The organism is Streptomyces sp. NPDC006385, from assembly GCF_040612485.1.
In the GTDB taxonomy this organism is placed as follows: Bacteria; Actinomycetota; Actinomycetes; order Streptomycetales; family Streptomycetaceae; genus Streptomyces.
The window spans coordinates 113147-170817 of sequence record NZ_JBEXQG010000008.1 but is presented as its reverse complement, the minus strand read 5'-3'; the positions used below and the strand labels follow the sequence as shown (position 1 = coordinate 170817).

General features: G+C 70.9%; 46 protein-coding genes and 3 tRNA genes (2 of these 49 running past the window's edge). 20 read left to right on the top strand and 29 right to left on the bottom strand.

Annotated features, from left to right (window positions below; all coding sequences use genetic code 11):
• The 6 genes from ABZ078_RS09005 to ABZ078_RS08980 form a co-directional block, all read right to left on the bottom strand.
• On the bottom strand, positions 1-1062 hold the 5' portion of the coding sequence (locus tag ABZ078_RS09005) for an XRE family transcriptional regulator (RefSeq protein ID WP_356573136.1). Its footprint begins 33 nt before the window's first position; the window shows 1062 of its 1095 coding nt (coding positions 1-1062); it begins with the start codon at positions 1060-1062; the stop codon falls past the left edge of the window.
• A 72-nt stretch (positions 1063-1134) separates the two neighbouring features.
• The gene (locus tag ABZ078_RS09000) at positions 1135-1794 is read right to left on the bottom strand and encodes a hypothetical protein (protein WP_356573134.1); all 660 of its coding nucleotides are present in this window, start codon (positions 1792-1794) and stop codon (positions 1135-1137) included.
• A 78-nt stretch (positions 1795-1872) separates the two neighbouring features.
• Positions 1873-2829, bottom strand: a complete 957-nt coding sequence (locus ABZ078_RS08995) for a ParB N-terminal domain-containing protein (RefSeq protein WP_356573132.1) — start codon at positions 2827-2829, stop codon at positions 1873-1875.
• 2 nt (positions 2830-2831) lie between these two features.
• On the bottom strand, positions 2832-4139 hold the full coding sequence (locus tag ABZ078_RS08990; protein ID WP_356573130.1) for a hypothetical protein: 1308 nt from the start codon (positions 4137-4139) through the stop codon (positions 2832-2834).
• Positions 4140-4297: 158 nt separating this feature from the next.
• Positions 4298-4699, bottom strand: a complete 402-nt coding sequence (locus ABZ078_RS08985) for a hypothetical protein (protein WP_356573128.1) — start codon at positions 4697-4699, stop codon at positions 4298-4300.
• A gap of 277 nt (positions 4700-4976) precedes the next feature.
• Positions 4977-6119 carry a ParB/RepB/Spo0J family partition protein gene (locus tag ABZ078_RS08980; RefSeq protein WP_356573126.1) on the bottom strand — a complete coding sequence of 381 codons (1143 nt, stop codon included), beginning with the start codon at positions 6117-6119 and terminating at the stop codon, positions 4977-4979.
• 848 nt (positions 6120-6967) lie between these two features.
• Here ABZ078_RS08980 and ABZ078_RS08975 point away from each other — a divergent pair.
• Both ABZ078_RS08975 and ABZ078_RS08970 read left to right on the top strand, forming a co-directional pair.
• Positions 6968-7510 carry a hypothetical protein gene (locus ABZ078_RS08975; protein WP_356573124.1) on the top strand — a complete coding sequence of 181 codons (543 nt, stop codon included), beginning with the start codon at positions 6968-6970 and terminating at the stop codon, positions 7508-7510.
• 5 nt (positions 7511-7515) lie between these two features.
• Positions 7516-8283: a hypothetical protein gene (locus ABZ078_RS08970; RefSeq protein WP_356573122.1), complete on the top strand. Its 768-nt coding sequence runs from the start codon at positions 7516-7518 to the stop codon at positions 8281-8283.
• On the opposite strand, the gene ABZ078_RS08965 is transcribed toward ABZ078_RS08970, so the two are convergent.
• Positions 8280-9254 (bottom strand): recombinase family protein, encoded by a 975-nt coding sequence (locus tag ABZ078_RS08965; protein WP_356573120.1) that lies wholly within the window; start codon positions 9252-9254, stop codon positions 8280-8282. The two genes, ABZ078_RS08970 and ABZ078_RS08965, sit on opposite strands and share 4 nt — an antisense overlap.
• A gap of 525 nt (positions 9255-9779) precedes the next feature.
• Between ABZ078_RS08965 and ABZ078_RS08960 the strand changes: the two genes are divergently transcribed.
• Complete coding sequence (locus ABZ078_RS08960; RefSeq protein WP_356573118.1) at positions 9780-11651, top strand: tyrosine-type recombinase/integrase; 1872 nt, start codon at positions 9780-9782, stop codon at positions 11649-11651.
• A gap of 148 nt (positions 11652-11799) precedes the next feature.
• Here ABZ078_RS08960 and ABZ078_RS08955 read toward each other — a convergent pair.
• From ABZ078_RS08955 to ABZ078_RS08945, 3 genes are all read right to left on the bottom strand, one after another.
• A tRNA-Ile gene (locus tag ABZ078_RS08955) sits at positions 11800-11876 on the bottom strand.
• A 178-nt stretch (positions 11877-12054) separates the two neighbouring features.
• Positions 12055-12127: transfer RNA gene (locus tag ABZ078_RS08950), tRNA-Asn, on the bottom strand.
• 5 nt (positions 12128-12132) lie between these two features.
• Positions 12133-12205: transfer RNA gene (locus tag ABZ078_RS08945), tRNA-Asn, on the bottom strand.
• A gap of 157 nt (positions 12206-12362) precedes the next feature.
• Here ABZ078_RS08945 and ABZ078_RS08940 point away from each other — a divergent pair.
• The 4 genes from ABZ078_RS08940 (at position 12363) to ABZ078_RS08925 (ending at position 18062) form a co-directional block, all read left to right on the top strand.
• Complete coding sequence (locus ABZ078_RS08940; protein WP_356573116.1) at positions 12363-12668, top strand: YtxH domain-containing protein; 306 nt, start codon at positions 12363-12365, stop codon at positions 12666-12668.
• A 124-nt stretch (positions 12669-12792) separates the two neighbouring features.
• On the top strand, positions 12793-14250 hold the full coding sequence (locus tag ABZ078_RS08935) for an FGGY family carbohydrate kinase (protein WP_356573114.1): 1458 nt from the start codon (positions 12793-12795) through the stop codon (positions 14248-14250).
• A 150-nt stretch (positions 14251-14400) separates the two neighbouring features.
• On the top strand, positions 14401-16134 hold the full coding sequence (locus tag ABZ078_RS08930) for an ABC transporter ATP-binding protein (protein WP_356573112.1): 1734 nt from the start codon (positions 14401-14403) through the stop codon (positions 16132-16134).
• Positions 16134-18062 carry an ABC transporter ATP-binding protein gene (locus tag ABZ078_RS08925; RefSeq protein WP_356573110.1) on the top strand — a complete coding sequence of 643 codons (1929 nt, stop codon included), beginning with the start codon at positions 16134-16136 and terminating at the stop codon, positions 18060-18062. The genes ABZ078_RS08930 and ABZ078_RS08925 overlap by 1 nt, the downstream gene beginning before the upstream one ends.
• A 46-nt stretch (positions 18063-18108) precedes the next feature.
• On the opposite strand, the gene ABZ078_RS08920 is transcribed toward ABZ078_RS08925, so the two are convergent.
• From ABZ078_RS08920 to ABZ078_RS08900, 5 genes are all read right to left on the bottom strand, one after another.
• Positions 18109-19416 carry an RNA polymerase sigma factor gene (locus tag ABZ078_RS08920; protein WP_356573108.1) on the bottom strand — a complete coding sequence of 436 codons (1308 nt, stop codon included), beginning with the start codon at positions 19414-19416 and terminating at the stop codon, positions 18109-18111.
• Positions 19417-19637: 221 nt separating this feature from the next.
• Positions 19638-21542: a DNA primase gene (gene dnaG / locus ABZ078_RS08915; RefSeq protein WP_356573106.1), complete on the bottom strand. Its 1905-nt coding sequence runs from the start codon at positions 21540-21542 to the stop codon at positions 19638-19640.
• A gap of 38 nt (positions 21543-21580) precedes the next feature.
• Positions 21581-22855, bottom strand: coding sequence for an FAD-dependent oxidoreductase (locus ABZ078_RS08910; protein ID WP_356573104.1), 1275 nt, complete (start codon positions 22853-22855; stop codon positions 21581-21583).
• 146 nt (positions 22856-23001) lie between these two features.
• Positions 23002-24255 carry a deoxyguanosinetriphosphate triphosphohydrolase gene (locus ABZ078_RS08905; protein ID WP_356573102.1) on the bottom strand — a complete coding sequence of 418 codons (1254 nt, stop codon included), beginning with the start codon at positions 24253-24255 and terminating at the stop codon, positions 23002-23004.
• A gap of 148 nt (positions 24256-24403) precedes the next feature.
• Positions 24404-25276 carry a sirohydrochlorin chelatase gene (locus ABZ078_RS08900; RefSeq protein WP_356573100.1) on the bottom strand — a complete coding sequence of 291 codons (873 nt, stop codon included), beginning with the start codon at positions 25274-25276 and terminating at the stop codon, positions 24404-24406.
• Between the two features lie 222 nt (positions 25277-25498).
• Here ABZ078_RS08900 and ABZ078_RS08895 point away from each other — a divergent pair, with 222 nt between their 5' ends.
• Entirely contained in the window at positions 25499-26185 is a 687-nt protein-coding gene (locus ABZ078_RS08895) for an ElyC/SanA/YdcF family protein (RefSeq protein ID WP_356573098.1), read from the top strand.
• Positions 26186-26407: 222 nt separating this feature from the next.
• Here the strand turns inward: ABZ078_RS08895 and ABZ078_RS08890 are convergent, their stop codons facing one another.
• From ABZ078_RS08890 to ABZ078_RS08880, 3 genes are read right to left on the bottom strand one after another with little or no spacing between them, the layout of a single operon-like run.
• On the bottom strand, positions 26408-27175 hold the full coding sequence (locus ABZ078_RS08890; RefSeq protein WP_356573096.1) for an enoyl-CoA hydratase-related protein: 768 nt from the start codon (positions 27173-27175) through the stop codon (positions 26408-26410).
• Between the two features lie 35 nt (positions 27176-27210).
• Positions 27211-28458 (bottom strand): hypothetical protein, encoded by a 1248-nt coding sequence (locus ABZ078_RS08885; RefSeq protein ID WP_356573094.1) that lies wholly within the window; start codon positions 28456-28458, stop codon positions 27211-27213.
• Positions 28455-30041, bottom strand: coding sequence for an amino acid adenylation domain-containing protein (locus tag ABZ078_RS08880; protein ID WP_356573092.1), 1587 nt, complete (start codon positions 30039-30041; stop codon positions 28455-28457). The genes ABZ078_RS08885 and ABZ078_RS08880 overlap by 4 nt, the downstream gene beginning before the upstream one ends.
• Before the next feature lie 399 nt (positions 30042-30440).
• Between ABZ078_RS08880 and ABZ078_RS08875 the strand changes: the two genes are divergently transcribed.
• Positions 30441-32576: a molybdopterin oxidoreductase family protein gene (locus ABZ078_RS08875; protein ID WP_356573091.1), complete on the top strand. Its 2136-nt coding sequence runs from the start codon at positions 30441-30443 to the stop codon at positions 32574-32576.
• Positions 32577-33172: 596 nt separating this feature from the next.
• Here the strand turns inward: ABZ078_RS08875 and ABZ078_RS08870 are convergent.
• Positions 33173-33607: a gamma-glutamylcyclotransferase family protein gene (locus tag ABZ078_RS08870; RefSeq protein WP_356573089.1), complete on the bottom strand. Its 435-nt coding sequence runs from the start codon at positions 33605-33607 to the stop codon at positions 33173-33175.
• Between the two features lie 109 nt (positions 33608-33716).
• Between ABZ078_RS08870 and ABZ078_RS08865 the strand changes: the two genes are divergently transcribed.
• The 4 genes from ABZ078_RS08865 (at position 33717) to ABZ078_RS08850 (ending at position 38168) form a co-directional block, all read left to right on the top strand.
• Entirely contained in the window at positions 33717-35366 is a 1650-nt protein-coding gene (locus tag ABZ078_RS08865; protein WP_356573087.1) for a M4 family metallopeptidase, read from the top strand.
• Between the two features lie 184 nt (positions 35367-35550).
• On the top strand, positions 35551-36495 hold the full coding sequence (locus ABZ078_RS08860) for an aminoglycoside phosphotransferase family protein (RefSeq protein WP_356573085.1): 945 nt from the start codon (positions 35551-35553) through the stop codon (positions 36493-36495).
• A gap of 326 nt (positions 36496-36821) precedes the next feature.
• Entirely contained in the window at positions 36822-37349 is a 528-nt protein-coding gene (locus ABZ078_RS08855) for a hypothetical protein (protein WP_356573084.1), read from the top strand.
• Between the two features lie 81 nt (positions 37350-37430).
• Entirely contained in the window at positions 37431-38168 is a 738-nt protein-coding gene (locus ABZ078_RS08850) for a class F sortase (protein ID WP_356573082.1), read from the top strand.
• Positions 38169-38233: 65 nt separating this feature from the next.
• Here ABZ078_RS08850 and cpt read toward each other — a convergent pair whose 3' ends face one another.
• The 5 genes from cpt to ABZ078_RS08825 all read right to left on the bottom strand — a co-directional run bounded on the left by cpt (position 38234) and on the right by ABZ078_RS08825 (position 42246).
• Positions 38234-38773, bottom strand: coding sequence for a chloramphenicol phosphotransferase CPT (cpt, locus tag ABZ078_RS08845; RefSeq protein ID WP_356573080.1), 540 nt, complete (start codon positions 38771-38773; stop codon positions 38234-38236).
• Positions 38774-38820: 47 nt separating this feature from the next.
• Positions 38821-39603: a TSUP family transporter gene (locus ABZ078_RS08840; RefSeq protein WP_356573078.1), complete on the bottom strand. Its 783-nt coding sequence runs from the start codon at positions 39601-39603 to the stop codon at positions 38821-38823.
• A gap of 93 nt (positions 39604-39696) precedes the next feature.
• Positions 39697-40347, bottom strand: a complete 651-nt coding sequence (locus ABZ078_RS08835) for a response regulator transcription factor (protein WP_356573076.1) — start codon at positions 40345-40347, stop codon at positions 39697-39699.
• 47 nt (positions 40348-40394) lie between these two features.
• A complete protein-coding gene (locus ABZ078_RS08830) occupies positions 40395-41678 on the bottom strand; it encodes a sensor domain-containing protein (RefSeq protein WP_356573074.1) in 1284 nt (427 codons plus the stop codon).
• Between the two features lie 10 nt (positions 41679-41688).
• Complete coding sequence (locus tag ABZ078_RS08825; protein WP_356573072.1) at positions 41689-42246, bottom strand: hypothetical protein; 558 nt, start codon at positions 42244-42246, stop codon at positions 41689-41691.
• A gap of 322 nt (positions 42247-42568) precedes the next feature.
• On the opposite strand from ABZ078_RS08825, the gene ABZ078_RS08820 reads away from it, so the two are divergent.
• The 3 genes from ABZ078_RS08820 to nirD are packed head-to-tail and all read left to right on the top strand — an operon-like array spanning position 42569 to position 46769.
• Positions 42569-43804: an FAD-dependent oxidoreductase gene (locus tag ABZ078_RS08820; protein ID WP_356573070.1), complete on the top strand. Its 1236-nt coding sequence runs from the start codon at positions 42569-42571 to the stop codon at positions 43802-43804.
• Positions 43804-46419 carry a nitrite reductase large subunit NirB gene (gene nirB, locus ABZ078_RS08815; RefSeq protein WP_356573068.1) on the top strand — a complete coding sequence of 872 codons (2616 nt, stop codon included), beginning with the start codon at positions 43804-43806 and terminating at the stop codon, positions 46417-46419. Before ABZ078_RS08820 ends, nirB begins: the two co-directional genes overlap by 1 nt.
• Positions 46416-46769 carry a nitrite reductase small subunit NirD gene (gene nirD, locus ABZ078_RS08810; protein ID WP_356573066.1) on the top strand — a complete coding sequence of 118 codons (354 nt, stop codon included), beginning with the start codon at positions 46416-46418 and terminating at the stop codon, positions 46767-46769. Before nirB ends, nirD begins: the two co-directional genes overlap by 4 nt.
• A gap of 18 nt (positions 46770-46787) precedes the next feature.
• On the opposite strand, the gene ABZ078_RS08805 is transcribed toward nirD, so the two are convergent.
• Genes ABZ078_RS08805 through ABZ078_RS08795 form a run of 3 tightly spaced genes read right to left on the bottom strand, consistent with a single transcriptional unit; the run spans position 46788 to position 49737 of the window.
• Positions 46788-47336 carry an SDR family NAD(P)-dependent oxidoreductase gene (locus ABZ078_RS08805; RefSeq protein WP_356573064.1) on the bottom strand — a complete coding sequence of 183 codons (549 nt, stop codon included), beginning with the start codon at positions 47334-47336 and terminating at the stop codon, positions 46788-46790.
• Positions 47337-47365: 29 nt separating this feature from the next.
• Positions 47366-49135 (bottom strand): SulP family inorganic anion transporter, encoded by a 1770-nt coding sequence (locus ABZ078_RS08800; RefSeq protein WP_356573062.1) that lies wholly within the window; start codon positions 49133-49135, stop codon positions 47366-47368.
• A complete protein-coding gene (locus ABZ078_RS08795; RefSeq protein ID WP_356573060.1) occupies positions 49132-49737 on the bottom strand; it encodes a carbonic anhydrase in 606 nt (201 codons plus the stop codon). Before ABZ078_RS08795 ends, ABZ078_RS08800 begins: the two co-directional genes overlap by 4 nt.
• Positions 49738-49927: 190 nt before the next feature.
• On the opposite strand from ABZ078_RS08795, the gene ABZ078_RS08790 reads away from it, so the two are divergent.
• The 4 genes from ABZ078_RS08790 (at position 49928) to ABZ078_RS08775 (ending at position 54129) form a co-directional block, all read left to right on the top strand.
• Positions 49928-50824, top strand: coding sequence for a response regulator transcription factor (locus ABZ078_RS08790; RefSeq protein WP_356573058.1), 897 nt, complete (start codon positions 49928-49930; stop codon positions 50822-50824).
• A complete protein-coding gene (locus ABZ078_RS08785) occupies positions 50821-52305 on the top strand; it encodes an ATP-binding protein (protein WP_356573056.1) in 1485 nt (494 codons plus the stop codon). Before ABZ078_RS08790 ends, ABZ078_RS08785 begins: the two co-directional genes overlap by 4 nt.
• 226 nt (positions 52306-52531) lie before the next feature.
• On the top strand, positions 52532-53692 hold the full coding sequence (locus ABZ078_RS08780; protein ID WP_356573054.1) for an alkaline phosphatase PhoX: 1161 nt from the start codon (positions 52532-52534) through the stop codon (positions 53690-53692).
• 122 nt (positions 53693-53814) lie between these two features.
• Positions 53815-54129 carry a hypothetical protein gene (locus ABZ078_RS08775; protein WP_356573052.1) on the top strand — a complete coding sequence of 105 codons (315 nt, stop codon included), beginning with the start codon at positions 53815-53817 and terminating at the stop codon, positions 54127-54129.
• 103 nt (positions 54130-54232) lie between these two features.
• On the opposite strand, the gene ppdK is transcribed toward ABZ078_RS08775, so the two are convergent.
• Entirely contained in the window at positions 54233-56953 is a 2721-nt protein-coding gene (gene ppdK / locus ABZ078_RS08770) for a pyruvate, phosphate dikinase (RefSeq protein ID WP_356573050.1), read from the bottom strand.
• 406 nt (positions 56954-57359) lie between these two features.
• On the bottom strand, positions 57360-57671 hold the end of the coding sequence (locus ABZ078_RS08765) for an ROK family protein (protein WP_356573048.1). Its footprint extends 891 nt past the window's final position; only the last 312 of its 1203 coding nucleotides appear in the window; its start codon lies off the right edge, out of view; its stop codon occupies positions 57360-57362.

The window sequence follows — 57671 nt, the reverse complement described above, 5'->3', positions numbered from 1 at the left end:
GTGGTCGACGGAGTGTTCGCCGCCGCCATCCACAGCCGTCACGGTCAGCCCGAAGAGCATCTTCTTCATCTCTTCCGCAGTGACGCCCAGTTCATCAGCGACATCACTGGGCCGAATGCCCTTGGAGCGCAGGCCATGGAAGACCTTCGTCAGGATCTGGGATGTCTCACGCTTCTTCAAACCCTGCGGTTCGTCGGTGCGGTATCCGCGTGCGCTCAGTTCGGCGCAGGTGGAGCGGTACTGCCAGTCGGTGAGAAGGCCAAGATCGTGCATCCGATACGTCAGCGCCATCGCGGAAACCTTCCAGATCCGCTTGCCCTCGATGATCTGGTCGACGCGGGCCCCGGCAGGCATATGGCCGAGCACACTGGCGGAGGGCATGAGAAAGGCACTGGCGAAATCGTTGGCCTGACGTTCGGCCTCGGGTCCGGTGCAAGGGCGCTCGCCACTGCCATGCATCACTAGGTGGCCCAGCTCATGCGCGGCGTCGAACCTGCCGCGCTCCACGGTCTTCATCGTGTTCAGGAAGACGAACGGCACGCTGCCTCGCCAGACCGCGAAGGCATCCACTTCCAGTGAGTCCGGTGGCAGGGAGAAGACCCGGACGCCGTGCGCCTCCAGGAGGTGCACCATGTTCGGCGCCGGAGCGTTGCCCAGCCCCCAACGGGTGCGCACCATCTCCGCAGCCGTCTCCGGGTCCGGCTTCCCGAGCGAGGGAAGGTCTGACTCAGGGAGGCGGAAACGCTCGTCGATCCAGTCGTACAACTGCGCCGCGAGCGTGCCCGCTGCCCGGGCCGAGTCCAGAACACGGGGTGGTGTCTTGGTCCGGGCTCGCCACGAGATGCCCTCCGACGGAAGTTCATCGACCTCAGGGCCGCTGAAGAACCGCTCGGGAAAATCGAGCGCGCCCGCGATTCGCCGGACGGAGGGCGGGCGGGGTGACGTCCGGCCTGTCTCGTAGTTCGACAGGCTCTGCAGTGACACTCCGGCGCGTTTGGAGAGTTCTGCGAGGGTCAGTCCCCGGCGCTTACGGGCCAGCGTGATGCGTGATGGGGTCACCATGGTGGACTGCCTCGTGTTGTCGGTGGTGCAGGGTGCGGCACTGACAGAACAATGCCGCACCCGGGCAGACGGTCAGCGGAACGGGACCGGGATGTCGATCTCGCCGCCCCCATCTTCGTACGGCGGTTCGATTCCGTCCATTTCGAAGACCGGAAGAGGGATCCGCCGCTTCCACTTCGTGACGTACCCGCGCTCGACCTCGCCCGGCAGCGACAGCTCGTTGTGGATGTGGACCTTGTCGTCGACCTCAACGCGGTACGAGACGAGGAACCAAACCTGGAGCTGGTCGGTCTCCTCGGCGCTCAGGACGATCTCGTCCCGACCCACCGGGCGCGGGAAGAGTTCCATCTGGGCGTTGACCTCGGCGACCCGTTCCGTGGCCGCGCCGCGACGGTGCAGGTTCCGTGGCGGATTCGTACGCTCGCCCGTCGCCGCGTCCCCGACCATGACGCCGATGGCGACGGTCTTGTCGGGGTTGCAGACCACTTCCAGATGGTCGTGCAGAAGCCGCTTCCAGCCCTCGTGCTGGATGTGCATCTCACGAATGATCCGGACGTGCTCCTGGTACGCCCGAGTGCCGGCCGTGTTGGCCGGGTGGTTCGGCGTCGCGGAGCGGCGGGCGATCTCGCCGGCCCGCAAGGCCGGGTGCAGATACTCCAGCTTGGTGCCGAGGGCGGCAAGCTGCGCGCGATAGTCATCGGGCTCGGGCGCAGCAACGGGAAGGACGGCCATTCAACCTCCGGTATTCGGTGGACGCGAACGCGATCTTATAAGAACGCTACCGCATGTGCGGTGTCGTTCTTATAAGCGTCATCCCTCAACTTGGCGTACAGCAGGGGCCTTCTCCTGCCCGTGCGACGGCTGCCCCATCAACTCGCCCACGAGAACGTCCAACACGCGCCAGGGCTCGGCTTCGGGCACCTGCCCCTCCCGGACGAGGCGATCAATTGCGGCGCGGACGGCGGCCGCGGTCTCCACCGGGACTTCCCGTACGCCGAACACTGTCTCCAGCGGGGCAGCGCCCTTGCGGCTCGGTTCGCCCGTGGCGGCGTCGAACCAGCCCTCGGCCAGCTCCCCCAGGTGCCGCTCGAACACGGCGAGGATCACGCCGAGCGCCGTGGCGGAGTTGCCGATCTTGTACGCGGCCCGGGAGGTCTCCAGCGCATCGAGCACCGGCTCGTACTGCTCCAGCCCGGCCACCCATCGCTGGTCCGCCGTCGCCGTGGACCGGGCCGCGTCGAACGCGGCTTCCGCCCGCTCCAGCTCATCGGGCAGGAACATGAACTGCACGCTGGCGAAGTCGAGGTTCGCCTCGCCCAGGGAGGCGACGTCCACCTTCTCCAGCAGGTCCAGGGCCTTGTCGTCCAGGCCCGTGTACTGCCGCCACTCCACCGACTCCAGCTCGTCGTAAAGCTCCTTGAGGATCGCCGGATCGTCCTGGCCTGCGATGGCGTTGTGCGAGAGCTGGAGAGCGATCTGCCGCTGGCGGGGCAGCGGCTCGTCTATCTGCATCCACCAGATCTGCGACAGGCCGGCCTCGATCGCGGCGAGCGTGCGGTGGTTGCCGGACAGGACGACCAGCCGCCCCGTCTCGCGGTCGTTCCACACCAGCGGCGTCGAGGTCAGGCAGCCGTCCCGCTTGATGTTCGCCACGAGCTGCCGGAACTGTTCGTGCGGCAGGAACCGCGCGTTGACGTCGAGCAGTGTCAGCGTGCGCGGGTCGCCCTGCACCATCTGCGGCGGGGCGAGGCGAGTGGTCTCCTCCATGGTCAGACTCCTGTCTTCGTCGTCTGGGCGCCCCACCGCTTCGCCCACGTCTGAAGGGCCTCGGCCAGCGTGTGCTGGCCCATGGCCCCCTGGTACTGGAGCTGGAACTTCCAGCCGTCCTCGTTCGATGGGCTGCGCTTGTGCAGCCGCAGCAGCCCGCGGTACTTCATCGACACGGGGTTGTTGCTGAACGCCGTCGTCGCCACCCGCCGGATCCGTCGTGAGAACGCCCGCTGGCACAGCAACTGCGCCTCGGCGCTGGTGGCCGCGAGCACGATCAGCTTTGACAGCCGCGGGTAGTCGGTCGGGGCGACGGCGAAGTCCGAGAGCACGTACGCCTCGTCCGGCGTGTACGTGCTCGGGGCCATTGCGAACACGCCGAGGAGCCGTCCGTGGCCGTCCTTCACTGCGACGGCCAGGTTCGCCGCGCCCGGCGCGATCTTCGGGTTGAGGTACCGGGAGCGCAGCGCGTTGAACTGGCCGGGCTTCAGCAGCGACAGCGTGAGCGGGCCGACAAGTTCGTCACCCTCGCGCAGGCGGGGGACCTTCACCGGCTCGATCGGCTGGCGAGGGGCGACGATCCTCGTCCGGGCCCGACTGGCGTACACGTAGAAGGGAGCGGCACGCGGGGTCGCCTTGATCACGCCGCGCAGGTAGGGGTGAAGTTCGGGCACGTCGTGGTTGGAGGCCGTCAGCCAGTACGGCCGGTCCGTGATCGCGCCGAGCACGCTGACCACGTCGTCGTCGGACAGCGGCTCGTACTCGGGCGCGTCCCAGGTGAAGTGTGCCTCCAGCGGCTCGTACAGCTTCTCGTAGCCGCCGCCGTAGAAGGGAGGGAAGGAGCACACGGGGGCGTCGCGGGGAACCTTCTGGAGCCACGAACGCACGTCTTCCACCTCGTACGAGGCGAGTTCGATGTCCGAGCCGGACAGCCGCTCGACCGTCTCCGTGTACTTGGCCTTCCACTGCTCTCGGTAGGAGCGCACGACCCGTTCGTGCCAGAGCCCTTCGCGGCCGACGCTGGCGAGGAACCGAGTGCCGAGCATGAGCGTGGCGACGGTGCCGACGCCGTCGTCCAAGGAGTCGGCGAGCCAGCCGAGTTCGTCTCTGCTGTCCTCGCGAAGCTGGATGCCGACCGGCTGGCGGGTGAGCCACCGGCCGACCGCGCTGGTGTAGATGGACACGTCGGAGGAGTGGAGGGCGAAGCCCACGCCGGCCACGCTGCGCTCGATGGTGAAGTTGCCGCAGCACGGGACGTACATCGGGCCGCTCGGCCACTGGCTGGCGGTCTCGCGCACGATGGAGCGCATGGGGCCCGGGATGGTGCCCTGGAACATCTCGCCTCCCGACGAACGACAGCGCCCGGCCTCGGTGGAAAGCCGGGCCGGGCGCTGCGCTGGAACCTTACACAAGGAGCAGGCAGCTCCTTAGAATCATGTCACCTATCTTTTGGGCGTGGCTCCGACGCTCAGATCAACGTGCCCTGCTGATCCATCGGGGACAGCTCCCGCACCTCATCTCCCGTGACCTCCTTCCACCAGGCCGCGAACACGCGGCGGTGGCACCACAGGCCCGGCTTGGCCAGGTCCTCGAAGCAGAGCAGCACCAGGCGGTGATCGCCCTCGGCCTGCGTGATCTGCCGCAGACGCGCGGCGATCCGCTCGGGGCCGAGCTGGTCGAGGTCGGCCCGATACGCCGTCGTGAACTCGGGCTCGGACTGGGAGAGGTAGTCCCGACGCGGGGCGAGCTCCCGCACCGAGTGGGTGAGGGAGTAGGGGAGTTTGAAACGGGGAGCGCCCAGGGTGATGCGCACCGGCACCCCTTGCGGGGGCTGGAACGCCTGGAACCGGTTGGTGAACAGGGTGAGCACGTGGCCATTCCTTTCGTGGTGCTCAGATACCAGGGCGCGTCGGCGTCCCCGCCGGCGGCTCCGGTGACCGATGATGCCGCCCGCTCGGACCTGTAGGGGCCTGAGCGGCACCGGGCACGTAGGGAAAGCGCCTCCCTGCGCGCCCGGCCCGGGCCGAAACGGGTTGGAATTTTGAGAGGAATTCAAGCGGAAACGGGCGCGACCGGAATTCCGGCCGCGCCCACTCACCCAAACTCACAGGAGAGGAGGGGCGCGACCGCTGCCGCACCCTTCCGTTCTACTTCGCTGCCGCTTCAGCCTTCTTGACGGGCGTCCGGCGCGCCGGGGCCCTGGTGCCCGTGGCCGTGCGCGCCTCGGGCTTCGTGGCGGGCTTGGGCGCCGCCTTCTTCGCCGTGGACTGCAGCTTGCCTGCCGTCTTCGCCTCCGGCTTCTCGGCCTTCGCCTCGGGCTTGGCCGCCGCATCGGCCTTCTTCGCAGCCGCCGCCTCCTGCTGGACCTCGACGGCCGCCTTGTTGAACTCCTCAGCCATTGCGCGCTGGATGCCCTGCGCCTTGCTCAGCAGGTTCCGCACCATCTGCACCTTGGCGTACAGGCGGCCGACGACCCGCAGGTGGCGGGCGAGATCGTCACCGAGGATGACCGCGAGGTCCTCCGGCTTCTTCTCGGCCAGCTCCTCCAGCAGCGGGATCAGGACCTCCTCGGCCTTGCCGAGCCCGTCCTTCGCCTTGGCCTTGGCCTTCTTCTGCTTCTCCTGCTCCTCGGCCGTCGGCGCCTTCTCGTTGGTGAGGGAGGTCTGCTGCTCCATCATCTTGAGGCCGTTGGCGAAGTGCTGCGCTTCGGCCTCGCTGTCGAAGTCGCCGCGCACGTACCGCATGGCCGCCACCATCTGGTTCGCCGGGTTGAGCTGGGCGATGTGCCAGGCGAGGTTGTTCTTGATCTGCCCCTGGTCGACCATCTCGGCCACCTCGGGGCGCAGGGTGAGCAGGCCCAGCCGCCAGGTGATGTGGGTCTCGGTCTTGCCGAACTGCTTGGCGATCTTCGCCGGGGTCCATCCGGCGGCCTTGAGGTCGGCGTACGCACCGGCCTCCTCCATGATCGTCATGTCCGCCCGGTTGACGTTTTCAGCGATGCTGAGGACGTACGCCTCTTCCTCGGTGGCACCCTCGACGACCTTCGCAGGGATGACCTCCAGGCCGGCCGCCTGGCAGGACCGCCAGCGCCGCTCGCCCGCGATCAGCATGTAGGGGACCTTGGCGCCCTCGACCGGCCGGACGACGACCGGCTGAAGGAGGCCGTTCTCCTTGATGCTGTTGGTCAGCTCCTCCTGCGCCTCCTCCGAGAAGAACTTCCTCGGCTGCTCCGGGTTGGGGGCGATCTCGCTGACCTTGATGTTGATGAACTCGACCTTGCCGTCAGCCATTTTCCCGCGCCTTTCGTGAATTCCGTTTGGGGTGTTTCCCTTTGCCCTTACACTTATATCTTAATGGCGAATACCGCCAAAGCAAGTTCAGAACTCTTTTAATTCAAGGGAATTCATAAAGGGGAATCCGCCGCATTTCCAAATTCCCTTCTTGGGATGCGGACATGAGAGAGCCCGCCACGACCAAGCGGTCACGGCGGGCCAGCTCCCATCACGCATCCCGACGGCCGCACCGGACGGCCGACTCCTCGCCGGGCGGGGCGCGGGGGGGTCGGCCGCCCGGCGAGGAGTAGGGAAGGACGCCGCTCGCGCGACGCTGCCGTGCGGGGCTCCTGCGGCTGCTGTACCCGCCCGGCACATCAGAACGTACAGCAGTAGATCAAGAATGTCACCTATCTAGCCCCTACCTGAACGCGTCGTCACCCTGTGACTCAACAGCGCCCGTCCCTCTGCGAGCTGCCGTCTGGCTCCCTGCCGCGTATGCCGGCCTGCCACTCCAGCAGCTTTCGGGCCTCCTGGCGGGCCGCGACACCCGCTCCACCCCGAAGCAAACACGGGGGCTGCTTGGTCAACTCAGCGATCCGCCGCTCGTCGATTTCGGACATGCGATTCCTCCCGTGAACGGCAAGCGCGCCGCCTTCGCCCGCCCAGATGCGACTTCCTCGACAGCCCACCGAGAGGCAGGCAACGGAGCGCGTGACGCCCGCAGTTCACCCGCCAGCTCCCCCGAGGAAACTGTCCAACAAACCCTATAACCCCTCCGAGCTGCGAGGTATCGTAGAGGCAGGGATGATTGTTACCGGCCAGTCACCTGCGGCGAGCATACGACACGGCCAGAGAAGGCGGACATGACAGACACCACCGACCGGCGTCAACACATGAGCCTGGCCTCGAAGTTGCTCGTCCTGCTGCGCCTGCGCCGCGATCCGGACGGGTTCACCCCCAGCGCCCGGGACGTCTCCGATGCCACAACCCCGGTGGGCCAGCGCAAGCCCCTACTGTCGCACGGCACTGTCAACAGCCTGATGAACGGCACCAGTAGCAATCCCAGGTCGTCTACCATCACTGCGCTCGCTCAGGCACTCGACGCTCCGGCCGCGTTCTTGCTCTCAGGACGGGAGTGGGATGACCTCGCAGCCCTGTCCGTGTACCGGGAGCACCCTGAAGCCCGCGAAGTCCTGCGTTTAATGCAGGGCCTTGAAGTGCAGGACATTCTTGAAATCCGTTCGAAGCTCCGGGAGATCCGCGTTCGCAGGGGACTGCCCGAAGAGGTCCCCGCGATCCCCCCACCTCCCCCCGGCATCGACCAGCCCCGTGAGGGCCGGCCGCGCCGCCTGCTGAGCCTGCACGAAGCCGCTGAGAGGGCAGCGGATGATCTGGAAGGACGTTGAACCTCTTGGACGGCCTCATCTACGGTGTCTGTGCCCTTGCTACAGCCATCAGCGCGGCCATACGCCTGCACTACACCCGTAAGCGTCGCAATCAAGCGGCCTATCAAATCGCCCACAGGGCCCGGGTGTCGGCGTTCGTAGCCTGCTTCTTCGGCTCCCTCCTGGCGATCCCCACCGTCGCCGAAGCCGTTGACCGACTCATGGACTTCAACGAGGTCTCATCCCTCGCCTCGGACCTCGCCGCGGTGATCTTCTGGGCAAGCCTCCAAGTCCTAATCGTGGACTGGACGCACTCAAGAAGCCACGTACAAACGGGAGTCGCAGTGCGCATCTTCGCCGTGTGCTGTGTTGTCGCGGCGATGATCTGGGAGTTCCATATGGCCGACACCGCGCACACGGAGCTGTCCACCGCCTACGCGCGTAGCGCCGACGTCCGGCTGTACCTGCTCACCTACCTCGGCTTCACAGCCGTTGCCGGGCTGGAAATCGGCGCCTTCTCTACTGGGCTGGCCGTTGCGGCCTGGCAGCAACGACGCGCAGCCGCAACCGGACTGTCCATCGCTGCCGCCGGGGGCATCTTCGGCGTCGCCCATGCGCTCAGCCGGGGCGGGTACATCGTCGCTGACCGGATCGGGCACGCCTGGCCGCTGTCCGTCGAAAACGCCGTCAGCCCCGCGTTGGCGGGGCTCTCCATCATCTGTGTGGCCACCGGTCTCGCGCTGGCCACCATCGGCTACCACATCAGCCCCAAAGGCGCTGGCAGCGCGGTTTAGGCGGTCTTCTCCTCAGCCTCCGCGCCCCACTGGCGCCAATGCAGTGCCACCCGGTCCGCGTCCACGGTGCGCGAGCCCCTGGACGCGGCCGGGTACACGGCCACCTTCTCCAGCATGAGAACCAGGACACCCTTCTTTGCCCTCATCGGCGCATGCTTCCACCAGCGCACGAGGTCAGGGATGTCGCCCACCGGCACGTGCTTGACCTGCTCCAGGAGACGAGCCTTTGTCTCACTCTCGCGGATCAGCTGCTTAAGTTCCTTGTCGGCCGTCCTGAACGCCATGAGCGAGATGCCCGGCGAGCGCGCGTAGTCCACTCCCAGCTTCTTCTGTCGACGGCGCGCGGCTGCCGCCTCCTTACGCAGGAGGGCAGCCTGGGCCAGCAGTTCATCTCGCGCCTGACCAATCAGCGCGCTGACCTCCGGCTTGGCCAACTCTGCCAGCACGTGCTCAGCGACGTACGTCTCCAGCAGGTCAGCATTGATGCGGACCTTGCCGCACCCGCCCGGATGCTGCGCTGTGCTGGGCGCACACCGGTAGCCGCGGCTGCCGCGGTTCGAGGGAGAGGAGCCCAGCGAGGTCGTGCACAGCCCGCAGGTACCCATCAGACCCGGAATCAGGTACTCGCGCTGCGGCGCCCGCCGCTTGTCGGGGTCATGGACGGGGCGCATGGCACGGATGGCCTCGAAGTCCTCCCGAGGGATGATCGCGGGGCCGCCCGTTTCGACGAGGTTGCCGTTCTCGTCTTCCTCCAGGCCGGCGATGGCCGGGTGATCGAGCACGTTTGCCAGGACGTCTGGCTTCCACAGGCCACCGCGCGTCGTGCGGTACCCCTCGGCGTTCATCCACTCCGTGATGGCGGGATAGGGCTGCTTGAGCAACCGCCGCGAGGCGGCAGCACGAATGCCCTCCGCCTCGCTCTCGCGCACCCGCCGGTACGCCATGTCCTCAAAGCCGTACAGCCTCGGCATCTCCTCGCCCCTCCTACCGACCCCCTTAGCTGGTGAACTAGTTTACCGAAGATAGGTCACATTGTTGGAAACCCAACAAACACCCCAAGATCACCCGCCGCCTCCGTCGATCACGTACTCACCCCCGCATCCCTGCGCTGCTCGATGCCGAGGACCTTCCACAGCTCCACCGTCGGCACCCGGACTGTGCCGCCTAGCGGGAGCGTCCGAACAGGGAACTTCCCACTGCGGATCAGCTCGTACGCCTTGTCTCGGCCAATTCCCAGAGCACGCCCGGCAGTTGTCACGTTGACCGTGGCCGGAAGAGCCAGCAGCTCCTCCAGACCCATCACTCCAGCCGAAGCCTGTCCGCCCACTTCCTGAGCAGTCATCGCGTTGGTCGCAATCTCCCCCGCGCCAACTTGCTGGCAACTTTACAACGCTGTCCGACACCCCCAGCAAGATCAAGAGAGATCACGCCAGACACGTACGGACACGTACGCACAACCTTGGCTGGCCGAGAGCCAGCCGACAGCAGGGGGTCGGATGTGCTCGCCGAACTTCTACCGGCGATGCCAGTGCAAGGGGCCGCTCACCGACAAGAACGGCAAACCCATACTGAACGACGACGGCACACCGAAGATCGGTGACATCGGGCTGACGTGCCCGAAGCTCGGACGGAAGGGCCACGGAACGTGGTACTTCGCCCTGGAGTTGGAGCGCGGCGAGAACGGCAAGCGGCGCCGCCCCAAGCGCGGCGGCTTCCCCACCAAGGAGAAGGCCGAGGAGGCGGCCGAAAAGTTCTACAAGGAGGTGGCAGGCGGCACCGACGTCATGTCCACCGAGACCATGGCCGAGTATCTGCGGCGCTGGATCGAGGCGAAGAAGAAGCTCGCCCGCACCACCCGACACGGCTACCAGGAACACATCGACAACTACCTGGTGCCTCACCTCGGGCACATCAAGCGCCGAGACCTCCGGGTCCGCCACCTCGACGCCATGTACAACGCCATCGAGCGCGAGAACGCAGAGCGAATACTCCACCACCTGCGCGTCGAGGAGCTCACCAGGGCTCGCGACGCCGCGCACCACGCCTGGGTTCGCGCCGCAGGGAAGAAGGAGGAGCGCCGCCGTACCCGGCACGCCTACCTCGAAGCCAACGCCGCCCTGCGCGAGGGCCGCAAGGGCCTGCGGAAGGTCACGTCCGCAGCGACCATGCACCGCATCAACGACACCCTCAGCTCCGCCATCACCTGGGGGATGAAGCGCGAGGACGCGTTCAGCAAGAACTGGGCCCGGCTGGTCGAGCTGCCGGCCGTCACCCGCCCCAAACCCCTGGTGTGGACACCCGAACGGGTCGAGCACTGGAAGCGAACCGGCGAGAAGCCAGGCCCGGTCATGGTCTGGACGCCCGAGCAGACCGGCGCCTTCCTGGACTTCGTCCGGGATGACTGGCTGTACGACCTGTGGCACTCCTTCATCTTTCTCGGCCCCCGCCGGGGCGAGATGTGCGCTCTGCCGGTGCACGAGGTCAATCTCGCCGATCTCTGGCTACGCATCTCGGCTCAGATCGTGGAGGTGGCCTACCGGCTGTACGGCGAAGCTCCCAAGGCCGACAGCGTCCGCACCCTGAACCTGAGCGAGGAGTCCGCCGAGGTCCTCGGGCAGGGACGAGCCCGGCGGGAGAAGGCGCGCGAAGAGTGGTCCGCCGCAGAAGCCTGGGTCGAGTCGGACCGGTTCTTCACTCACGAGAACGGCGAGCCGCTCCACCCTGACTGGGTGAGCCGACGCTTCAAGCGCCTGGTGGAGCTGTCCGGCCTTCCCCCGGTCCGGCTTCATGATCTCCGGCACATCTCGGCCAGCCTGTCGCTGCTCCAGGGCAACGACATCAAGGTGGTCCAAGAGCGGCTTGGACACAGCTCGCGCCAGATCACCTCGGACACCTACACCAGCGTCCTGCCCGAGCTCGCCCGACGCGAGGCCGAGTCCATGACGTCAGTGATCCCGCGCAGCGTCTCCTATGACGTGCTCCGGCCGCTCGCTCTTCCCCCGAAGCTCTTCAGCGACGGGATGGCCGTTGTCTACGCCGACGCTACCCGGAGCCGTGACGGCGTCTGGATCGTAAGCGTGAAAGCGCGGCACGACGGCCGCGCGCTCGGCAGGATCAAGACGGCCGCTGCCAGCCAGGAGAGCGCGACCCTGGCCGTGATCCAGTGGGTACGCGACCACTGCAAGGAGGCTGGTCTCAGGATCTTGTCGGCGGACAAGATCACCGCGCATCTGCCGGAACTCGGGAAGCGCCGGCACCTCGCCCGCTTCGTCATCGACGGCGAGGCCGAGATGAGGCTCGAAAGCCTGGCCCGCGTCCTGCTCGAAGCAAGCGAGCAGGGTCAGGAGCCGTCGGATGAGGCGGCCTAGGCACCTGAGGGACCCGAGCGGCACCCTCCGGGTCCCTGTCGGGTCCCTGGATCTTGGTCTGAACGAATGAACGGGTGGTGCCACGTAGGAGTGGCACCACCCGTTCTCACGTTTACGCAGGTAGAAACGGTTCTGCTCGCGTAGTGAGTGGTGGGGCGGGTGGGACTCGAACCCACGGCCGACGGATTATGAGTCCGCTGCTCTAACCGGCTGAGCTACCGCCCCATAGCGGCGTGTCGCGTACAAGTGTGCGCGCCGTCTGCCGCAGCATAGCCGCTCATACGATCTCCTGCCTCGCATGGTCGACTTCGCATGCCCTGAAGGACACCGCCTCGACCTGCGCGGTTCCCGGGAAAGAGGCCGAACATGAAAAAGGACCCCTGTGGGGTCCTCGTTCAGCATGCTCCCCCGACTGGACTCGAACCAGTAACCTGCCGGTTAACAGCCGGCTGCTCTGCCAATTGAGCTACGGAGGACCGAGCTCCCCCGACTGGACTCGAACCAGTAACCTGCCGGTTAACAGCCGGCTGCTCTGCCAATTGAGCTACGGAGGAATGCCTCGTTGCATCGAACGCACCTACCTGGGTATTCGCCAGGGGGCGTGCGCTCGCTGCGACACATACATTAGCGCAAGCAGGGGGGTGCTCCGCCAATCGGTTCCCCCGGCGCCGACGCCGCACCAGGGACCTACACAAGGGAAGGGTGGCCGCCATGCGCTACCGGCTCACGTTCGTCATCGGACTCGCCGTCGGTTACGTGCTCGGCACACGGGCCGGACGCGAGCGCTACGAGCAGCTGAAGAAGTCCGCGCGCCAGGTCGCGCAGAACCCCGCCGTCCGCAACACCGCCGAGACGGCGGCACAGCAGGGCCGTGTCTTCGCGGGCAAGGCCTACCACGCGGTCAGCGACAAGGTGGGTGACCGCGTCCCCGAGTCGGTCGCCCACCGAGTCCGCAACCTCCGCGAACGCAGCGCCCACAACGGTGGAGAGGACGACTGGGGCACGAGCAACACGTGACGCTGGCGACTGCAGTGCCCCAAAGGGCGCGACCAGCCACAACGCACCGCGCTCGAAGAACCGCACGCACCTCTCGCGGCGCCCATGGCCCGAGCAAGCGCAGCACTACGGCACAATTTGGGCCATGGGGATAGTCGCCGGGTTGGACAGTTCACCCGATTTCACGCGCATCGTCGTATGCGACACGGACACAGGGGCCGTGCTGAGGCAGGGGTACGCGCCGCACCCGGTGGAGTCGCCGGAGGGCAGCGGCCCCCGTCCCTCCGACGTCGATCCGCAGGCCTGGCTGCTGTCCCTCGGCGAGGCGGCAGGCGGTGGGCTGCTGGAGGGCGTCCAGGCCATCGGCGTGTCCGCGCAGCAGAACGCGGTGGTCCCGCTCGACGCGCAGGGCAACACCGTGCGGCCCGCGATGGTCGGCGGTGACAAGCGCGCGCAGGTCGCGGCCGCCGACCTGATCGACGCGCTGGGCGGGCGCGAGGCGTGGGCGCAGGCGGTGGGGTGTGTGCCCCAGGCCGCGCAGCCGGTGACCAAGCTGCGCTGGCTCGCCAAGACCGAGCCGGAGAACGCGGTCCGCGCCGCCGTCCTGATGCAGGCGCACGACTGGCTGGTGTGGCAGCTGCTCGGGCGGCCCGTGAGAAGGACCACAGACCGGGGTGGGGCCTCAGGGACGGGGTACTGGTCCGCGGCCACCGGTGCCTACCGTTCCGATCTCGTCGAGCTGGCGCTCGGCCACCAGGCGATGCTGCCCGAGGTGATCGGGCCGGCGGACGCGGCCGGTACGACCCCCGAAGGGCTCCTCATCTCCGCGGGGACCGGCGAGACCATGGCCGCCGCCTTCGGGCTCGGCATCGGGCTGGGGGACGCCGTGGTGTCGCTCGGCGCCTCCGGGTCCGTGATGGCCGTCCACCCCGAGGCCCTCGTCGACAGCAGCGGGATGATCACCTCCCTGGCCGACGCGACCGGTATGCACCTCCCGGTCGTCACCACCCTCAACGCCGTACGCACCCTGCGCGGCACCGCCGAACTCCTCGGCGCCCCCGACCTGCAGGCCCTGTCCGACCTGGCGATGAAGTCGACGCCCGGCGCCCACGGCCTCGTCCTCCTGCCCTACCTGGAAGGTGAGCGGACCCCGAACCTGCCGCACACCGCGGGCACGCTGGCGGGGCTCAGGCGGGAGTCGATGAAGCCGGAGCATCTGGCGCGGGCCGCGTTCGAGGGCATGCTGTGCGGGCTCGCGGACGCGCTGGACGTGCTGCGCGGCCGGGGCGTCGAGGTGCGGCGGGTCTTCCTGCTCGGGGCGGCCGCCGAGCTGCCCGCCGTGCAGGCGGCGGCGCCGGGGCTGTTCGGGGCGCAGGTCGTCGTACCGCAGCCCGCCGACTACGCGGCGATCGGTGCCGCCCGGCAGGCCGCGTGGGCGCTCGGGGTGTCCCAGGGCACCGTCGACCCGCGCCTGCCGCCGGTCTGGCAGGGCGCGGCCGCGCAGATCCTGGAGCCCGGCGAGGAGCTGGCGGTGGGGCAGGCGGTGCGGCAGCAGTTCGTGTCGGTGCGGGAGCAGACGCATCCGGGGGCGTTCCGGCCGTAGCGGAAGGTAAGACACCGGTAGGAACCGAACCCGGAAGGGCGTACGAAGCACCGCTGACGGCTTAATCGGTTGAGGTAACCCCGCCGGAGTGTTCGACGATAGGGGCCAAGGGCAACCAATCGCCCCGTCGTCGACTCCGAGAGAAGCAGCGTGCTCATACGACTTCTGGGGACCTACCTCAGGCCCTACCGAAAACCCATCGCCTGGCTGGTGCTGCTGCAGTTCCTGCAGACCTGCGCCACCCTCTACCTGCCCACGCTGAACGCGGACATCATCGACAAGGGCGTCGTCAACGGCGACACCGGCTACATCCTGTCCTACGGCGCCCTGATGCTCGGCATCTCGCTGGCGCAGGTCGTGTGCAACATCGGTGCCGTGTACTACGGCGCGCGGACCGCCGCGGCGCTCGGCCGGGACGTGCGGGCGGCCGTCTTCGACCGGGTGCAGTCGTTCTCGGCGCGTGAGGTCGGGCACTTCGGCGCGCCCTCGCTGATCACCCGTACGACCAATGACGTCCAGCAGGTGCAGATGCTGGCCCTGATGACGTTCACCCTGATGGTGTCGGCGCCCATCATGTGTGTGGGCGGCATCGTGCTGGCCCTCGGCCTGGACGTGCCGCTGTCCGCGGTGCTGGTCGCCGTGGTGCCCGTGCTCGGCATCAGCGTGACCTTGATCGTACGGCGGCTGCGGCCGCTGTTCCGGACCATGCAGGAGCGCCTCGACACGGTGAACCGGGTGCTGCGCGAGCAGATCACCGGCAACCGCGTGATCCGTGCCTTCGTGCGCGACGAGTACGAGCAGCAGCGGTTCAAGAAGGCGAACGTCGAGCTCACGGACATGGCGATGGGCACCGGCAATCTGCTCGCGCTGATGTTCCCGATCGTCATGACGGTGGTGAACCTGTCGTCCATCGCGGTGGTGTGGTTCGGGGCTCATCGCATCGACAGCGGCGGGATGCAGATCGGTGACCTGACCGCGTTCCTCGCCTATCTCATGCAGATCGTGATGTCCGTGATGATGGCCACCTTCATGTTCATGATGGTGCCGCGCGCGGAGGTGTGCGCCGAGCGCGTCCAGGAGGTCCTGGAGACGGAGTCGAGTGTCGTGCCACCGAAGGCGCCGGTGCGGGAGCTGCGCCGGCACGGCCATCTGGAGATCCGGGGCGCGGGCTTCCGCTATCCGGGTGCCGAGGAGCCGGTGCTGAAGGCGATCGACCTGGTCGCTCGGCCGGGTGAGACGACGGCCGTCATCGGGTCCACGGGCAGCGGGAAGTCGACCCTGCTGGGGCTGGTCCCCCGGTTGTTCGACGCGACCGACGGGCGGGTGCTCGTGGACGGGGAGGACGTGTCGGCCATCGATCCCCAGTTGCTGGCCCGGACCGTCGGGCTGGTGCCGCAGCGGCCGTACCTGTTCGCCGGGACGGTGGCGACCAACCTGCGCTACGGCAATCCGGACGCCACGGACGAGGAGCTGTGGCACGCGCTGGGGGTGGCGCAGGCCAAGGAGTTCGTGGAGCGGCTGGAGGGCGGGCTGGACGCGCCCGTCGCGCAGGGCGGCACGAACGTGTCCGGTGGTCAGCGGCAGCGGCTGGCGATCGCGCGGACCCTCGTGCAGCGCCCGGAGATCTACCTCTTCGACGACTCCTTCTCCGCCCTCGACTACGCCACCGACGCCGCCCTGCGGGCGGCGCTCGCGCGGGAGACCGCCGAGGCGACCGTCGTCATCGTCGCCCAGCGCGTGGCGACCATCCGGGACGCCGACCGGATCGTCGTGCTCGACGAGGGGCGGGTCGTCGGCACGGGCCGGCACCACGAGCTGATGGCGGACAACGAGACGTACCGGGAGATCGTGCTCTCCCAGCTGACGGAAGCGGAGGCCGCCTGATGGCCGGGCCGATGGGGCGGATGATGGCCGGCACCGGACCGGACCACCGCTCGCTGGACTTCAAGGTGTCGGGCAGACGGCTCGTCGCGCACTTCAAGCCGGAGCGGCTCACCCTCTACGCGCTGCTGCTCTGCGTGGTCGTGAGCGTGGGTCTGTCGGTCGCCGGGCCGAAGATCCTCGGTGAGGCCACCGACCTGGTGTTCTCCGGCATCGTCGGGCGGCAGTTCGAGCCCGGGACGACCAAGGCGCAGGTTCTCGCGGCCATGCGGGAGCGCGGCGACGGCGAGATCGCCGACATGCTGCGCAGCACCGACTTCACGCCGGGCCAGGGCATCGACTTCGGCGCGGTCGGGGGCGTCCTGCTGTTCGCGCTCGCCGTGTTCGCCGTCGCCGGTGTGCTGATGGCGGTGGCGACGCGGCTGGTGAACCGGGCCGTGAACCGCACCATGTACCGGATGCGCGAGGACGTCCAGGGGAAGCTGTCGCGGCTGCCGCTGTCGTACTTCGACAAGAGGCAGCGCGGGGAGGTGCTGTCCCGGGCGACGAACGACATCGACAACATCGGGCAGACGCTCCAGCAGTCGATGGGGCAGCTGATCAACTCGGTGCTGACCATCGTCGGCGTGCTGGCGATGATGTTCTGGATGTCGTGGCTGCTGGCGCTGGTCGCGCTGGTGACCGTGCCGCTGTCGTACGTCGTCGCCACGCGCGTGGGCAAGCGGTCGCAGCCGCACTTCGTGCAGCAGTGGCGCTCGACCGGCAAGCTCAACGCGCATGTCGAGGAGATGTACACCGGGCACACGCTGGTGAAGGTGTTCGGGCGGCAGAAGGAGTCGGCGAAGCAGTTCGCCGAGCAGAACGAGGCGCTGTACGAGGCCGGGTTCAAGGCGCAGTTCAACAGCGGGATCATGCAGCCGCTGATGCTGTTCGTGTCGAACATCAACTACGTGCTGGTCGCGGTGGTCGGCGGGCTGCGGGTCGCGTCGGGGTCCTTGTCCATCGGTGACGTGCAGGCCTTCGTCCAGTACTCGCGGCAGTTCTCGATGCCGCTGACGCAGGTCGCGTCGATGGCGAACCTCGTGCAGTCGGGTGTCGCGTCGGCCGAGCGGATCTTCGAACTCCTGGACGCGGAGGAGCAGGAGGCGGATCCGGTGCCGGGGGTGCGGCCGGAGGAACTGCGGGGGCGGGTGGCGCTGGAGGGCGTGTCCTTCCGGTACGACCCCGAGAAGCCGCTGATCGAGGACCTGTCGCTGACGGTGGAACCGGGGCACACGGTCGCGATCGTCGGGCCGACGGGGGCCGGCAAGACGACGCTGGTGAACCTGCTGATGCGGTTCTACGAGGTCTCGTCCGGGCGCATCACCCTCGACGGCGTCGACATCGCCCGCATGTCGCGGGACGAACTGCGCGCCGGGATCGGGATGGTGCTCCAGGACACCTGGCTGTTCGGCGGCACGATCGCGGACAACATCGCCTACGGCGCCTCGCGTGAGGTGACCCGGGGTGAGATCGAGGAGGCGGCGCGGGCGGCCCACGCCGACCGGTTCATCCGTACGCTGCCCGACGGGTACGACACGGTGATCGACGACGAGGGGGCGGGAGTCAGCGCGGGTGAGAAGCAGCTGATCACCATCGCCCGGGCGTTCCTGTCCGATCCGGTGATCCTGGTGCTGGACGAGGCGACCTCGTCGGTCGACACCCGTACGGAGGTGCTCATCCAGAAGGCCATGGCGAAACTGGCGCACGGGCGGACGTCGTTCGTCATCGCGCACCGGCTGTCGACGATCCGGGACGCGGACACGATCCTCGTCATGGAGAACGGGTCGATCGTGGAACAGGGCGCGCACGGCGAGCTGTTGGCGGCCGACGGGGCGTACGCGCGGCTGTACAGGGCGCAGTTCGCGCAGGCGGTGGCCGAGGTGGACTAGGCATACGGGGTGAGGGGGCCGCTCGTCAGGACTGAGCGGCCCCTTCTCAGTCCAGGTAGCCCCTGAGCTGGTCCGCGAAGGCGTGGTCCCTGAGTTTGTTCAGGGTTTTCGACTCGATCTGCCGGATGCGTTCCCGGGTCACGCCGAAGATGCGGCCTATCTCCTCCAGGGTGCGGGGGCGGCCGTCGACCAGGCCGTAGCGGAGCTGGACGACCTTGCGTTCGCGTTCGCCGAGGGTGGACAGGACCGCTTCCAGGTGCTCGCGGAGCAGCAGGAACGCCGCCGACTCGACCGGTGAGGCGGCGTCGCCGTCCTCGATGAGGTCGCCGAGCGCCACGTCGTCCTCCTCGCCCACCGGGGCGTGCAGGGACACCGGTTCCTGGGCCAGGCGCAGCACCTCGCGGACGCGCTCGGGAAGGAGGTCGAGGTGGGCGGCCACCTCTTCCGGCGTCGGTTCGTAGCCGCGTTCCTGGAGCATGCGGCGCTGGACGCGGACGACCCGGTTGATCAGCTCGACGACGTGGACCGGGACCCGGATGGTGCGGGCCTGGTCGGCGAGGGCGCGGGACATGGCCTGGCGGATCCACCAGGTGGCGTACGTCGAGAACTTGTAGCCGCGGGCGTAGTCGAACTTCTCGACGGCCCGGATCAGGCCGAGGTTTCCCTCCTGGACCAGGTCGAGCATGGTCAGGCCGCGGCCGACGTACCGCTTGGCGACGGAGACCACGAGCCGCAGGTTCGCCTCGATGAGGCGGCGCTTGGCCATGCGGCCCATGACGACGAGGCGGTCCAGGTCGAGGGCGAGCCGGCTCTCCAGGTCGGGGGTGCTGCTCAGTTTCTCCTCGGCGAACAGGCCGGCCTCGACACGGCGGGCGAGTTCGACCTCCTCGGCCGCGGTGAGGAGGGGGATGCGGCCGATCTCCCGCAGGTACTGGCGGAAGAGGTCGGAGGAGGGGCCGCTGGTGTCGGCGGTACGGCCGCGGGTCGGCAGCGGTGCTTCCACCGGCTCGGCGGCGTCGGGGGCGTCCAGGGCGTCGGCAGGCGGTTCCGCCGGCTCGGGCGGGGCCTCCGGCTCCGACTCGGGGTGGTGCGCGACACGGCTCTGCGGCGGCACCGCGACGAGAACGCCGGTCTCCGCGTCCCGATCCGTGCCGTCCGTACTGTCGGTCTGGATGAGGGTCTGGGTCTGCACGGGGGCGACCTCCAGGATGATCGCTGCCGAGGCGTACGGCAGCGCTGCTTCGAGGGCGGAGTCGGCGGCCTCGCCGCTGTCCGTCCCGTACGCGTTGAGCGGAACCGCGGGGGTGTGGGACCCGTGGGGAACGGATCGGCCGCGCTCCGAGGACTCAGGCACCGGAACCCAGTGTGGAGTACGACACATCGCCGCCACGAGGGGCGTGCGGTGACTTTTTGCGTCCGGTCCGTGACGGGGCGGTTACTCATGCAACTGCTGCAGGCTCGGCGCACGACGAGATCGAGCACACCAAGGAACTCGGTCGCCTCACGACAGCGGTCGATCCGATCGTGCGCCGCCTCGGCATCACGTCCGCCGAGCGGCCCCCGCCGGAGCAGCCCTCACAACGCCGCCGCGCCCTGCCCCCGCAACGCCTGGTCGTACTGCTGCAGCACCCACAGCTCGTTCTGTACGGCGGCCAGTTGGGCGGGGTCGCCGCCCGCGCCGAGGCGGGTGAGCTGGCTCTGGACGTCGCGGATGCGGCGTTCGACGGCGCGGCGCCGGACGGTGACGAGTTGTTCCCCGGCGTAGTTCTCGTCGACCGTCTTGCGCATGATCGCCTCGACCGCCAGCTCCGTGACCATCGCGCGGACCTGGTCGTCGGGGGCCGCCTCACGGACGCGGACCAGGTATTCCTGCGGGTCCTGGATGCCCTGCTCCGCGCCGCCCGCGTCCATGATCGCCTGGCGTACGGCGGCGTAGGGGGCGGCGGTGAACTCGTCGACGCCGTACGCGTCGAACGCGGGGGAGACCAACTCGGGCCGCTGGAGGGCGAGTTTGAGGAGCTCGCGTTCGGTCGCGTAGACCGGGTTGCGCAGGGTCAGCGCGGGGCCCGAGGTACGGGGCGCGGGGGCGGCGTCGTACGGCTGCTGCGGGCCCCGGGGCGTCGGCGCCTGTCCCCTGCCGCCCCGGTCCCGTGCCCAACGGGCGAGCTGGGCCACCCGCTTGACCACGAACTGCGTGTCGAGGATGCCGAGCATGCCCGCGAGTTCGACGGCCACCTCGTGCTGGGCGCCGCTGTTCTTGATGCGGGCGACGATCGGTGCCGCCTCGTCCAGCGCGGCCGCGCGGCCCGCCGGGGTGTCGAGGTCGTAGCGGACGACGATCTGGCGCAGCGCGAACTCGAAGAGGGGCGTGCGCGGTTCGACCAGGTCGGCCACCGCCTCGTCGCCCTTCGCCAGGCGCAGCTCACAGGGGTCCATGCCGTCGGGGGCGATGGCGATGTAGGTCTCGGCGGCGAACTTCTGGTCGTCCTCGAAGGCGCGCAGCGCCGCTTTCTGGCCCGCCGCGTCACCGTCGAAGGTGAAGATCACGCGGGCCGAGCCGTTGTCCATCAGCAGTCGGCGCAGGATCTTGATGTGGTCGCCGCCGAAGGCGGTGCCGCAGGTCGCGATGGCCGTGGTGACCCCGGCGAGGTGGCAGGCCATGACGTCGGTGTAGCCCTCGACCACGACGGCACGGCTCGACTTCGCGATGTCCTTCTTGGCGAGGTCGATGCCGTAGAGGACCTGGGACTTGCGGTAGATGGCCGTGTCGGGGGTGTTGAGGTACTTGGGACCGTTGTCGGACTCGTACAGCTTGCGCGCGCCGAAGCCGACCACGTCGCCGCCGATGTCCCGGATCGGCCACATCAGACGGCCCCGGAAGCGGTCGATGGGGCCGCGGCGGCCCTCCTGGGACAGCCCGGACAGGATCAGCTCCTTGTCGGTGAAGCCCTTGCCGCGCAGGTAGCGGGTGAGGTGGTCCCAGCCCTGGGGGCTGTAGCCGACACCGAAGTGGACGGCGGCGGCCTGGTCGAAGCCGCGCTCGGCGAGGAAGACCCGGCCGGTGTCCGCCTCGGGGCCGGTCGCCAACTGCTCGGCGTACCACTCGGCGGCGATCTTGTGGGCCTCGACCAGACGGATGCGCTCGCCGCGCTGGTGGGACGGGTTGTACCCGCCCTCCTCGTAGCGCAGGGTGATGCCGGCCTGGGCGGCGAGGCGCTCGACCGCCTCGGAGAAGGAGAGGTGGTCGACCTTCATCACGAACGTGATGGTGTCGCCGCCCTCCTGGCAGCCGAAGCAGTGGAAGAGTCCCTTGCTCGGGCTGACCTGGAAGGACGGCGACTTCTCGTCATGGAAGGGGCACAGCCCCTTGAGGTTCCCGCCGCCCGCGTTCCGCAGCTGGAGGTACTCGGACACCACGGCGTCGATCGGGACCGCGTCCCGTACCGCCTTCACGTCCTCGTCGTTGATCCGTCCTGCCACGCGTGAATTCTACGGGGGTGGACCGACAGCGGTGACGGTCAGGAAGTCCGGCTGCCCAGGGTGTCCAGCGGCACATGCGGGTCCGCGAGCGCCTCGGTGTCCACCCGCGCCCTGGAGCGGATCAGCCGCTGGATGGGCTCTGTGACGTCCCACACATTCACGTTCATCCCGGCGAGCACCCGATGCTCCTTCACCCAGAACGCGATGAATTCACGCTTGCCGGCGTCCCCTCGGATCACCACTTCGTCGTACGTCCCCGGCGGCGCCCAGCCGGAGTACTCCATCCCCAGGTCGTACTGGTCGGAGAAGAAGTAGGGCACGCGGTCGTAGGTGACGTCCTGCCCGAGCATCGCCCGCGCCGCCGCCGGGCCGCCGTTGAGCGCGTTGGCCCAGTGCTCCACGCGTACCCGGGTGTCGAACAGGGCGTGCGGGAAGGAGGCCACGTCGCCGGCCGCGTAGATGTCGGGGTCGGAGGTGCGCAGCCGCTCGTCGACCACGACGCCGCGGCCATGGGCGGGGTCGGCGATCTCCAGCCCCGCCGCTTCCGCCAGCGCCGTACGGGGAGCGGCGCCGATCGCCGCCAGGACGTCGTGCGCGGGGTGTTCCTCACCGTCGTCGGTGCGGGCGGCCAGCACCATGCCGTCCTGGCCGACGATCTCCGTCAGCCGCCTGCCGAAGTGGAAGCGCACCCCGTGCTCGCGGTGCAGCTCGGCGAAGAGTCCGCCGATCTCAGGGCCCAGGACACCGTGCAGGGGGGTCGGATCCGGCCCGACGACCGTGACCTCCGCGCCGTACTCGCGGGCCGCCGCCGCGACCTCCAGGCCGATCCAGCCGGTGCCGGCGATCACGAGGTGCCCGTTGTCGCGGCCGAGCGAGGCCAGGACGCCCTTGAGGCGCTCGGCGTGCGCGAGGCGGCGCAGGTGGTGGACGCCGGCCAGGTCGGTGCCCGGGATGTCCAGGCGGCGGGGTTCGGCGCCGGTGGCCAGCAGGAGCTTGTCGTAGTGGACGACCGTGCCGTCCTCGCCGAACCGCACCGTCTTCGCCGTGCGGTCGATCGCGTCGACGGTCTGGCCGAGGTGCAGCTCGATGTCGTTGCGCGCGTACCAGGCGGGCTCGTGCACGAAGACGCTGTCGCGCTCCTCCTTGCCGAGGAGGTAGCCCTTGGACAGCGGCGGCCGCTCGTAGGGGTGGTCGCGCTCGTCGCAGATCAGTATCACCCGCCCGGTGAAGCCCTCCGCGCGGAGCGTCTCGGCCGCCTTGGCGCCGGCGAGTCCTCCTCCGACGATGACGAATGTCTGATCCGCGTCGACCACTTGATGCCTCCTCGAGAGCGTGCCGCCACATGCGAGCGTCCCGCACGCAGCGTGATGGGGGAAGAGGGAGTGGCCCGATCAGGCCACGCAGTGTCACGTTCGGGCGCGTTTCACGTCGCCCGCGGCCCGACCGTCTGCCCGACCGTCTATGGGCGCCCGGTCAGACGCGCGTGCAGTGAGCGGGCCGACGCGTCCGTCAGGGAGGCGATCTGGTCGACGATCACCCGCTTGCGGGCGCGGTCGTCCTCGGCCAGCTCGAACAGGGCCCGGAACTGCGGGTCCAGCCCGTCGGGCGCGCGGGCGGTGAGCGCCTCGGCGAGTTCGGCGACCACGATCCGCTGGTCGGCGCGCAGCCGCTCCTGCTCGGCGCGCTGCATGACATACCGGTCGGCGACGGCCTTGAGGACCGCGCACTCCAGCCGGGTCTCGCGCGGTACGACGAGTTCGGCGCCGTAGCGGGTGAGCCGCCCGGAGCCGTACGCCGCGCGCGTGGCGCTCTCCGCGGCCAGGCAGAAACGGCCGATGAGCTGGCTGGTGGCGTCCTTGAGGCGGGCCTGGGCGACGGCCGAGCCGTCGTAGCCGTGCGGCCACCACTCCTGGTCCTGGAGGCGGTCGAGGGCGGCGGCGAGTTCGGCCGGGTCGGTGTCCTCGGGGACGTACCGTCCGACGGCCACCGCGAAGACCGCCTGGCGTTCGGGCTCGGCGTGCAGGCAGTTGGGGTCGATGTGGCCGGCGTGCAGTCCGTCCTCGACGTCGTGCACCGAGTACGCCACGTCGTCGGACCAGTCCATGACCTGGGCCTCGAAGGTGGTGCGGGTGCCGGGGGCGTCCTTGCGGACCCAGTCGAAGACGGGCCGGTCGTCCTCGTAGACGCCGAACTTCGGGGACGCCGGGTCGGTGGGGTGGGCGCCGCGGGGCCAGGGGTACTTGGTGGCGGCGTCGAGGGTGGCCCGGGTGAGGTTGAGGCCGACGGAGCCCTCCGGGGTGAACCGCTTGGGTTCGATGCGGGTGAGGAGCCGCAGGGACTGGGCGTTGCCCTCGAAGCCGCCGCAGTCCTCGGCGAATTCGTTGAGCGCGACTTCGCCGTTGTGACCGAAGGGGGGATGGCCCAGGTCGTGGGAGAGGCAGGCGGCTTCCACGAGGTCGGGATCGCAGCCGAGGGCCGCGCCGAGCTCTCGGCCGACCTGGGCGCACTCCAGGGAGTGGGTGAGGCGGGTGCGGGGGCTCGGATCCCAGGCGTTGCTGTGCGTACCCGGCGTCACGACCTGGGTCTTGCCGGCGAGGCGGCGCAGCGCCGCGGAGTGCAGTACGCGGGCGCGGTCGCGTTGGAAGGCCGTGCGGCCCGGGCGTTTGTCGGGTTCGGGGGCCCAGCGTTCGACTGCCGACTCGTCGTAGTACATGCACCGACAGTACGGGCAGACACTGACAAACGGAGGGGTGTGTTGCGCCTGGTCGTCTGCCAAATCCTGTGCGGCTGCGGGTGCGGGTGGTTCGTGGCCGGTCGCGCAGTTCCCCGCGCCCCTGAGGGACGTCCCCGTCCCCGGCGATTCAGGCCGATGCCAGTTCCGGTGCTGCCGTCACCGGCGTCGTCAGCGTCTGGTCGTAGCGGTGGAGGAGCAGTCTCGCCATCGCCTGGTGGGTGCCCAAGGGGGCCGAGGCCAGCCATGGGGCTGCCTCCGCGCACTCCGTCGCGAAGCGGCCCGGGGCCGTGAAGTACGAGGCCACCGCCACCCTCGTACGGCCCCTCGCCGCCAAGGCACGCAACGCGTCCGGGACCGTCGGGGCCGCCGTCGTCGCGTAGGCCGGGACGACCGGGACGCCCAGGCGGGCGGAGAGGAGCTGAGCCGTGCGGGAGGTGTCCACCTTCGACTCGGGGTCGCGGGAACCCGCCGCCGCCAGGACCACCGCGCTCCTGCGGCGGGTCGGCTCGTCCATGCGGGTGGGCCAGCCGGCCTCGACGAGGCGGGCGTGCAGGGCCTCCACCAGCAGGGGGTGCGGGCCGAGGGCGGGGGCCACGCGGGCGTGGACCTCGGCCTCGGCGGCCGTCTCGGGGATGTCCCGCTTGACGTGGTAGCCGCGGCTGAGGAGGAGGGGGACGAGGATCGCCTCGCCGGTGCCGAGGGCGGCGAGGGTGTCGGCGAGCAGCGGCTCGTTCAGCTCGATGTGGCCGAGGTGGACGGGCAGGCCGGGGCGCAGGGCGCGGACCTTGTCGAGGAGCGCGCGTACGGTGCTCAGCGCGCGCGGGTCGCGGCTGCCGTGGGCCACGACGACGAGCGCGGGCGGTTCGGGGCGCCGCCTGCCGTCGAGCGGGACGAGGCAGAGCTGGCTGGCGAGCTGGCTGCTGATCCGGTTCATGAGGTGCGCCGTACTGTCGAGGTGGGCCGTCGTGGACTCGTCGTGAGGAGCGTTCGACGCCGTCATGGATCGATGGTGGCGGCGGGACGTTGCCGCCCCGTTTCGCGGGAATGACGGGTTCTTACACCGGGTTCACGGCGGGGCCCCCGGACTGTGTGAGGGGGTGTGGCCTGCGGTTTCGGGGGTGGAGTGAACCTGGTCACGTCGGGTGCGGTGAACCGTGGAGGCCCACGGGACGTCCCTGACTGTCGAGAACAGGCGGTGAGCCGACCGGGGAGGGACCGTCCGATGCGCCGACCGAAGCCGCGCGGGCCGAGACTGCCGCGCACCCGCGCGGGGCAGCGCCGGCTGGTGCGGGCCGTGGTGCTGGGGTGCGTCCTGGCGCTGCTTCCGGCCACCTGGATGCGCCTCGTGACCGCGGACCGGCTGCGCACCACGGCCGACGTGCCGCGCACCGACGTCGCCGTGGTCTTCGGTGCGGGCCTGTGGGCCGGCGAGCCGTCCCCGTACCTCGCCCACCGGCTCGACGCGGCGGCGGAGCTGTACCGCGAGGGCCGGGTCGAGGTCGTCCTCGTCACCGGGGACAACAGCCGCGAGGACTACGACGAGCCCGACGCCATGCGCGCGTATCTGACCCGGCACGGCGTGCCGGGCTCGCGCATCGTCAGCGACTACGCCGGCTTCGACACCTGGGACTCCTGCGTCCGCGCCAAGAAGATCTTCGGCGTCGACGAGGCGGTGCTGATCAGCCAGGGCTTCCACATCCGGCGGGCGGTCGCGCTGTGCCAGGAGGCGGGGGTGACGTCGTACGGCGTCGGCGTCGACGCCAGGCACGACGCCACCTGGTACTACGGCGGCACCCGCGAGATCTTCGCGGCCGGCAAGGCGGCCCTGGACGCCCTCTTCGAACCGGACCCCCGGTTCCTCGGGCCGAAGGAGGCCGGCGTGGCGAACGCGCTGGCGGCGGAGCGGTAGAGGCGCCCGAGGAGAAGGGCGCATGCCGCATGCCGGGTTCGTCACGCGCACGCCGGCCGACGGTCCACGGGCGCGCGGCGGCGGATCGGGCCGCCCGCCACACGACCTTCGCCGCGGGCGGGGGAGCCGGCCTCCTTCCGCGACCGGCCGTGCATCCCGATCGGTCCGGGCGGGAGCAGGGCCCTTGTCTCGCTCCCGCCCTCGGCCTGCGGGGTCCCGGCCTCAGCGGCCGGTGAAACGCGGTCGGCGTTTGTCCAGGAACGCGCTCATGCCCTCCTTCTGGTCGTCCGTCGCGAACAGGGCGTGGAAGACGCGGCGTTCGAAGAGGAGGCCGTCGCGCAGGCCGGTTTCGAGGGCCTGGTCGACGCACTCGCGGGCCGCGGTGACCGCCGCGCGGCCGTACGAGGCGATCGTCGCCGCCGCCCGCAGGGCCTCCGGCAGGACCTGGTCGTCCGGGACCACTCGGGAGACGAGACCGCAGCTTCCCGCCTCCCGAGCGTCCATCGTGCGGCCGGTCAGGATCAGGTCCATCGCCTTGGCCCGGCCGACGAGGCGGGTCAGGCGCTGGGTGCCGCCGATGCCGGGGATCACGCCCAGCTTGATCTCCGGCTGGCCGAAGACCGCCGACTCCCCCGCGATGACGAGGTCGCACATCATCGCCAGCTCGCAACCGCCGCCCAGCGCGTAGCCGTTGACGGCCGCGATCTTCGCGGTGCGCAGGGCGGTGAAGCCCTCCCAGGCGGCGAAGTAGTCGTCGGCGGCCATCTCCGCGGCCGTCCGCCCCGCCATCTCCTTGATGTCGGCGCCGGCCGCGAACACCGTGTCCGAGCCGGTGACGACGAAGCAGCCCACCTCGGGATCGGCGTCCAACGGGCGCAGGACATCGAGGAGTTCGGCGAGGAGTGCGCCGCTGAGGGCGTTGCGCACGTGGGGGCGGTGCAGGCGTACGGTCACGACGGCGCCGTCGCGCTCGGTCTTGATGTTGTCCATGGGTTCCTCCTTGGGTTCCCCTCGGTTCCTGCGGGTCACGAGTCCCAGATCGCGCCGTACGCCGGGATCCCGCGTCGCTCCAGGCCGTGCACCACCTGCCAGGTGAGCTTCTTGTTGGAGATGCAGATGACCGCCTCGGCCCCGAAGTCCCGGTACGCCGCGTAGGCGAGTTGGACCATGTCGGGCTTGCCGTGCCGGGAGGTGTCCCAGACCAGGGCGTGCGGCTGGACGGCGAGGATCTCGTCGACCAGGGCGTCTCCGTAGGTCGCCCGGGGATCGCGGGTCGCCCAGACCAGGCGGGAGGGGACCTCGGCGGCCAGCAGATGGGGCAGGCAGGGGCCGATGCCGCTGCCGGTGGCGACGTAGACCACCTTCTTGAAGAGGGTCTCGATGTTGGCGACGCCCGCCGTGGTGATGCCCTTGACCCAGACCTTCGACGGCAGGTCGTCGATGAACGCGCCCGTCCAGTCGCCGGCCCGCGAGATGGTGAGCCGGAAGCCGGGCTCGCCGGGTGCCGGGACGTTGGCGAAGGAGTGCCACTCCTTCAGCGGGCTGCGGCTGATCGCCGTCGAGGAGCCCGCGAAGGGGGTCTCGCCGTGGTCGAAGCGGGCCAGGACGACGTGCGGGGAGGGCCGTTCGAGGCGTACGTCGACCTTGCGCAGCCGGAGCCAGGGCAGGGCGACGCTGAAGGTGACGACCGCGAGCACCGTCAGCGGAACCGGTCCGGGGGACGACAGCAGCGTGTGCGTCCAGAAGAGGGCGAGGGCGCTCCAGCCGCCGAAGCGGTGGATCTTCTCGAAGTGGTCGTGGTGGCGGGCGCGGAAGGGTGGCAGCGCGGTGGCCACGATCAGCGCGAGGAGGATCACCAGGGTCCAGCCCACGGTCAGGCGCGGGGCGTCGGTCGTGGTGACGGTCAGCGCCAGGAACCATGCCGTCCCCGCGAGCGCCCCGCCCACGTGCAGTCCGCCGAAGTGGTACACCTTGCCCAGCGTCCAGCGCACCTTCAGCGGCCAGCTCGTCGGGGCCCGGGTGGCCAGCCGGAAGAAGAGGTTGATGACGTACTGCTGGCGCACGAGGACGGCGAGGGCGAGGTTCGCCAGGGCCGCGTGCCCCAGGGTCCGCTCCGTCAGGGGCCAACCGGCCCACAGGAACGCCAGGTTGGCGGTGAGCACCAAGGCCGCCAGTCGGTTGTGGTGCATCAGCCGGGGGTGCTTGAGCAGGCGGCGCGGGCCCGGGATCGGCGGCGGCAGCTCGACGGACCGGCGGTCGAGGGACGTGGTCATCGGGCCGCCCCCTGAAGCGTCCGCCCGTGCGCCTGCTGCTCCGCCATCCGCAGCAGCGCCTGTTTGTCGACCTTGCCGCGGTCGGTCTCGGGCAGTAGTGGCAGGGGCATGACAGTCTCGGGCACGCAGTAGTACGGCAGCGCGTCAGCGACCGCCCGCCGGGCCGTGTCGGGGTCGACGTCCGCCGGGCACACGAACGACACGAGCGTCCGCGCGTCCCGCCGCAGCGTCACCGCCCGCGCGCAGCCCTCGACCGACTCCAGCACCGAGGACACCGCGTCCAGTTCGACCCGGAAGCCACGCACCTTGACCTGGTCGTCGGTGCGGCCGAGGTGTTCGAGTGCGCCGTCGGAGGTCCAGCGGCCGAGGTCACGGGTGCGGAACATGCGGCGGCCGGCGCCGAGGAAGGGGTCGGGGGCGTACCGCTCGGCGTTGAGGCGGTCGTTCCCGAGATAGCCCGCCGACACGCAGTCGCCGCCCGCCCACATCTCCCCCACCTCGCCGATGGGCAGCGGGCGGCGGTCGGCGTCGAGGACGTAGACCGTGTTGTTGGGGGTGGGGCGGCCGATGGTGAGCAGCGGGTCGGAGGGGTGGTGGCGCTGCATCGTGTTGACGATGGTCGTCTCGGTCGGTCCGCAGCAGTTGTGGAAGGCGGCGTGCCGGGCCCACCGGTCGGCGAGCGGGCGCGGGCAGGGCTCTCCGGCGACGGCGACCGTGTGCACGCGCGGGCAGGTCTCCGGGTCGATGCCGGACAGCACGGTCGGGGTCGCGATGAGCACGTCGGCCGTGCGGGCCGCCGCCGGGATGTCCTTGCCGCGCACGACGAGGGTGCCGCCGTGGGTGAGGCAGCCGAGGATCTCCCAGGCGGCCATGTCGAAGGCGACGTTGAGGAGGTGGGCGACGCGGTCGCCGGGGCGGATGCCGAGGCCGCCGGGTTCGGTCAGGAGGATGTTGGCGACGTTGCGGTGCGTGACCTTCACGCCGTTGGGCCGGCCCGTGGTGCCCGAGGTGAACAGGACGTAGCAGCCGTCGTCGGGGCCGACCGCCGCGTCCGGTGCCGGTGCCGGTGCCGCTGCCGGTGCGTACGGCAGCGGCTCGTCCAGGGTGACGATCCGGTGTCCGGCGTCGGGCAGCGGCACGCGGTGGGCGTGCTCGGCGAGGGTGAGGACGACGCGGGTGCGGGCGGTGCGGACGACATGGGCGAGCTGGGCCGGAGGCGCGAGGCCGATGTCCTGCGGGACGTAGGCGGCGCCCGCCTTCAGGATGCCGAGCAGGCCGACGAGCATCGGGATCGAGCGGCGCACGAAGAGTCCGACGTGGTCACCGGGGCGTACGCCCTCGTGGACCAGGCGGGCGGCGAGGGCGTCGGCGCGGCGGTCGAGCGCGCCGTAGGTGATCCGGTCGTCCAGGTGTTCGGCGGCGACGGCGTGCGGGGCGGCCGCGGCCTGCCGGGCGACGGCGCGGTGGATCAGCGGGTCGGGGACGGGGACGGTGGGGCCGCGGCCGTACTGCCAGAAGAGGTGCTGGTCGCGGCGGGTCAGGTGGCTCAGCCGGGCTGAGCGGCCGGAGGGGCGCAGGGGCATGGTCGGGGGACCTCCTGGCGGGCTGTTTCGATGGACGGATTGCCGTAGGCGGTGAAGCCGCCCACGGATGCGGCCGGAATGAGCGGCGGGCATGCCCGGTGTCGAACGCCGTGCGGAGTCCATGCATCGTCGTACAGCGTCGGCGCGGTGCTGGACGTGCGCTCGACTGTAGCCCCGACTCTTCAACTCTCAACGAGGCGTGGTCGGCCAAGTACGGTACGGAATGAGCCACACGTGGTGACTTTCACAACAGCGGCAACTTCCGCACCGGTCGGCGGCGACTACCGGCAGGGCGCCTGTGCGCCTCACGGCGGCCGGGCGGCGACGGGGAGGTCACCGTCCCGGCCGCGTAACAGGGAGCCGCCGCGCACGTAACACGCCCGACTCACGCTGGACGGCATGCCGAACTCCGCGACGCCCACGCACTGCCCGTACTGCGCCCTGCAGTGCGGGATGAACCTCGCGCCCACGCAGGACGGGGGTGTCGCGGTGGTCGAGCGCCCGGACTTCCCGGTGAACAGGGGAGCGCTGTGCGGCAAGGGCCGTACGGCGCCCGCGGTACTGGCGTCGAACGTCCGCCTGACCTCACCGCTGGTGCGGTCGGGCGGCGCGCTCGTGCCCGCCGGCTGGGACGAGGCGCTGGACCGGATCGCCGAGGGCCTCGGCCGCACGCGCCTGGAACATGGCCCGGACGCGTGCGGGGTCTTCGGCGGGGGCGGCCTGACCAACGAGAAGGCGTACAGCCTCGGCAAGTTCGCGAGGATCGTGCTCGGCACCTCGCAGATCGACTACAACGGCCGTTTCTGCATGTCGTCGGCTGCCGCGGCCGGGATGAAGGCGTTCGGTCTCGACCGCGGGCTGCCGTTCCCGCTGGAGGACATCCCGAAGACGGGCTGTGTGATCCTGGTCGGCTCGAACCTGGCGGAGACGATGCCGCCGTCGCTGCGGTTCTTCAACGAGCTGCGCGAGAACGGCGGCACGCTGATCGTCATCGACCCGCGCCGCACGAAGACCGCCGAGCAGGCGGATCTGCACCTCGCTCCCCGCCCCGGCACCGACCTCGCACTGGCCCTCGGCCTGCTGCACCTGGTCGTCGCCGAGGGGCGGGTGGACGAGGAGTACGTCCAGGAGCGCACGGTCGGATGGGAGGACGCGCGGGCCGCGGCGATGGCGCACTGGCCGGAGTACGTGGAGCGGATCACGGGGGTGTCCGTTCCCCAACTCCGCGAAACGGTAAGGATGTTCTGCGAACCGGAGCACGCGATGGTGCTCACCGCGCGCGGGCCCGAGCAGCAGTCCAAGGGCACGGACACCGTGGGCGCTTGGATCAACCTGTGCCTGGCGACGGGGCGGGCGGGCCGGCCGCTGTCCGGGTACGGCTGCCTCACCGGGCAGGGCAACGGGCAGGGCGGACGCGAACACGGCCAGAAGGCCGACCAGTTGCCGGGCTACCGCAAGCTGGACGACCCGGCGGCGCGGCGGCATGTGGCCGACGTGTGGGGCGTGGATCCCGACAGCCTTCCCGGGCCGGGGCGCAGTGCGTACGAGCTCCTGGACGCACTCGGCACGGACATCAAGTCGCTGCTGCTGATGGGCTCCAACCCGGTGGTGTCGGCGCCGCGTGCCGCGCACATCGAGGAGCGCATCAAGTCCCTCGACTTCCTGGCGGTGTGCGACGTCGTGCTGTCGGAGACGGCGGCGCTCGCGGACGTGGTCCTGCCGGTCACGCAGTGGGCGGAGGAGACGGGCACGACGACCAGCCTGGAGGGCAGGGTGCTGCTGCGCCGCCGCGCGATCACCCCGCCCGACGGCGTCCGCAGCGACCTGGAGGTCATGCACGAGCTCGCGGCGCGGCTGGGCGGCGAAAGCGGGCTGGAGAAGGGCTTCCCGACCGACCCCGAGGAGGTCTTCGAGGAGCTGCGCCGGGCGAGCGCGGGCGGCCCGGCGGACTACTCGGGGATCACGTACCGCAGGCTGGCGCAGGAGAACGGGGTGTTCTGGCCGTGTCCCGCGGCGCCCCGCGCGGACGACGCCGAGGACCGCGAGGACACCTCACCGGCCGCGGTCGCGCACCCCGGCACGCCCCGCCTCTTCCTCGACCGGTTCGCCACGCCGGACGGACGGGCAAGGTTCGTCCCCGTCTCGCACCGGGCGGCCGCCGAGGAACCGGACGAGGAGTACCCGGTGCTGCTGACGACCGGGCGGGTCGTGGCGCAGTACCAGTCCGGCGCCCAGACCCGCCGCGTCGACGAGCTGAACGCCGCCGCGCCGGGCCCGTTCGTGGAACTGCACCCACGACTGGCGGCGCGTCTCGGGGCGGCCGAGGGCGACCCCGTGGCCGTGGTCTCACGCCGGGGCCGGGCGGTCGCCCCCGCCCGCATCACGACCGGCATCCGCCCCGACACCGTCTTCATGCCGTTCCACTGGCCGGGCGAGGGCCGCGCCAACACCCTGACCAACCCCGCACTGGACCCGACGTCACGAATGCCGGAGTTCAAGGCGTGCGCGGTGCGGGTTGAGGCGGTGGAGCCGTAGGGGGGTGGGGGTGGTTGGGTGTGTGGGTAGTTGAGCGTGGGGGCGGTTGAGCGCAGGGGCGGTTGAGCGCAGGGGCGGTTGGGCGTGGCCGGGGTTGGGCGTGGCGGTGACTGGACGCGGGGGGCCGGCTCGGCGTCGCGGGGCAGCCGAACGCAGCAACAGCTGGGCGCAACAGCGGCTGGACGCCGGGCCGTGCCAGAAAGGGTGCCGGTGTCGCCAGGGCGACGGGCGGGCGAGGCGAAGCGTGAGCCTCGGCCGGCAGGAGCGCCGCGGCCGAGGTCGGACGCGACGGCGACTGCGCGCGTCGGCGGACTGGGCGCGAAGACGACTGGGCGCGGCGGCCGCTCGGCGCAGGGACGACTGAACACAGCGACGGCTGAACGCGACAGCGGCTGGACACCGAGACCGCTCGGCGCGGGGGCGCTCGGCGCGGGCGGACGCCGGGGTCCTGGGCGGAAAGGGTGCCGGTCTCGCCGGGGCGACGGGCGGGCGAGGCGAAGCGTGAGCCTCGGCCGGCGGGAGGGCCGGGTGCGGTGCCGGTGTCAGGGGCTCGGTGGTGAAGCCCAGCGGCGGGGGCGCCTTGCTGCCCGGTCGTCTCAGCCGGGGCGGATCGTCCAGTCGCCCGTCTCGATGAGCCTGCCGTGCGTGCGCAGGCGGGCGGCTACGGCGGGGGCGGCGACATATACCCAGGCACGTACGGCCGTTCCGTCGGCGGCGCGGATCACCTCGCGGGCGATGCGCTCGTAGAGGTTGCGCGGGTCGGCCGGGGCGTATTCCTCCAGCCGGTCGAGGGCGGCGAGCAGCGCGGGGTACTCCTCGGGCCGGGCGGTGACGAGTTCGCCCCGGACGGTGCCGCCGCCGCCCGGTTCCTCGACCGCGTACGGATAGCCCGGGCCCGCGTACAGCTCCGCCCCTACGAGTCGCGCCGGTTCCTCGGCGAGGGTGCGGCCGCGCAGGAAGCGGTCGTGGTTGGGCTCACCCGGGCGGAGGGTGCCGTAGACGAAGAACGGGAGTCGGGGAGGGAGGGTCACAGAAAGGATTCTCTCCTCTCACACACCTGCACGTATTCGCCCTGGCCATGGCATGTGCACGCCGCCTTGAATCTTGGCAAGCTCTGCGCCGCCCAGTTCAAGGAGACCGATGAGCCGAATACGGCCGCACGCCCGAGGTTCCCGACTCGCCACGGCGGGTCTCGCCACCGCCGCGATCGCCACCCTGCTCACCGCCACACTCTCCCCCACCGCCGGCGCGGACGACAGGCCGACCAGGGCCACCGCACTGCAGAACGCGGCATCGGCCCTGGAGGACCACGCACGGAGCCTGGGGCTGACGGCCGCTCAGGACACCACCGTCCGGGACGTGGTCGTGGACACGGACGGCACCCAGCATGTGCGTTACGACCGCACCTACCGCCAACTCCCGGTCATCGGCGGCGACTTCGTGGTCCACCTGACGAAGGACGGTACGTACCGCGGCGCCTCCCGCGCCACGAAGGACGCGATCTCCCTGGCCGGCGTGACGCCCAGGGTCTCGGCACCGAAGGCGGCCGACCTCGCGGCGACCGCGCTGCGCGCCGTCAACGTCGGCGAGACGCTGAAGCGGCTCACGTCCCGGCCCGAGCTGGTCGTCGATGCCCTGCACGGCACCCCGAAGCTGGCCTGGCGGACGAACGCCCTCGCGCAGGACTCCCGCGGCAACCCGGTCGCCCGCACCGTGCTGACCGACGCCCGCACCGGCACGCAGATCGACGCGTGGGACAGCCTCGAGTCGGCGTCGGGCGACGGGAAGTCGCTGTACGGCGGCACGGTGCCGTTGGAGACGACGGCCTCGGGGTCGACGTACCAGTTGAAGGACGCGACGCGCGGCGGCACCTACACGGGTGACGCCGGGAACAAGACGGACCTGTGCCTGCTGACCGTCTGCCTCGAACGCGCCCCGGCGACGGTCTTCACCGACGCCGACAACCACTGGGGCAGCGGCACCACGGCCGACCGCTCGACGGCCGCGGTGGACGCGCAGTACGGCACGGACATGACGTGGGACTACTTCGAGGACGTCCACGGCCGCAAGGGCATCGCGGGCGACGGCAAGGGGTCGTACAACCGCGTGCACTACGGCAACGGCTACAACAACGCCTTCTGGGACGACCGTTGCTTCTGCATGACGTACGGCGACGGCGACGGCACCCAGCTCGGCCCGCTGGTGTCGCTGGACGTGGCCGGGCACGAGATGACGCACGGCGTGACGTCGAAGACCGCGGCGCTGACGTACTCGGGCGAGTCCGGTGGCCTGAACGAGGCGACCTCGGACGTCTTCGGCACGCTGGTGGAGTTCCACGCGGGCAACACCTCCGACCCGGGCGACTATCTGATCGGCGAGAAGATCGTCCGGTCGGCCTTCGGTCGGGACGCCCTGCGCTACATGGACAAGCCCTCCAAGGACGGCAAGTCGGTGGACTGCTGGAGCACGACGACGAAGGACCTCGACGTCCACTACTCGTCGGGCGTCGGCAACCACTTCGCGTATCTGCTGGCCGAGGGCAGCGGCGCGAAGACGGTCAACGGCGTCGGCTACGACTCGCCCACCTGCGACGGGTCTTCGGTGCGGGGGATCGGCCGGGACAAGGTGGGGAAGATCTGGTACCGGGCGCTGACGGTCTACATGACGTCCTCGACGAACTACGCGGGGGCGCGGACGGCGACGCTCAGCGCGGCGAAGGACCTGTACGGGGCCGGGAGCGCGGAGTACCTCGCGGTGGGGGCGGCTTGGGGCGCAGTGAACGTGCGCTGAGCGACGGGGTCCGGACGGGGCGGGAGAGCGCCTGAGGCCGGTGGGACCGTGACCGACGCCGGTTCGGCGGCGCCGCGAAGAAAGCAGTGGCCGCCTGGTCGTCGGCCCGGATACGCTCCGCTGCCTCCTGCCCTTCTCCCGCGTGCCCTTCTCGCGCCTGCCCCACCCCGCCTCACGGAGCCGTATGCCGCCGCCCACGAAGATGCACGCCGACGAGCTGGACATCGACGAAGCGCTGGTGGCCCGGCTCGTCGCGGAGCAGTTCCCGCGGTGGTCCGGGCTGCCGGTGACACGGGTCGCCTCCGCCGGGACCGACAACGCCATGTACCGGCTGGGCGCCGACATGGTCGTGCGGCTGCCGCGGCTGCCGGGCGGGGCCCACCAGGTCGACAGGGAGCAGCGGTGGCTGCCGCTGCTGGCTCCCCATCTGCCCCTGGCGGTTCCGACGCCGCTGGCGAAGGGAGAGCCGGGCGCCGGCTACGCGCTCCCCTGGGGTGTGTACGCCTGGCTGGACGGCGAGAACGCCTACGACGTGCCCCTCGCCGAACCGGCCGACGCGGCCGCGGAGTTGGGCCGTTTCACGGCGGCGCTGCGGACGGTGGACGCGGCGGACGGGCCGCCGTCGTTCCGGGGCGACCCGGTCGCCAAGCACGACGCATACGTCCGGACCGCGATCCATGACCTGGGTGCCGTCGGCATGCTGGACGCCGCGCTCGCGACGGCGCTGTGGGAGGAGACCCTCCGCCTTCCCCAGTGGGACGCCGACCCCGTCTGGCTCCACGCCGACCTCCTCCCGGGCAACCTGCTGACCTGCGCCGGGCGGCTCACCGCGGTCATCGACTTCGGCGGTCTCGGGGTCGGGGACCCGGCGGCCGACACCATCGCGGCGTGGGCGGTCTTCGACGCCGCCACCCGCGAGGTGTTCCGCGCGGCGGCAGACGTGGACGACGCCACGTGGGCTCGGGGGCGGGGCTGGGCCCTGTGCTTCGCTTTGATGGCGGAGCACTACTACGGCGAGCGCTGCGGGAACGGGACGAACCCGGTGCTGGCGGCGGTGGCGCGGCGGACGGTGGGCGAGGTGCTGGCGGAGTACGGCGGCGGGGCGAGCCGGCCGGTGGCGGCGCGTTGACGCGGGGCCGCGGCGGTACCGGCCGGCGGCACCAGCGGCACCAGGGGCACCAGCGGCACCGGCGGGTCACCCGTTCACACCCTCGGCGGCCGGGGCATCCGGTTCACTTCCGTGGCACGCCCGGGATGCCGCGATGACCTGCTGAAACACCGCCGCATCGGTGATCGGGTCCCTCCCGTCCGACACCCGTTCACCGCATTTCTGACGCTCTCTCAGGAAGCGCTCCCGCCCGGCTGCCCCTTACCTCGGAAGTGCAGGGGCTCGGCCGAGACGGCGGCACATGGGGGTGCCGCGGGTCGTGAGCCCGTGCGCTCGGAGGAGCCTCGATGCGACGTACCGCTCGTCTGCTGACCGGGACCGCGCTGGCCGTGGGTGCCGTCGGTCTCGTCGTCACGCCCGCCTACGGCGGCGACGGTGGTGGTGAGCTGGAGGTGTATCCGTCCTCGGTCGTGCCGGGCGGGCAGGTCAGGGTGAACACGGCCGCCTGCGGCGACGGCGGTTCGGCGGCGGGCGACGCCAGCGCGGTGGGGGCCGGTGACTTCACGCTGGTGCCGGGCAGCGACGAGCAGGACGCGCTCGGGAAGTTCCGGGTGCCGCCGAGCGCGCAGCCCGGGACGTACGAGATCGTCGCGGCGTGCGCCGAGGGCGGGCGGCGGGTGACGGGGGACCTGGTGGTCACGCTGACCGCCCCGCGCGAACAGGTGCATCCGAGAGGAAGTGTGAAGACGGGGGTCGGTGGCGCTCTCGACGGCTCCGACCCCGTGCAGACCGCGGCCGGCGTGGCGGCGCTCGCCGTCGCCGCCGCGGGCGGTACCTGGCTCCTGCATCGCCGGGCGAGAGGCGACGGGATCTGACGGACACCCTCCGCTGTCCGTCCGCCGGTACCGCACGTCCCCTCCCCCTCCGGGTCCGACGCCCCTCGCGGCCCGGAGGGGATGAGGGTGGCCCGAGGAGAGTCCCAGGAGGCGCAGGTGCGCAGTCACCGCACCGTCGGCAACGCCGCCATAGCCGCGGCCACCGCCCTGGCCCTGTGCTGCGGCGCCTGGCTGCTGCACAGCGGCACCGAGACCCACGCCCCGCCGCAGCCCTCCGCCGCGCAGGCGGGGGAGGACGCGGCGACCGGGACCGAGGGGACCGGCGGCAGGGCAACCGGGGCCGCGGACACGCGCGGTGCGCACACCGACCCGCACGCCCCGCGCTCGGCCGCCCCCGCGCTCCCGCCGTCCCCTCCCGACCGCATCCGCATCCCCTCGATCCGGGTCGACGCGCCCCTCATGGGCCTGGGCCTGACGAGGACCGGCAGCCTCGACGTCCCGCCCGCCGAGCGCGCGAACCTCGCCGGCTGGTACGAGGCCGGCACCACGCCCGGCGAGACCGGCACCGCGATCGTCGCCGGCCACGTCGACAACGCCGACGGACCCGCCGTCTTCTACCGCCTCGGCGCCCTGCGCAAGGGCAGCACGATCGAGGTGGACCGCCGGGACGGCGGCACGGCCCTCTTCTCCGTGCACGCCGTCGAGGTGTACGACGCGAAGGACTTCCCCGACGAGAAGGTGTACGGCGCGGCGCCGCGCCCCGAGCTGCGGGTGATCACCTGCGGCGGCGGTTACTCACGGACGACCGGGTATCAGGGCAACGTCGTCGTGTTCGCGCATCTCACCGGCAGCCGCTGACCGCTCCGGGCGAGCCCTCAGGGCGTTCTCCCGGTCGATGTCCTGGGGCGTGCCGGGACCTCGTGTCAGCCCACGTGCGTGGCGATGGTCCGCGCGCACTCCAGGGACTCGGTGCGGGTGGTGTCCACCTCCAGGTCGTAGGCCACGCCCTTGTGGACGAGGTCCGCCTGGGACTCGGCCATCCCCCGCGGCCGGTCGCCGCGGACGATCTCGCGGCCCGCGGCGACCCGGGCGTCGCAGCGGACGCCGACCCACAGCACGTCCAGTCCGGCCAGGGCCGTACGCCAGTCCTCCTGGGAGGCCGCGCCGCCGAGGAAGACATCGTCGATGATCACGTGGGCGCCCGCCCCGGCCATCGCGGCGACGCCGGTCATCCACGCCTTCTGGAGGGTGCGGAACTCCGGTCCGACGCTCACCTCGCCGTCCGGTGCGAACCCGATGCCGTCGCCCGACTGCCTGAGGGACGGGGGCATGGAGTCGACCAGCGCGTCGATGCTGACGCTGAGCCACGGGTCCGGCAGCACGGCCTGAAGACAGCGGGCGATCCCGGACTTGCCCGAGCTGGAACCGCCGTTGAGCACGATCACCTGAAACCGAGTCGTCACCGGATCACCGTAGAGGAAACCCTTCGGACGATCCCACCCGATTCTTCTCAGGCCACCCACTGCTCGTACGCCAGGTTCGCCACCAGCGCGAACACCACCGTCAGCAGCACGATCCGGACGAAGCCGCTGCCCTTCTTCAGGGCCGTGTGGGCGCCCAGCGTGCCGCCCGCGAGGTTGAACACGGCCATCAGCGCGGCCAGTTGCCACAGCACCGTGCCCTGCCAGGCGAAGGTGGCCAGTGCCCCGGCGTTGGTGCAGCAGTTGACGATCTTGGCGGTGGCGGAGGCGGTGACGAGGTCGAGGTGGAGTACGGCGGTGAGGGCGAGGACCAGGAACGTGCCGGTGCCGGGGCCGATCAGGCCGTCGTAGAAGCCGATGCCCAGGCCCGCGAGGCCGATCGCGGCGAGGACCTGGCGGCGGGTGGCCGGGCCCGTCGCCGGTGCCGTGCCGAAGGCGGGGCGCAGGATCACGAACGCGGCGACGCCGAGCAGCACCACCATGATCACCGGCTTCAGGACCTCGGTGCTCATTCCGGCCGCGAAGAAGGCGCCGCCGGAGGAACCGGCCAGCGCCGCGAGTCCGATGCGTACGGCGAGGCGCACGTCCACGGGTGCCTTGCGGGCGTATGTCACCGCGGCGCCCGTCGTGCCGACGATCGCGACCGCCTTGTTGGTGCCGAGCGCGTAGGCGGCGGGGGTGCTCGCGGGGAGGCCGAGCAGGAGGGCGGGGAGCAGCAGGAGTCCGCCGCCGCCGACCACGGCGTCGATCCAGCCGGCCGCGAGGGCCGCGAGGCACAGCAGGACGACCGTGGTCAGCGATATGTCGGGCATGATCGCGACCCTAGGCGGGCGATGCGTGTGCCGTCCATGTAACTGAGGGACTTCTGAGGTATGGGGGCCGATCCGCGTCCGCGCGGGGCCGGTTCACGCGTGCGTGCCCTCCAGGTATCTGAGGACGGCCAGGACCCGGCGGTGCCCGGTCTCCGACGGTGGCAGGTCGAGCTTGGTGAAGATGTTGGCGATGTGTTTCTCCACGGCCCGTTCGGAGACGGTGAGGGCCGTGGCGATCGCGTGGTTGGTCCGGCCCTCCGCCATCAGCGCCAGCACCTCGCGCTCGCGGGGCGTGAGCGCGGCCAGGGCGGTGGCGCGGCGGCTCGCGCCGAAGATCTGGGCCACGACCTCGGGGTCCAGCGCGGTGCCGCCGGCCGCGACCCGCTCCAGCGCACCCACGAACTCCCCGATGTCGGCGACCCGTTCCTTCAGCAGGTACCCGAACCCGGCGGGGTCGGCGAGCAGCCGGGCCGCGTGCGCGGTCTCGACGTACTGCGAGAAAAGCAGGACACCCGTGCCGGGGTGCTCCTCACGCAGCCGCGCGGCCGCCCGTACGCCCTCGTCGGTCTGGGTGGGCGGCAGCCTGATGTCGACGACGGCGACGTCGGGGGCGTGCTCGGCGACCGCGACCAGCAGCGCGTCGGCGTCGGAGACGGCGGCGACGACCTCGACGCCCCGGAGCTGGAGCAGTTGGGCGAGCCCGTCGCGCAGGATGGCGGAGTCCTCGGCGATGACGACGCGCATGCGGCTCCGATCGACGGCCAGGGCGGGCAGGTCAGGCGGTGGACAGGTCAGGCACACGGCAGCTCGACCGTGACCACCGTAGGCCCTCCCGGCGGACTGTCGCAGACCAGCGTCCCGTCGACCGTACGCACCCGGGCCAACAGCCCCCTGAGCCCGGAGCCCGCCCCGACCACCGCACCGCCCCGGCCCTCGTCGGCGACGCACAGGCGCAGCAGGCCGTCGCGGGCGGTGACGGTGACGGTGGCCGAGTCCGCACCGCTGTGTTTCGTGGCGTTGGCCAGGAGTTCGGCGGCGCAGAAGTAGGCGATGGACTCGACGGCCGGGGCGGGACGGGTGCCGATGTCTGCGGTGACGTCGACGTTCAGGGCGCTGTCGGCGGCGAGCGTGGCGAGGGCCGCGGGGAGACCTTCGTCGAGTACGGGGGGATGGATGCCCTTGACCAGGTGGCGCAGGTCGGTGATGGCCTGCGTGGCGTTGCCCTGGGCGGTGTCGACGACGGCGAGGACGCGGTCGGGGCCGGCCCCGGCGGTGAGCAGCTCGCGGATCATCGCCAGGTGCATGGCGAGGCCGACCAGCCGGGCCTGGGTGCCGTCGTGCAGGTCGCGTTCGATACGGCGGAGGGTGGCGGCGGCGTCCTCGACGGCGTGCGCGCGGGTTTCCTCCAGGGCGCGGATCCTGCGGTCGGCGGCGCTCGGGCCGAGCAGGGCGGTCAGCACGGCGCGGTGGGGGGCGAGGGCGTGCCGGAGGAGGCGGGGGGCGACGGCGAGCAGCAGCAGTCCGGCCGCGACCGGGATCAGCCAGCGCGGCCAGGTGTCGACCTGGTGGCCGAAGAACTCCAGCGAGACGTGGGACACCGAGCCGTCCGCGTGGTGGACGGTCTCGTGGTTGAGGCGCTGGAGCAGCGGGTGCAGGGCGAACAGGACGCCGTAGACGTAACCGATGAGGACGGCGGCGAACGGGAGGGCCGCGGTGAACGGCGCCAGCAGCGCGCAGCCCACCGCCCGCCACCCGACCCGCTCCCCCAGCACCGCCCGCCGCCACCCCAGCACCCCGGTCCCCGCGGGCGGCGCCGGCTCCTCGATCGCCAGCCCGAGCAGCCGCCGCGCCAGCCCCCGCTGCACCGCCGCCAGCCCCAGCGCGCCGCGCACCGTCGCCGCCACCAGCCACAGCCCCAGCGTGGTCACCGACAGGGCGCCGCCCACCGTCAGCCCGAGCAGCACCAGCGGGAAGCCGACCAGGGCCAGCGGAAAGGCGATCACCGCGTACAGCAGGGCGCACAGGGCCCGTCGGCCGAGGCCGGCAGCGGCGGCGAAGGAGCGGAGGCGGCGCATGGGCGTCAACCTAGGCCAGGAGCGTACGGGCCAGCCGGAGCTGGAGCGCGGCCAGCCCGCGCCCGACCCACGGCATCAGCAGCAGGAAGCCGAGCCCGCCCACGATCGCGTGGAAGGCCCAGGCGCCCGCGAAGGTCGGCCCGCCCCAGGCGACGGAGGGGTCGGCGCCGGCCCGCAGGGGCCAGCCGAGGTTCATCGGGACGACCGACCAGCCGTACAGGGTGACGGCCACGGTCAGCAGGTTCACCGGCAGCGCGACCAGCGCGTGTGCCAGCCCGGCGCGCGAGCCGTCGCCGCCCACGTCGGCGCCCAGCAGCCGCCGCAGCAGCCCCCGCTGCCATCGCCCCGTCGGCGCCCCGGCGAGCCCCAGGGGGACGCATGCCACACCCAGCGGGAACGCGAGCACCGCGTACGCGAAACGGCGCCATGTCCCGGCGGTGAAGGGCTCGCGGACCACCCGCCACACCCGTACCGAAGCGGTGTCGGTGGTGCCCGTGGTGCCCGTGGTGTCCGTGGTGTCCGTGGTGTCCATGCTGTCCCGCACCGCGATCCCGCGAACCGTCTCCATGGCACGTCTCCTAGGGCGTGAGCTGGGCCTGAGCTCGGCCTGAGCTCGGCCTGAGCTGGCATGAGCTGGCATGAGCTGGCATGAGCTGCTGAAAGCGGACCTCTCCAGCCTCCCGCCGCCCCGGTTCGTAGACGATGGTGCCTGCACCCGGACCCGGGGTTCGGCCAGCCCCACCCTCCCCCGCCGGACCCCGCCTCACAGCCCACACCGACCCCGCCCTCCGAACCCTCACACCGCCCCCCGGCCGCCGCTGAGGGCAGCGTTCCTCGCGGGAAACAGAGGTGATGCGGTCGGGAAACACCCACCCCGCACGCTCAACGGCATGACCTCGAATACGCGTGTGGTGGTGATCGGCGCCGGCCTCGCGGGCGTACGACTCGCCCGGCGGCTCGGCGAGCTCGGCACGCCCGTGACGCTCGTCGGCGACGAGGAGCACCGCCCGTACAACCGGGTGCTGCTCGCCGAGGTGCTGGCCGGCCGCTACAGCCCCGACGTGATCGCCCTTCCGGCGCCCGCGGCGCTGACGCGCGGCCGGGTCACCGGGATCGACCGCGAGGTGCGAGCCGTACACCTCGCGGACGGCTCGGAGATCGGCTACGACACACTCGTGCTGGCCACCGGCTCCAACCCGGTACTCCCGCCGCTGCGCGGCCTGTTCACCCCCGACCATGTGCTGCCGGAGGGCGTCCACGCCTTCCGGACGATGGACGACTGCCTGGGGCTGTCCAAGGCGGTACGGCCGGGCGTGCGGGCCGTCGTGATCGGCGGCGGGCTCCTCGGAGTCTCCGCGGCCCGCGCCCTCGCGCTGCGCGGCGCGCAGGTCGTGCTCGCCCAGCAGTCCGAGCGGCTGATGGAGCGTCAGCTCGACCCGGCGGCCTCGAAGCTGGTCCGGCGCCATCTCGTCGACCTCGGCGTCGAGGTCCACACCGACCTGCGCGTGCGGGACGTGCGCTGCGTCGGCGGCGCGGTCCGCTCGGTGGAGATGGCCGACGGATACGCCCTCGACGCCGACCTCGTGGTCCTGGCCTGCGGCGTCCACCCCCGGGTGGGCCTCGCGCGGGGCGCGGGACTCGACGTGAACAAGGGCATCGTCGTCGACGACGAGCTCCGTACGTCCGACCCGCACATCCGGGCCATCGGCGACTGCGCGCAGCACGACGGCACGGTGTACGGGCTCGCGGCACCCGCGCTCGAACAGGCCGATGTCCTGGCCGAGTTGCTGGCGGGCGACACCGGTGATGCCACCGCCCGCTACACCGGCACCCGTTCGCTGACCCGGCTCACCCTCGCCGGGCAGGACTCGCCCCTCGGCTCCTTCGACCTCGCCGCGTTCGGTGAGACCGATGCCCGGCCCGGCGACGACGTCGTACAGCTCGCCGATGCCACCCGCGGCACCTACCGCAAGGTCGTCGTCCGCGACGACCGCCTGGTCGGCGGGGTCCTCGTCGGCGAACTCGGCACCGTCGGCGCGCTCGCCCGCGCCTGGGAGGGAGCAGAGCCGCTCCCGTCCGACGGCGGCCCACTGCTCCACCTGCTCACCAATGATGGAGGCTCCTGATGACCGCCACCGGGGCGAACCCCACGATCGTGCTCGTCGGCCATGGCATGGTCGGCCAGCGCTTCCTCGAAGCGCTCGCCGAGCGCGGCCTGACCGCCACGCACCGCGTGGTCGTGCTGTGCGAGGAGCCGCGTCCGGCGTACGACCGCGTGGCGCTCACCTCGTACTTCTCGGGCAAGACGCCCGAGGACCTCTCGATGACCGACATGGCGTTCATCGAGAAGGAGGGCATCGAGCTGCACATCGGTGACCCGGCGGAGACGATCGACCGCGAGGCGAGGAAGGTGACCGCCCGCTCGGGTCTGGTCGTCGACTACGACGTCCTGGTCCTGGCCACCGGGTCGTACCCGTTCGTGCCGCCGGTCCCGAACAAGGACGCCACCGGCTGCTTCGTCTACCGCACGATCGAGGACCTGCTCGCGATCGAGGAGTACGCGAGGACGAAGGCCACGACGGGTGCCGTCGTCGGCGGTGGTCTGCTCGGCCTGGAGGCCGCGGGTGCGCTGAAGGGCCTGGGCGTCGAGTCGCACATCGTGGAGTTCGCGCCGCGCCTGATGCCGGTGCAGGTCGACGAGGGCGGCGGCGCCGCGCTGCTGCGCACCATCGAGGACATGGGTCTGACGGTCCACACCGGGGTGGGCACGCAGGAGATCGTGACGGACGCCGACGGTGTCGTCACCGGGATGAAGCTGTCCGACGGCTCCGAACTCGCCACCGACATGGTGATCTTCTCCGCCGGTGTCCGCCCCCGCGACCAACTCGCCCGCGACTGCGGCCTCACGGTCGGCGAGCGCGGCGGCATCACGGTCGACGAGCAGTGCCGGACCGTCTCCGACCCGCACGTCTTCGCGATCGGCGAGTGCGCGCTGGCCGCCGACGGCCGGGTGTACGGCCTGGTCGCCCCCGGCTACGAGCAGGCGGAGACGGCCGCCGCGACGATCGCCCAGGACGAGGCGGCGTTCACCGGCGCCGACCTGTCCACCAAGCTGAAGCTGCTCGGCGTGGACGTGGCGTCCTTCGGTGACGCGCACGGCACCGCCGAGGACTGCCTGGACGTGGTGTACTCCGACTCCCGCGCGGGCCTGTACAAGAAGCTGGTCATCGGCCGCGACGGCACCCTGCTCGGCGGCATCCTGGTCGGTGACGCGGAGGCGTACGGCACGCTGAAGGCGTTCACCGGTTCGGTCCCGCCGGTCTCGCCCGAGTCGCTGGTGCTGCCGGCCGGTGCCGGGGCGCCCGCCCAGCTCGGCCCGTCCGCGCTGCCGGACGACGCCGTCGTCTGCTCCTGCCACAACGTCACCAAGGGTACGATCCGCGGCGCGGTCACCGACCACCAGTGCACGACCGTGCCCGAGGTGAAGAAGTGCACCAAGGCCGGTACCGGCTGCGGTTCCTGCGTCAAGGTGCTCGGCCAGCTGGTCACCGCCGAGCTGGAGGCGTCCGGCGTCGAGGTCGACAAGGGCCTGTGCGGCTGCTTCTCGCAGACCCGCGAGGAGCTGTACGAGATCGTCCTCGCCCTGCGCATCAACACCTACCAGGACCTCCTCGACCGCTACGGCCGCGAGGACGCCCGGGGCGGCGACGGCTGCGAGGTCTGCAAGCCGACGGTCGGCTCGATCATCGCCTCCCTCGCCCCGACGATCGGCGCGAGCGGCTACGTCCTGGACGGCGAGCAGGCGGCGTTGCAGGACTCCAACGACCACTTCCTCGCCAACCTCCAGAAGAACGGCTCGTACTCGATCGTGCCGCGCATCCCCGGCGGCGAGATCACCCCCGAGAAGCTGATCGTGATCGGCGAGGTGGCAAGGGACTTCGGTCTCTACACCAAGATCACGGGTGGCCAGCGAATCGACCTGTTCGGCGCGCGCGTCGAGCAACTCCCGCTGATCTGGGCCAGGTTGGTGGACGCCGGCTTCGAGTCCGGCCACGCCTACGGCAAGGCGCTGCGCACGGTGAAGTCCTGCGTCGGCCAGACCTGGTGCCGCTACGGCGTCCAGGACTCCGTCCGCATGGCGATCGACCTGGAGCTGCGCTACCGGGGGCTCAGGTCGCCCCACAAGCTGAAGTCGGCCGTCTCCGGCTGCCAGCGCGAGTGCGCGGAGGCCCAGTCGAAGGACTTCGGCGTGATCGCCACCGCCAACGGCTGGAACCTCTACGTCGGCGGCAACGGCGGCGCCACCCCGCGCCACGCGGACCTGCTGGCGCAGGACCTGTCCGACGCCGAGCTGATCCGTCTGATCGACCGCTTCCTGATGTTCTACATCCGCACGGCGGACCGCCTGGAGCGCACGTCGACCTGGCTGGAGCGGATCCCCGGCGGCCTGGACCATGTGCGCGAGGTGGTCGTGGAGGACTCCCTCGGCATCTGCGAGGAGCTGGAGTCCCTGATGGCGGCCCATGTCGCGAACTACCGCGACGAGTGGGCGGAGACCATCAACGACCCCGAGAAGCTCTCCCGCTTCGTCTCCTTCGTGAACGCCCCCGACACCCCCGACCCGGTCGTCGGCTTCGTCCCCGAGCGCGACCAGATCAAGCCCGACCTGCCGCTGCTGTCCATCGGCATGCGCCCCACCGAAAACACGGCAGAAGTCCTGGAAGGAAGCGCCCAGCGATGACCCTGGCACCCGAGACCACCGACCTGAAGGTCCAAGTCCGCCTGAGCGACGACTGGTTGACGGTCTGCGACCTGACCCAGCTGCTCCCGGGCCGCGGTGTGGCGGCCCTGCTGCCCGACGGCAACCAGGTGGCCCTGTTCCGCGACCGCGCCGGAGAGCTGTACGCCATCGACAACCGCGACCCGTTCGGCGGGGCGGCGGTCCTCTCCCGCGGCCTGACCGGCACCCACCAGGGCCGCCCGTTCGTCGCCTCGCCCCTGCTGAAGCAGCGCTTCGACCTGGCGACCGGGCGGTGCCTGGACGACGAGACGGTGCGCGTCGCGACGTACGAGGTGCGCGCCGGCGCATAGGAAGCACGCACCGGGCCCTCACCCCTTCAGGGCGTCGTACGCCACTCCCGTCAGCCGCTCGGAGGCGTCCCAGAGAAGTTCGCCCGCACGGTCGTCGAGGGTCCACGGCGCCCTCCACGACGGGGCCGGTGAACCGCGCCACATGGCGAAGGACGGGCCGGTGAAGGAGTCGGGGCGGACGTCGGGGGCGGTGGCGGCGTACAGGACGGGGAGCGCGCCGGCCCTCTCGAAGCCGTCCGCCGTCGTGCCGTACGGCAACGCCATCACCCCGGCGTTGTTCAGAAGCAGGTCGAGCCGGTCGTACGGGAATGCCGTGGCGAACTCCCGCACCGAGCCGAGGTCTCCGAGGTCCAGGTGCGTCAACCGGAGCCGGGCGCCGGGCACTTCGCACAGCATCCGGTCCCTGGCCGCCGTTCCTCTCGCCTCGCTCCGGCACGCGAGCACCACCCTGGCACCCCTTCGCGCCAGCTCCCGCGCCGCCACGTAACCGAGTCCGCCGTCGGACCCGGTGACGACGGCGACGCGTCCGCGCCGGTCGGGGAAGTCGTGCGCGTTCCAGCCGGACATGGGGCTCCTTCCGGTGTGGCGTCCGGGCCTCAACCCACCAGCGGCGGACGTCGCGCGTAGTCGTCCTGACCTCGGCCATAGTCACGGTAACCCTCTCCGGCGGCGTCCCCGTAGTCGGTGTGACCTCGCTCGTGGTCCGCCGGTACGGGCCGCGTGTCCAGGTAGAACCACTCGGCGTCCGGGCCGGGGACCGGCGGTGCGGCAGGAGCCGGGGTCGGCTTGCGGGCGGGCGCCGTGACGACGGGTGCCTCCGTCTTCGCCGGTCCCGGCATCAGCAGTTCCACCCGTGTGCCCAGCCCGCGTTGCTGGGCCGTGAACTCCTCCACCTGGTTGCGGCAGGCGTGGTCCAGATGCGTCACGCCGGTCAGGTCGAGGCGGATGCGGGGCCTGCCCGAGGCGGCGGCGGCCTCCAGTGCCTCGATGAGCTGGGGCAGCCGGAGGAAGGTCGCGTTGCCGGCCATGACGACCTTGGCGGTGTCGTCCTCGACGTGCTGGCGGACCACCGTCCGGGACATGCGCAGGGCGGCCAGCACGATCCCGGCCGCGAGGCCGATCAGGACGCCTTCCAGCAGGGCGGTCGCCACGATGACCAGCGTCGTCACCGTCATGACGGCGAACTCGCCCCGGTCCTGCCGCCACATCTTCGGGAACTCCTCCGGCGCGAACAGCTTCCAGCCGCTGTGCACGAGGACGCCCGCGAGCACCGAGATCGGGATCAGCGCCAGGACCTGCGGCAGCAGCAGCGCGAAGGCCAGCAGCCACAGGCCGTGCAGGGTGCGGGAGAGCCGGGTCTTCGCGCCGGCCTGGACGTTCGCCGAACTGCGGGCGACGACCGCCGTGACCGGGAGGGCGCCGAGGACGCCCGCGATGGTGTTGCCGGCGCCCTGGGCGATGAGTTCGGTGTTGTAGCGGGTGCGCGGGCCGCTGTGCATACGGTCCACGGCGGCCGCGGTGAACAGGCTCTCCGCGGAGGCGATGACCGTGAAGGTGAGGATGGAGGTGATGACCGCGGCGTCCGCGAGGCCGGCGAACTGCTCGGCGCCCGGCACCCGCACCGACGCGAGCAGATTGCCGACCTGGAGCGTCTTCACGTCCACGCCGGGCAGCGCGGCGACCAGGATGCCGACGCCGACCGCGACCAGGGCGGCCGGGATCCTCTTCACCGGCCCCGGCGCCTTCTTCCACAGGAAGCTCAGCACGATCGTGGCGGCACCGAGCAGCGTGGCGATCATCGCCTGCGGGTCGGTCAGGATGTCGGCGAACAGGCCCGGTATCCCGGCCATGTTCTCGATCGGCGTGCCCGGGGCCTTGTGGTCGGCCATCGGGTAGACCTGGCTGAACATCAGCGGGAGCCCGATACCGGCGAGCATTCCCTGGACCACGGCGATGGAGATCGCCTGGAACATCCGGCCGAGGCGTACGACGCCGAGGACGATCTGGAGGATGCCGGAGAACAGCACGATCACGCCGAGCATCGCCAGGCCGTGCTCCAGCACCGTCTCCGCGACCAGCGCCGCGAGCCCGGCGGCCGGCCCGCTGACCTGGAGCGTGCTGCCCCGCACCGCGCCGACGACCAGGCCGCCGATCACCCCGGAGATGATGCCGAGCTCGGCGGGGACACCGGAGGCGACGGCCACGCCGATGCACAGCGGCAGGGCGACGAGGAAGACGACGAGGGAGGCGGTGATCTCGTTGGCCAGGTCGGGCTTGGCGCCCCCGGCCGTCGGCAGCCTCAGGCCCCCGAACCTCGGCATGCCGCCCTTGGTGGGCGTACGCCCGCGCGCATGCGCCCCGCTCATCCGGTATGCACCCGGAACCGACCGTCGCCCTCCAGCTCGTGCACCTGCCCGGTGTCGACCTCGTAGTACCAGCCGTGCAACCGCAGCCGGCCGGCGTCCAGCCGCTGCCGCACCACGGGGTAGGTCCGCAGCACCGCGAGCTGGTTGACGACGTTGCCCTGCGCCACGTTCGGCAGCGAAGGATCGTCGGAGGCGGCCGTGAGGACCTGGGCCAGTTCGGGGCGGGCCAGTTGCAGCCAGGCGTCCACGCCCGGCAGCGCGGAGAGGTCGTCGCCGGACTTCAGCGCCCCCATAGCGCCACAGTGTGAGTGACCGCACACGACGATGTCCTGAACCCCGAGCACCTCCAGTGCGTACTCGATGGTGGCCGCCTCACCGGACGCCCCGGGACCGCCGTACGGCGGCACGATATTTCCCGCGTTGCGCAGCTCGAATATCTCCCCGGGCCGCGCTCCGGTAATCAGTGCGGGTATGACCCGGGAGTCCGAGCAGGTAATGAAGAGTGCCTCGGGATATTGCCCCTCGGCCAGTTTCCGGTATTCGTCTCCCTCGAAATCGACCCGTCGCTTGAACGAGCGTGCACGGCCCAGCAATGCCTTCAACGAAGCCTCCTCGGTGGGGAGTTCGACCAGGTCGTCACACCGTAGAGGAGGCAACACCAGACGAAGGTTAAGCGAAGGCAAGCGCCCGCACAGAAATTGGATATTCTTTGGCGCACTGTTCGGCAAGCGCCTGTTTCTTGTAGCGTGTTCGCTCCAGGGCAGAGAATGAGAATTCGAGAGACGGGGACCCATGGGCATACACGTGCTGCTCATCGAGGACGACGAGACGATCGCCGAACCGCTCATCGAGGGGCTCGGGCACTTCGGGCTGAGGGTGGATCACGTCACCACCGGAGCGGAGGGGTTGAGGAGGCCGTACGGCGATGTCGTTCTGCTCGACCTCGGGCTGCCGGACATGGACGGCATCGACGTCTGCCGCGGCATCCGGCGGCTCTCGGACGTGCCGGTCATCATCCTGAGTGCGCGGGGTGAGGAGGCCGACCGGGTGCTGGGCCTGGAGCTGGGGGCGGACGACTATCTGGCGAAGCCGTTCAGCGTACGGGAGTTGGTGGCACGCGTACGGGCGGTGACCCGGCGGACCCAGCGCACGGAGGCGGTGGCGGAGCCGGTGCGCGCGGAGGCGGTGCGCGCGGAGCCGGTGCGGGAGCATGGGGGCGCGGAGGCGCTGGTGGAGCGTCTGCGGACGGAGGCGGTGGTGGAGCGTCTGCGGACGGAGGCGGTGGGAGAACGGGGCCGTACGGGGACGGCGGCGCAGCCGGTGGTCACCCCTCCACCCCCGTCGTACGAGGACACCGCACCCCGGCCCCCGCATGCCCCCGGCCCCCTGGTCGTCGACCGCCGCACCCATCAGGTCTGGGTCGGCGAGGTGCCCGTCACCCTCACGCCCAAGGAGTTCGAGCTGCTGGCGCTGCTGGCCGAGGATCCGGGCGCGGTCTACTCCCGGCAGCGGATCCTGGACCGGGTGTGGGATCCGCACTACGAGGGCCCGACCAAGACACTGGACGTGCATGTCGCCTCGCTGCGGCGGAAGTTGGGCGACCCGGCGTGGATCCAGACGCTGCGCGGCGTCGGCTTCCGGCTGGCGGTGCAGACCGAGCCGGGCGGACAGCGGGTGCCCTCCCCGTGACCCGCCGGCTGCTGCTCAGCTACCTCAGCCTCGCCGCGCTCGTGCTGGCCTGCCTGGAGATCCCGCTGGGCTTCGTCTACTCCCGCAGCGAGCGGGAGCGGGTGGTGAACGCGGCGAAGGACGAGGCCGAGTCCGTGTCCGCGTACGCCTCGCTGTCCCTGAGCGCGGGCCGTGCCGCACGGGACCTGCCCCGCCGGGTGGTCCACTGCGCCGAGCGCATCGGCGGGAAGGTGGTGATCGTGGACGCCTCGGGCACCCTGCTCGCCACCTCGCATCCGCTGCCCGCCGAGATGTCGTCCTCGCTCGCCTCCCGTCCCGGTATCGCGGCCGCCCTGCACGGCACCTCCACGGTGGACGTCCGTACCTCGACCATCGGCGGGGTCGAGTACCTGTCGGTGGCCGGGCCGGTCCGGCACGCCACGGGGCTCCAGGGCGCCGTATGGCTGACACTGCCGACCCGGACGGTGCACGAACGCGTCCATCACGTCTGGCTGTTGCTCGGTCTCGGCGGACTCGGGGTGCTCACGGCGGTCGCCGTCGTCGGGTTCGCCATCGCCCGCTGGGCAGGCCGTCCCATCCGCGCACTGGAGCGTGCCACGGACGAGTTGGCGGGTGGCGGTCTGGCCGCGCCGGTGACGATCACGAAGGGGCCGCCCGAAGTACGGCGTCTCGCCGCCGCGTTCAACCGTACGGCGGCCCGGCTCGCCCAGCTCCTCGCCGCGCAGCACGCCTTCGCGGGCGAGGCGTCCCACCAGCTCAAGACGCCGCTGGCGGCCCTGCGGCTGAGGCTGGAGAACCTGGAGCCGAGCGTCGCCGTCCGCGGCCGGGCCAGTCTCACCGCGGCCGTGACCGAGACGGACCGCCTCTCGCGGATGGTGGAGGGTCTGCTGGCGATGGCCCGGCTGGAGGAGAGCGCCGCGACACCCGGCCCGGTCGACGTGGGGGCGATCTGCGCGGAACGGCACCGCACCTGGCAGCCGCTTTTCGGTCGGCAGCGGGTCTCCCTCGTCCTGTTCGCCGGCAGCGTCGGCCCGGTGCTGGCGGTGCCGGGCGCGGTCGAGCAGATCGTGGACAACCTGCTGTCCAACGCCCTGCGCGTCTCCCCGCCCGACAGCACCGTGACCATGGAGCTCCGGCTCCATATGCCGGCCCGCCGTGCCCTGCGGGACGCCCGCCCCGCCTGGGTCGACCTGCACATCACCGACGAGGGGCCCGGGATGACCCCGGAGCAGCGCGCCCGCGCCTTCGACCGCTTCTGGCGCGCGCCGGGCGCCCCCAAGGGCGGTACGGGGCTCGGCCTGTCGCTGGTCCAACGGCTCGCGCACGCGAGCGGCGGCGAGGCGAGCCTGCACGCCGGGGCCGCCGGCGGGCTGGACGCGGTGATCCGCCTGCCGTCGGCGCAGCCGCCGCGCGAGGGGCACGGTCCGGGGGCGGACCGGCCCGGCCAGCGCAAGCGGGGGCTGCCGGCGTTGCAGTCGTGATCCGCGCCGGGCGGCACGCGTTCGCGCGCACGGGCAGCTACGGGCGGCCAGGGCAGCCGCGGGGAGCTCTCGGGTACGCCGTCCGACGGCCATGCACTGGCCACGGCGCGTCCACCATGGTCCCTTAGGTTCCATGCCACCCCCTCCACGACCCTCACCGCACGACCCCACGCACAACCCCGTCGTCGACCGGCGGCGGGGCGGTACGGCACCTGATGGAGTGAGAGTGGAACGTCGTGACCTCCTGCGTGCGGCCGTCCTCGGCGGCTCCACCGCCGTGTTCGGCGGAACCCTGTGGCGCGGCGCCGCCCACGCGGCCCCGGCCCAGCCCGGCACCGGCCCCTACGGGCCGCTGGGCTCCCCCGACGCCAACGGCGTCAGACTGCCCAGCGGCTTCACCAGCCGCGTCATCGCCCGCTCCGGCCAGACCGTCGCCGGGACGTCGTACACCTGGCACAACGCCCCGGACGGCGGCGCCTGTTACGCGGACGGCGCGGGCTGGATCTACGTCTCGAACTCCGAGATCAACCCGGGCGGCGGAGCGAGCGCGGTGAAGTTCTCGTCGACGGGCGCGATCACGGGCGCGTACCGCGTCCTGTCCGACACCCGCCAGAACTGTGCGGGCGGCCGGACCCCGTGGAACACCTGGCTGTCCTGCGAGGAGGTGTCCCTCGGCTACGTCTACGAGACCGACCCGTGGGGCACGAAGGCGGCGGTCCGCCGGGACGCGATGGGCCGCTTCAAGCACGAGGCGGCGGCCGCCGACCCGGTGCGCAAGGTGGTCTACCTGACCGAGGACGAGTCCAACGGCCGCTTCTACCGCTTCGTCCCGACGACGTGGGGCGACCTGTCCTCCGGCACCCTCCAGGTCATGGTCGCGGGCAGCGCCACGAGCGGCTCCTTCACCTGGGCGAACGTCCCCGACCCGGACGGCTCCCCGACGGCCACCCGCTCCCAGGTCCCCGCCTCGAAGTCCTTCAACGGCGGCGAGGGCTGCTACTACGCCGACGACAAGGTGTGGTTCACCACCAAGGGCGACAACCGCGTCTGGCAGCTCGACCTGACCTCGCACACCTACGCGTTGGCGTACGACGACTCCCTCGTCACCTCCGGCACGGCCCCGCTGACCGGCGTCGACAACATCACCGGCACCTCCTCCGGCGACCTGTTCGTCGCCGAGGACGGCGGCACCATGGACATCTGCGTCATCACCCCGGACGACGTCGTCGCCCCGTTCCTGCGGATCGACGGCCATTCGGGCTCGGAGATCACGGGCCCGGCCTTCTCGCCGGACGGGAGACGGCTGTACTTCTCCAGCCAGCGGGGGACGATGGGGAGCTCGTCGGGCGGGATCACGTACGAGGTGACGGGGCCGTTCCGGTCGTAGCCGCGCGCAACCCGAACAGGTCGAGGCACCGCGGGCGCCGGTCTCCTCGGGAGGCCGGCGCCGCCGCACCAGACCCCGGTGGAGATCGCCCATATCGAGCCGTGGTCGAAGGATCAGCCAGCATGCTCAACTACGGGCAAGCGGTCGACTGGCCACCCAATACTGAGATCGATCCACATCGGCGGCCCCCACGGCACGAGACCGGCTCGCCCGCGCAGGACTCCCCGTATACAGGCCGCTTCACCGTGACGCGGTTCGCCATCGGCCTGAGGGTGCTCGACTGCCACCACCGGGCGGCGCACCAGCGGGAGGACTCCCGGCCCGTGTGGTTCTACGGGCTGACCGACAAGTCGTGCGCGTGCGTGATGTTCCGCGACAGCCAGCCGTTCAGGCTGGTCAGCGACGTAGCTGACAATCTCCGCAGACCATGCAGGTGAGGGCGGCACCCCCGCACAGGGTGCCGCCCCCTTCGTGCACCGGAGCCGCCGCCCATCGGTACTGAGGGTCGGGGACGGACGACGGCTCCGGAGTCGGGGGAGGTCAGCGGTGGTCGCTGCCCTCCGACTGCGTCGCCGCGCGGCCCGCCTCCAGGCGTGCCACCGGGATCCGGAACGGCGAGCAGGAGACGTAGTCGAGGCCCACCTCGTGGAAGAAGTGCACCGACTCGGGGTCACCCCCGTGCTCGCCGCACACGCCGAGCTTCAGGTCCGGTCGGGTCTCGCGACCCGCCTTCGCCGCGGCCGCGACCAGCGAGCCCACGCCGTCCTTGTCGATCGTCTCGAACGGGGAGACGCCGAAGATGCCCTTCTCCAGGTAGGCGGTGAAGAACGAGGCCTCCACGTCGTCCCGGCTGAAGCCCCACACCGTCTGGGTGAGGTCGTTCGTGCCGAAGGAGAAGAACTCCGCCGCCTCGGCGATCTGACCGGCGGTCAGCGCGGCGCGCGGCAGCTCGATCATCGTGCCGATCGACAGCTTCAGCTTCGTGCCGGTGGCCGCCTCGACCTCCGCGATGACCTGGTCGGCCTCCTCGCGGACGATCTCCAGCTCCTGGACGGTGCCGACGAGCGGGATCATGATCTCGGCGCGCGGGTCGCCCTTGGCGTTCTTGCGCTCGGCCGCGGCCTCGGCGATGGCACGGACCTGCATGGTGAACAGGCCGGGGATGACCAGTCCGAGGCGGACGCCGCGCAGACCCAGCATCGGGTTCTGCTCGTGCAGGCGGTGGACCGCCTGGAGCAGGCGCAGCTCGTTCTCGTGCGGCTCCTGGCGGGACTCCGCCAACGCCACACGCACCGACAGCTCGGTGATGTCCGGCAGGAACTCGTGCAGCGGCGGGTCGAGGAGACGGATCGTCACCGGCAGGCCGTCCATCGCCGAGAACAGCTCGACGAAGTCCTGCTTCTGGAGCGGGAGCAGCGCCTTCAGGGACGCCTCGCGCTCCTCCTCCGTGTGGGCCAGGATGAGGCGCTCGACCAGCTCACGGCGGTCGCCGAGGAACATGTGCTCGGTGCGGCACAGACCGATGCCCTGGGCGCCGAAGCGACGGGCGCGCAGCGCGTCCTCGGCGTTGTCGGCGTTGGCGCGCACCCGCAGCCGGCGCTTGCGGTCGGCGAACGCCATGATCCGGTGCACGGCCTCGACCAGTTCGTCGGCGTCGTTGGCGCCGGCGTGCATCCTGCCCTCGAAGTACTCCACGACCGGGGACGGGACCACCGGCACCTCGCCGAGGTACACCTTGCCGGACGACCCGTCGATGGAGATCAGGTCGCCTTCCTCGACGACATGGCCACCGGGCACCGTCATCCGGCGCCGCTTGGTGTCGACCTCCAGCTCCTCGGCGCCGCAGACACAGGTCTTGCCCATGCCGCGCGCGACGACGGCCGCGTGGGACGTCTTGCCGCCGCGGGAGGTGAGGATGCCCTCCGCCGCGATCATGCCGTCCAGGTCGTCCGGGTTCGTCTCCCGGCGGACCAGGATGACCTTCTCGCCCGAACGCGACCACTTCACCGCGGTGTACGAGTCGAAGACCGCCTTGCCCACCGCCGCACCGGGCGAGGCGGCGATGCCCCGGCCGACCTGCTCGACCTTCGCCTCCTCGTCGAACTTCGGGAACATCAGCTGCGCGAGCTGGGCGCCGTTGACGCGCTGGAGCGCCTCCGCCTCGTCGATGAGGCCCTGGTCCACGAGCTGCGTCGCGATCCGGAAGGCGGCGCCCGCCGTGCGCTTGCCGACGCGGGTCTGGAGCATCCACAGCTGGCCGCGCTCGATGGTGAACTCGATGTCGCAGAGATCCTTGTAGTGGTTCTCCAGGGTCTCCATGATCTGCATGAGCTGGTCGTACGACTTCTTGTCGATCGTCTCCAGGTCGGCGAGCGGGACGGTGTTGCGGATGCCCGCCACCACGTCCTCGCCCTGCGCGTTCTGGAGGTAGTCGCCGTAGACGCCCTGGTGGCCGGAGGCGGGGTCGCGGGTGAAGGCGACGCCCGTGCCGGAGTCGGGGCCCAGGTTGCCGAAGACCATGGAGCAGACGTTGACGGCCGTGCCGAGGTCGTGCGGGATGCGCTCCTGGCGGCGGTACAGCTTGGCTCGGTCGCCGTTCCAGGAGTCGAAGACCGCCTTGATGGCGAGGTCCATCTGCTCGCGCGGGTCCTGCGGGAAGTCCCGCCCGGCCTCCTTCTTGACGATCTTCTTGAAGGCGGTGACCAGTTTCTTGAGGTCGGCGGCCTCCAGGTCGGTGTCGACCGTGACCTTCTTGGCCTCCTTGGCCTTGTCGAGGGCCTCCTCGAAGAGGTCGCCGTCGACGCCCAGGACGGTCTTGCCGAACATCTGGATGAGGCGCCGGTAGGAGTCCCAGGCGAACCGCTCGTCGCCCGCCTGCTCGGCGAGGCCCTTCACGGACTTGTCGGAGAGCCCGATGTTGAGGACCGTGTCCATCATGCCGGGCATCGAGAACTTCGCGCCGGAGCGGACCGAGACCAGAAGAGGGTTGTCGGCTTGGCCGAGCTTCTTGCCCATGCGGGACTCGAGGGCGTCGAGGTGCGCACTCACCTCGTCACGCAGTGCCGCCGGCTCCTCGCCGCTGTCGAGGTAGACCTTGCAGGCTTCCGTCGTGATCGTGAAGCCGGGCGGAACGGGGAGCCCCAGGTTGGTCATCTCGGCGAGGTTGGCGCCCTTGCCACCCAGGAGGTCCTTGAGGTCCTTGTTTCCCTCGGTGAAGTCGTAAACGAACTTCGCTCCATGGGGTTCTTTGTTTTCCGACACGGTCTCGACTCCCTCGAGGACGCGGTGGCTGCCCTGACGGCGAGGAACATACCCAGATCGAAGGCGCCTGGGTACGTCTACTCACGCGTCATACGCCCGTAACCACCCGTCCGCCAGTGGATCGAAAGTCAAGGCTTGGCAAGCAGAGACGGACGGATGTTTTCACTTCTTGAACGCAAGAGCTGCCATGAGTGCGGTTTCCTGCTCAGATGAGCAGGCATCCCGCACGTCTGATTTCGATCGATGAACGATCAAGGGGTGGCACCGAGTGCCACCCCTTGGAGAAGTGCAGCCGCTCAAGATCCGCTCATCTGAGCGCAACCCTTATCAAGGGTGGCGAGAATCACGCTGCCACAGGGAGCCGGATTTCACCATGCGGACGCGCCTCAGGACAGAAACACGGACGTCACACGCCCATGGCCAGCAGCCGCTCCTCCACCCGCTCCGGCGCGTACAGATGCTCCACGACCAGCGCCCCGGCGCCCACCAGCCCGGCTCGCTCCCCCAGCCGCGAGGTCACGATGTCCAGGTGCGCCGTGGAGCGGGGCAGCGCCCGCTGGTACAGCAGCTCCCGTACGCCGGTGAGGAAGGGCGTTCCGGCCAGATCCCCGGCGATCATCAGCACCCCGGGGTTGAGCAGCGTCACGACGGTCGCCAGCACGTCCCCGACCTGTCGCCCGGCCTCCCGGGCCAGCGCGGCCGCCCCCGGATGCCCGGC

Excerpts from the sequence above, each read along its gene's own strand:
- ABZ078_RS09000 (WP_356573134.1), bottom strand. The coding sequence starts at position 1,794 with ATGGCCGTCCTTCCCGTTGCTGCGCCCGAGCCCGATGACTATCGCGCG.
- ABZ078_RS08995 (WP_356573132.1), bottom strand. The coding sequence starts at position 2,829 with ATGGAGGAGACCACTCGCCTCGCCCCGCCGCAGATGGTGCAGGGCGAC.
- ABZ078_RS08990 (WP_356573130.1), bottom strand. The coding sequence starts at position 4,139 with ATGCGCTCCATCGTGCGCGAGACCGCCAGCCAGTGGCCGAGCGGCCCG.
- ABZ078_RS08980 (WP_356573126.1), bottom strand. The coding sequence starts at position 6,119 with ATGGCTGACGGCAAGGTCGAGTTCATCAACATCAAGGTCAGCGAGATC.
- ABZ078_RS08975 (WP_356573124.1), top strand. The coding sequence starts at position 6,968 with ATGACAGACACCACCGACCGGCGTCAACACATGAGCCTGGCCTCGAAG.
- ABZ078_RS08965 (WP_356573120.1), bottom strand. The coding sequence starts at position 9,254 with ATGCCGAGGCTGTACGGCTTTGAGGACATGGCGTACCGGCGGGTGCGC.
- ABZ078_RS08960 (WP_356573118.1), top strand. The coding sequence starts at position 9,780 with ATGTGCTCGCCGAACTTCTACCGGCGATGCCAGTGCAAGGGGCCGCTC.
- ABZ078_RS08940 (WP_356573116.1), top strand. The coding sequence starts at position 12,363 with ATGCGCTACCGGCTCACGTTCGTCATCGGACTCGCCGTCGGTTACGTG.
- ABZ078_RS08935 (WP_356573114.1), top strand. The coding sequence starts at position 12,793 with ATGGGGATAGTCGCCGGGTTGGACAGTTCACCCGATTTCACGCGCATC.
- ABZ078_RS08925 (WP_356573110.1), top strand. The coding sequence starts at position 16,134 with ATGGCCGGGCCGATGGGGCGGATGATGGCCGGCACCGGACCGGACCAC.
- ABZ078_RS08905 (WP_356573102.1), bottom strand. The coding sequence starts at position 24,255 with ATGTACTACGACGAGTCGGCAGTCGAACGCTGGGCCCCCGAACCCGAC.
- ABZ078_RS08900 (WP_356573100.1), bottom strand. The coding sequence starts at position 25,276 with ATGACGGCGTCGAACGCTCCTCACGACGAGTCCACGACGGCCCACCTC.
- ABZ078_RS08895 (WP_356573098.1), top strand. The coding sequence starts at position 25,499 with ATGCGCCGACCGAAGCCGCGCGGGCCGAGACTGCCGCGCACCCGCGCG.
- ABZ078_RS08890 (WP_356573096.1), bottom strand. The coding sequence starts at position 27,175 with ATGGACAACATCAAGACCGAGCGCGACGGCGCCGTCGTGACCGTACGC.
- ABZ078_RS08885 (WP_356573094.1), bottom strand. The coding sequence starts at position 28,458 with ATGACCACGTCCCTCGACCGCCGGTCCGTCGAGCTGCCGCCGCCGATC.
- ABZ078_RS08880 (WP_356573092.1), bottom strand. The coding sequence starts at position 30,041 with ATGCCCCTGCGCCCCTCCGGCCGCTCAGCCCGGCTGAGCCACCTGACC.
- ABZ078_RS08875 (WP_356573091.1), top strand. The coding sequence starts at position 30,441 with ATGCCGAACTCCGCGACGCCCACGCACTGCCCGTACTGCGCCCTGCAG.
- ABZ078_RS08865 (WP_356573087.1), top strand. The coding sequence starts at position 33,717 with ATGAGCCGAATACGGCCGCACGCCCGAGGTTCCCGACTCGCCACGGCG.
- ABZ078_RS08860 (WP_356573085.1), top strand. The coding sequence starts at position 35,551 with ATGCCGCCGCCCACGAAGATGCACGCCGACGAGCTGGACATCGACGAA.
- ABZ078_RS08855 (WP_356573084.1), top strand. The coding sequence starts at position 36,822 with ATGCGACGTACCGCTCGTCTGCTGACCGGGACCGCGCTGGCCGTGGGT.
- ABZ078_RS08850 (WP_356573082.1), top strand. The coding sequence starts at position 37,431 with ATGAGGGTGGCCCGAGGAGAGTCCCAGGAGGCGCAGGTGCGCAGTCAC.
- ABZ078_RS08840 (WP_356573078.1), bottom strand. The coding sequence starts at position 39,603 with ATGCCCGACATATCGCTGACCACGGTCGTCCTGCTGTGCCTCGCGGCC.
- ABZ078_RS08835 (WP_356573076.1), bottom strand. The coding sequence starts at position 40,347 with ATGCGCGTCGTCATCGCCGAGGACTCCGCCATCCTGCGCGACGGGCTC.
- ABZ078_RS08830 (WP_356573074.1), bottom strand. The coding sequence starts at position 41,678 with ATGCGCCGCCTCCGCTCCTTCGCCGCCGCTGCCGGCCTCGGCCGACGG.
- ABZ078_RS08825 (WP_356573072.1), bottom strand. The coding sequence starts at position 42,246 with ATGGAGACGGTTCGCGGGATCGCGGTGCGGGACAGCATGGACACCACG.
- ABZ078_RS08820 (WP_356573070.1), top strand. The coding sequence starts at position 42,569 with ATGACCTCGAATACGCGTGTGGTGGTGATCGGCGCCGGCCTCGCGGGC.
- nirB (WP_356573068.1), top strand. The coding sequence starts at position 43,804 with ATGACCGCCACCGGGGCGAACCCCACGATCGTGCTCGTCGGCCATGGC.
- nirD (WP_356573066.1), top strand. The coding sequence starts at position 46,416 with ATGACCCTGGCACCCGAGACCACCGACCTGAAGGTCCAAGTCCGCCTG.
- ABZ078_RS08805 (WP_356573064.1), bottom strand. The coding sequence starts at position 47,336 with ATGTCCGGCTGGAACGCGCACGACTTCCCCGACCGGCGCGGACGCGTC.
- ABZ078_RS08800 (WP_356573062.1), bottom strand. The coding sequence starts at position 49,135 with ATGAGCGGGGCGCATGCGCGCGGGCGTACGCCCACCAAGGGCGGCATG.
- ABZ078_RS08790 (WP_356573058.1), top strand. The coding sequence starts at position 49,928 with ATGGGCATACACGTGCTGCTCATCGAGGACGACGAGACGATCGCCGAA.
- ABZ078_RS08775 (WP_356573052.1), top strand. The coding sequence starts at position 53,815 with ATGCTCAACTACGGGCAAGCGGTCGACTGGCCACCCAATACTGAGATC.